This is a genomic window from Rhodococcus sp. DN22, from assembly GCF_036669995.1.
In the GTDB taxonomy this organism is placed as follows: domain Bacteria; phylum Actinomycetota; class Actinomycetes; order Mycobacteriales; family Mycobacteriaceae; genus Rhodococcus_F; species Rhodococcus_F erythropolis.
Genome location: NZ_CP133326.1, coordinates 4,955,783 through 5,012,421, shown reverse-complemented (window position 1 = coordinate 5,012,421; position 56,639 = coordinate 4,955,783). Strand labels below are relative to the sequence as shown.

Annotated in this window: 56 protein-coding genes and 1 riboswitch (1 of these 57 cut by a window edge); of the genes, 27 read left to right on the top strand and 29 right to left on the bottom strand. The window is 62.9% G+C overall.

All coding sequences use genetic code 11. From position 1 onward, the window contains the following. Positions 1–92: 92 nt before the first annotated feature. Together RA302_RS22865 and RA302_RS22860 are read right to left on the bottom strand one after the other, a co-directional pair. The gene (locus RA302_RS22865) at positions 93–422 is read right to left on the bottom strand and encodes an AzlD domain-containing protein (protein WP_003940007.1); all 330 of its coding nucleotides are present in this window, start codon (positions 420–422) and stop codon (positions 93–95) included. Next, on the bottom strand, positions 415–1,152 hold the full coding sequence (locus RA302_RS22860) for an AzlC family ABC transporter permease (protein WP_003940360.1): 738 nt from the start codon (positions 1,150–1,152) through the stop codon (positions 415–417). Before RA302_RS22860 ends, RA302_RS22865 begins: the two co-directional genes overlap by 8 nt. Before the next feature lie 79 nt (positions 1,153–1,231). Here RA302_RS22860 and RA302_RS22855 point away from each other — a divergent pair, with 79 nt between their 5' ends. Next, on the top strand, positions 1,232–1,672 hold the full coding sequence (locus RA302_RS22855; RefSeq protein WP_020970517.1) for an Lrp/AsnC family transcriptional regulator: 441 nt from the start codon (positions 1,232–1,234) through the stop codon (positions 1,670–1,672). A 57-nt stretch (positions 1,673–1,729) separates the two neighbouring features. Beyond that, the gene (locus RA302_RS22850; protein ID WP_003940409.1) at positions 1,730–2,155 is read left to right on the top strand and encodes a VOC family protein; all 426 of its coding nucleotides are present in this window, start codon (positions 1,730–1,732) and stop codon (positions 2,153–2,155) included. On the opposite strand, the gene RA302_RS22845 is transcribed toward RA302_RS22850, so the two are convergent. Then, the gene (locus RA302_RS22845; protein ID WP_030535335.1) at positions 2,152–3,162 is read right to left on the bottom strand and encodes an AraC family transcriptional regulator; all 1,011 of its coding nucleotides are present in this window, start codon (positions 3,160–3,162) and stop codon (positions 2,152–2,154) included. The genes RA302_RS22850 and RA302_RS22845 overlap by 4 nt on opposite strands. Further along, positions 3,159–4,349, bottom strand: coding sequence for a pyridoxal phosphate-dependent aminotransferase (locus RA302_RS22840; protein WP_003939670.1), 1,191 nt, complete (start codon positions 4,347–4,349; stop codon positions 3,159–3,161). Before RA302_RS22840 ends, RA302_RS22845 begins: the two co-directional genes overlap by 4 nt. A gap of 135 nt (positions 4,350–4,484) precedes the next feature. Between RA302_RS22840 and RA302_RS22835 the strand changes: the two genes are divergently transcribed. From RA302_RS22835 to RA302_RS22815, 5 genes are all read left to right on the top strand, one after another. After that, positions 4,485–5,063 (top strand): carboxymuconolactone decarboxylase family protein, encoded by a 579-nt coding sequence (locus RA302_RS22835; protein ID WP_007733549.1) that lies wholly within the window; start codon positions 4,485–4,487, stop codon positions 5,061–5,063. A gap of 125 nt (positions 5,064–5,188) precedes the next feature. After that, the gene (locus tag RA302_RS22830; protein WP_003940157.1) at positions 5,189–5,584 is read left to right on the top strand and encodes a TOBE domain-containing protein; all 396 of its coding nucleotides are present in this window, start codon (positions 5,189–5,191) and stop codon (positions 5,582–5,584) included. A gap of 25 nt (positions 5,585–5,609) precedes the next feature. Continuing rightward, the gene (gene modA / locus RA302_RS22825) at positions 5,610–6,419 is read left to right on the top strand and encodes a molybdate ABC transporter substrate-binding protein (RefSeq protein ID WP_030535336.1); all 810 of its coding nucleotides are present in this window, start codon (positions 5,610–5,612) and stop codon (positions 6,417–6,419) included. Continuing rightward, positions 6,416–7,225 (top strand): ABC transporter permease, encoded by an 810-nt coding sequence (locus RA302_RS22820; RefSeq protein WP_007733547.1) that lies wholly within the window; start codon positions 6,416–6,418, stop codon positions 7,223–7,225. Before modA ends, RA302_RS22820 begins: the two co-directional genes overlap by 4 nt. Further along, positions 7,222–8,307 carry an ATP-binding cassette domain-containing protein gene (locus RA302_RS22815; protein WP_030535337.1) on the top strand — a complete coding sequence of 362 codons (1,086 nt, stop codon included), beginning with the start codon at positions 7,222–7,224 and terminating at the stop codon, positions 8,305–8,307. Before RA302_RS22820 ends, RA302_RS22815 begins: the two co-directional genes overlap by 4 nt. Here the strand turns inward: RA302_RS22815 and fadD11 are convergent. From fadD11 to RA302_RS22780, 7 genes are read right to left on the bottom strand one after another with little or no spacing between them, the layout of a single operon-like run. Beyond that, positions 8,283–10,085 (bottom strand): fatty acid--CoA ligase FadD11, encoded by a 1,803-nt coding sequence (fadD11, locus tag RA302_RS22810; protein ID WP_030535338.1) that lies wholly within the window; start codon positions 10,083–10,085, stop codon positions 8,283–8,285. The genes RA302_RS22815 and fadD11 overlap by 25 nt on opposite strands. Next, complete coding sequence (locus RA302_RS22805; protein ID WP_030535339.1) at positions 10,082–11,044, bottom strand: SDR family oxidoreductase; 963 nt, start codon at positions 11,042–11,044, stop codon at positions 10,082–10,084. Before RA302_RS22805 ends, fadD11 begins: the two co-directional genes overlap by 4 nt. A 4-nt stretch (positions 11,045–11,048) precedes the next feature. Beyond that, positions 11,049–12,482, bottom strand: coding sequence for an aldehyde dehydrogenase family protein (locus tag RA302_RS22800; protein WP_030535340.1), 1,434 nt, complete (start codon positions 12,480–12,482; stop codon positions 11,049–11,051). Beyond that, positions 12,479–12,979, bottom strand: a complete 501-nt coding sequence (locus RA302_RS22795) for an SRPBCC family protein (RefSeq protein ID WP_030535341.1) — start codon at positions 12,977–12,979, stop codon at positions 12,479–12,481. The genes RA302_RS22800 and RA302_RS22795 overlap by 4 nt, the downstream gene beginning before the upstream one ends. After that, positions 12,976–14,067, bottom strand: a complete 1,092-nt coding sequence (locus RA302_RS22790) for a PDR/VanB family oxidoreductase (RefSeq protein WP_007733536.1) — start codon at positions 14,065–14,067, stop codon at positions 12,976–12,978. Before RA302_RS22790 ends, RA302_RS22795 begins: the two co-directional genes overlap by 4 nt. Further along, on the bottom strand, positions 14,064–14,996 hold the full coding sequence (locus tag RA302_RS22785; RefSeq protein ID WP_003940129.1) for a metal-dependent hydrolase: 933 nt from the start codon (positions 14,994–14,996) through the stop codon (positions 14,064–14,066). Before RA302_RS22785 ends, RA302_RS22790 begins: the two co-directional genes overlap by 4 nt. Continuing rightward, entirely contained in the window at positions 14,996–16,552 is a 1,557-nt protein-coding gene (locus tag RA302_RS22780) for an NAD(P)/FAD-dependent oxidoreductase (protein ID WP_030535342.1), read from the bottom strand. Before RA302_RS22780 ends, RA302_RS22785 begins: the two co-directional genes overlap by 1 nt. Positions 16,553–16,735: 183 nt before the next feature. On the opposite strand from RA302_RS22780, the gene RA302_RS22775 reads away from it, so the two are divergent. Together RA302_RS22775 and RA302_RS22770 are read left to right on the top strand one after the other, a co-directional pair. After that, positions 16,736–17,392, top strand: a complete 657-nt coding sequence (locus RA302_RS22775; protein WP_007733534.1) for a TetR/AcrR family transcriptional regulator — start codon at positions 16,736–16,738, stop codon at positions 17,390–17,392. After that, a complete protein-coding gene (locus tag RA302_RS22770) occupies positions 17,389–18,015 on the top strand; it encodes a TetR/AcrR family transcriptional regulator (RefSeq protein ID WP_030535343.1) in 627 nt (208 codons plus the stop codon). The genes RA302_RS22775 and RA302_RS22770 overlap by 4 nt, the downstream gene beginning before the upstream one ends. A 4-nt stretch (positions 18,016–18,019) precedes the next feature. On the opposite strand, the gene RA302_RS22765 is transcribed toward RA302_RS22770, so the two are convergent. After that, positions 18,020–19,198 carry an acyl-CoA dehydrogenase family protein gene (locus tag RA302_RS22765; RefSeq protein WP_030535344.1) on the bottom strand — a complete coding sequence of 393 codons (1,179 nt, stop codon included), beginning with the start codon at positions 19,196–19,198 and terminating at the stop codon, positions 18,020–18,022. 187 nt (positions 19,199–19,385) lie between these two features. On the opposite strand from RA302_RS22765, the gene RA302_RS22760 reads away from it, so the two are divergent. After that, complete coding sequence (locus RA302_RS22760; protein ID WP_030535345.1) at positions 19,386–21,107, top strand: FUSC family protein; 1,722 nt, start codon at positions 19,386–19,388, stop codon at positions 21,105–21,107. Here RA302_RS22760 and RA302_RS22755 read toward each other — a convergent pair. After that, the gene (locus tag RA302_RS22755) at positions 21,083–22,045 is read right to left on the bottom strand and encodes a sigma-70 family RNA polymerase sigma factor (RefSeq protein ID WP_030535346.1); all 963 of its coding nucleotides are present in this window, start codon (positions 22,043–22,045) and stop codon (positions 21,083–21,085) included. The genes RA302_RS22760 and RA302_RS22755 overlap by 25 nt on opposite strands. Positions 22,046–22,321: 276 nt before the next feature. Here RA302_RS22755 and RA302_RS22750 point away from each other — a divergent pair, with 276 nt between their 5' ends. Genes RA302_RS22750 through RA302_RS22725 form a run of 6 tightly spaced genes read left to right on the top strand, consistent with a single transcriptional unit; the run spans position 22,322 to position 28,691 of the window. Next, positions 22,322–23,401, top strand: coding sequence for an ABC transporter substrate-binding protein (locus RA302_RS22750; RefSeq protein ID WP_030535347.1), 1,080 nt, complete (start codon positions 22,322–22,324; stop codon positions 23,399–23,401). Beyond that, entirely contained in the window at positions 23,398–24,219 is an 822-nt protein-coding gene (locus RA302_RS22745) for an ABC transporter ATP-binding protein (RefSeq protein WP_030535348.1), read from the top strand. Before RA302_RS22750 ends, RA302_RS22745 begins: the two co-directional genes overlap by 4 nt. Next, positions 24,212–25,084 (top strand): ABC transporter permease, encoded by an 873-nt coding sequence (locus RA302_RS22740; RefSeq protein WP_030535349.1) that lies wholly within the window; start codon positions 24,212–24,214, stop codon positions 25,082–25,084. Before RA302_RS22745 ends, RA302_RS22740 begins: the two co-directional genes overlap by 8 nt. A 31-nt stretch (positions 25,085–25,115) precedes the next feature. After that, positions 25,116–26,462: an LLM class flavin-dependent oxidoreductase gene (locus tag RA302_RS22735; protein ID WP_030535350.1), complete on the top strand. Its 1,347-nt coding sequence runs from the start codon at positions 25,116–25,118 to the stop codon at positions 26,460–26,462. Beyond that, positions 26,459–27,691, top strand: coding sequence for an MFS transporter (locus tag RA302_RS22730; protein WP_030535351.1), 1,233 nt, complete (start codon positions 26,459–26,461; stop codon positions 27,689–27,691). Before RA302_RS22735 ends, RA302_RS22730 begins: the two co-directional genes overlap by 4 nt. A gap of 13 nt (positions 27,692–27,704) precedes the next feature. Next, positions 27,705–28,691 carry an LLM class F420-dependent oxidoreductase gene (locus RA302_RS22725; protein WP_030535352.1) on the top strand — a complete coding sequence of 329 codons (987 nt, stop codon included), beginning with the start codon at positions 27,705–27,707 and terminating at the stop codon, positions 28,689–28,691. 9 nt (positions 28,692–28,700) lie between these two features. Here the strand turns inward: RA302_RS22725 and RA302_RS22720 are convergent, their stop codons facing one another. The 5 genes from RA302_RS22720 to RA302_RS22700 all read right to left on the bottom strand — a co-directional run bounded on the left by RA302_RS22720 (position 28,701) and on the right by RA302_RS22700 (position 35,763). Beyond that, positions 28,701–29,363 (bottom strand): DUF3239 domain-containing protein, encoded by a 663-nt coding sequence (locus RA302_RS22720; protein ID WP_007733514.1) that lies wholly within the window; start codon positions 29,361–29,363, stop codon positions 28,701–28,703. A 74-nt stretch (positions 29,364–29,437) separates the two neighbouring features. Continuing rightward, a complete protein-coding gene (locus tag RA302_RS22715) occupies positions 29,438–31,516 on the bottom strand; it encodes a peptidase (protein ID WP_030535353.1) in 2,079 nt (692 codons plus the stop codon). A 102-nt stretch (positions 31,517–31,618) separates the two neighbouring features. Beyond that, complete coding sequence (locus RA302_RS22710; RefSeq protein ID WP_003940219.1) at positions 31,619–33,277, bottom strand: DNA repair helicase XPB; 1,659 nt, start codon at positions 33,275–33,277, stop codon at positions 31,619–31,621. Between the two features lie 180 nt (positions 33,278–33,457). Continuing rightward, positions 33,458–34,534, bottom strand: a complete 1,077-nt coding sequence (locus tag RA302_RS22705; protein WP_030535354.1) for an alcohol dehydrogenase catalytic domain-containing protein — start codon at positions 34,532–34,534, stop codon at positions 33,458–33,460. Beyond that, the gene (locus tag RA302_RS22700) at positions 34,531–35,763 is read right to left on the bottom strand and encodes an LLM class flavin-dependent oxidoreductase (RefSeq protein WP_230587454.1); all 1,233 of its coding nucleotides are present in this window, start codon (positions 35,761–35,763) and stop codon (positions 34,531–34,533) included. The genes RA302_RS22705 and RA302_RS22700 overlap by 4 nt, the downstream gene beginning before the upstream one ends. Positions 35,764–35,939: 176 nt before the next feature. On the opposite strand from RA302_RS22700, the gene RA302_RS22695 reads away from it, so the two are divergent. Beyond that, positions 35,940–36,251: a hypothetical protein gene (locus RA302_RS22695; RefSeq protein ID WP_030535356.1), complete on the top strand. Its 312-nt coding sequence runs from the start codon at positions 35,940–35,942 to the stop codon at positions 36,249–36,251. Positions 36,252–36,305: 54 nt separating this feature from the next. Further along, on the top strand, positions 36,306–36,956 hold the full coding sequence (locus RA302_RS22690; RefSeq protein ID WP_003940633.1) for a TetR/AcrR family transcriptional regulator: 651 nt from the start codon (positions 36,306–36,308) through the stop codon (positions 36,954–36,956). A 424-nt stretch (positions 36,957–37,380) separates the two neighbouring features. Here the strand turns inward: RA302_RS22690 and RA302_RS22685 are convergent, their stop codons facing one another. Together RA302_RS22685 and RA302_RS22680 are read right to left on the bottom strand one after the other, a co-directional pair. Next, positions 37,381–37,506, bottom strand: a complete 126-nt coding sequence (locus RA302_RS22685) for a hypothetical protein (protein WP_007733507.1) — start codon at positions 37,504–37,506, stop codon at positions 37,381–37,383. Between the two features lie 88 nt (positions 37,507–37,594). After that, a complete protein-coding gene (locus tag RA302_RS22680) occupies positions 37,595–39,919 on the bottom strand; it encodes a helicase-associated domain-containing protein (RefSeq protein WP_030535357.1) in 2,325 nt (774 codons plus the stop codon). A gap of 60 nt (positions 39,920–39,979) precedes the next feature. Between RA302_RS22680 and RA302_RS22675 the strand changes: the two genes are divergently transcribed. Beyond that, complete coding sequence (locus RA302_RS22675) at positions 39,980–40,168, top strand: hypothetical protein (protein WP_019744939.1); 189 nt, start codon at positions 39,980–39,982, stop codon at positions 40,166–40,168. Positions 40,169–40,251: 83 nt separating this feature from the next. Here RA302_RS22675 and RA302_RS22670 read toward each other — a convergent pair whose 3' ends face one another. After that, on the bottom strand, positions 40,252–40,815 hold the full coding sequence (locus RA302_RS22670; RefSeq protein WP_003939675.1) for a transglycosylase family protein: 564 nt from the start codon (positions 40,813–40,815) through the stop codon (positions 40,252–40,254). Between the two features lie 8 nt (positions 40,816–40,823). After that, a riboswitch (cyclic di-AMP (ydaO/yuaA leader) is annotated at positions 40,824–41,044 on the bottom strand. A gap of 384 nt (positions 41,045–41,428) precedes the next feature. Here RA302_RS22670 and RA302_RS22665 point away from each other — a divergent pair. Beyond that, positions 41,429–42,826 carry a YncE family protein gene (locus RA302_RS22665; RefSeq protein WP_030535358.1) on the top strand — a complete coding sequence of 466 codons (1,398 nt, stop codon included), beginning with the start codon at positions 41,429–41,431 and terminating at the stop codon, positions 42,824–42,826. 94 nt (positions 42,827–42,920) lie between these two features. Here RA302_RS22665 and RA302_RS22660 read toward each other — a convergent pair whose 3' ends face one another. Next, the gene (locus RA302_RS22660; RefSeq protein WP_003939919.1) at positions 42,921–43,310 is read right to left on the bottom strand and encodes a YccF domain-containing protein; all 390 of its coding nucleotides are present in this window, start codon (positions 43,308–43,310) and stop codon (positions 42,921–42,923) included. 33 nt (positions 43,311–43,343) lie between these two features. Then, positions 43,344–43,571: a hypothetical protein gene (locus RA302_RS22655; RefSeq protein WP_003940194.1), complete on the bottom strand. Its 228-nt coding sequence runs from the start codon at positions 43,569–43,571 to the stop codon at positions 43,344–43,346. A gap of 215 nt (positions 43,572–43,786) precedes the next feature. Between RA302_RS22655 and RA302_RS22650 the strand changes: the two genes are divergently transcribed. Continuing rightward, the gene (locus tag RA302_RS22650) at positions 43,787–44,200 is read left to right on the top strand and encodes a cold-shock protein (RefSeq protein ID WP_007733502.1); all 414 of its coding nucleotides are present in this window, start codon (positions 43,787–43,789) and stop codon (positions 44,198–44,200) included. A gap of 88 nt (positions 44,201–44,288) precedes the next feature. On the opposite strand, the gene RA302_RS22645 is transcribed toward RA302_RS22650, so the two are convergent. The 3 genes from RA302_RS22645 to RA302_RS22635 all read right to left on the bottom strand — a co-directional run bounded on the left by RA302_RS22645 (position 44,289) and on the right by RA302_RS22635 (position 47,377). After that, entirely contained in the window at positions 44,289–44,756 is a 468-nt protein-coding gene (locus tag RA302_RS22645; RefSeq protein ID WP_223304425.1) for a DUF2771 domain-containing protein, read from the bottom strand. 26 nt (positions 44,757–44,782) lie between these two features. Continuing rightward, the gene (locus tag RA302_RS22640; RefSeq protein WP_223304424.1) at positions 44,783–46,477 is read right to left on the bottom strand and encodes an MFS transporter; all 1,695 of its coding nucleotides are present in this window, start codon (positions 46,475–46,477) and stop codon (positions 44,783–44,785) included. A gap of 69 nt (positions 46,478–46,546) precedes the next feature. Then, entirely contained in the window at positions 46,547–47,377 is an 831-nt protein-coding gene (locus tag RA302_RS22635) for a glutaminyl-peptide cyclotransferase (protein WP_230587455.1), read from the bottom strand. Between the two features lie 38 nt (positions 47,378–47,415). On the opposite strand from RA302_RS22635, the gene RA302_RS22630 reads away from it, so the two are divergent. The 3 genes from RA302_RS22630 to RA302_RS22620 all read left to right on the top strand — a co-directional run bounded on the left by RA302_RS22630 (position 47,416) and on the right by RA302_RS22620 (position 51,536). Then, positions 47,416–48,237, top strand: coding sequence for a DUF3027 domain-containing protein (locus RA302_RS22630; RefSeq protein ID WP_030535360.1), 822 nt, complete (start codon positions 47,416–47,418; stop codon positions 48,235–48,237). A 68-nt stretch (positions 48,238–48,305) separates the two neighbouring features. After that, positions 48,306–50,978 (top strand): molecular chaperone Hsp90, encoded by a 2,673-nt coding sequence (locus tag RA302_RS22625; protein WP_030535361.1) that lies wholly within the window; start codon positions 48,306–48,308, stop codon positions 50,976–50,978. A 6-nt stretch (positions 50,979–50,984) separates the two neighbouring features. Continuing rightward, on the top strand, positions 50,985–51,536 hold the full coding sequence (locus RA302_RS22620; RefSeq protein WP_030535362.1) for a phosphatase PAP2 family protein: 552 nt from the start codon (positions 50,985–50,987) through the stop codon (positions 51,534–51,536). On the opposite strand, the gene RA302_RS22615 is transcribed toward RA302_RS22620, so the two are convergent. Both RA302_RS22615 and RA302_RS22610 read right to left on the bottom strand, forming a co-directional pair. Next, entirely contained in the window at positions 51,526–52,566 is a 1,041-nt protein-coding gene (locus tag RA302_RS22615; RefSeq protein WP_030535363.1) for an iron-siderophore ABC transporter substrate-binding protein, read from the bottom strand. The genes RA302_RS22620 and RA302_RS22615 overlap by 11 nt on opposite strands. Before the next feature lie 90 nt (positions 52,567–52,656). Continuing rightward, positions 52,657–52,914, bottom strand: a complete 258-nt coding sequence (locus RA302_RS22610; protein WP_007733492.1) for a DUF2530 domain-containing protein — start codon at positions 52,912–52,914, stop codon at positions 52,657–52,659. Positions 52,915–53,016: 102 nt separating this feature from the next. Between RA302_RS22610 and RA302_RS22605 the strand changes: the two genes are divergently transcribed. The 3 genes from RA302_RS22605 to RA302_RS22595 all read left to right on the top strand — a co-directional run bounded on the left by RA302_RS22605 (position 53,017) and on the right by RA302_RS22595 (position 56,380). Next, on the top strand, positions 53,017–54,471 hold the full coding sequence (locus RA302_RS22605) for an NCS2 family permease (RefSeq protein ID WP_003940242.1): 1,455 nt from the start codon (positions 53,017–53,019) through the stop codon (positions 54,469–54,471). 65 nt (positions 54,472–54,536) lie between these two features. Continuing rightward, on the top strand, positions 54,537–54,968 hold the full coding sequence (locus RA302_RS22600; protein WP_003939901.1) for a MarR family transcriptional regulator: 432 nt from the start codon (positions 54,537–54,539) through the stop codon (positions 54,966–54,968). A gap of 104 nt (positions 54,969–55,072) precedes the next feature. After that, positions 55,073–56,380, top strand: a complete 1,308-nt coding sequence (locus RA302_RS22595; protein WP_007733487.1) for an MFS transporter — start codon at positions 55,073–55,075, stop codon at positions 56,378–56,380. Here the strand turns inward: RA302_RS22595 and RA302_RS22590 are convergent. Beyond that, positions 56,364–56,639, bottom strand: partial view of a hypothetical protein gene (locus RA302_RS22590; RefSeq protein ID WP_030535364.1) — the 3' portion only. It continues 273 nt past the right edge of the window; 276 of the gene's 549 nt are visible here — the last part of the coding sequence; its start codon lies off the right edge, out of view; the stop codon is at positions 56,364–56,366. The genes RA302_RS22595 and RA302_RS22590 overlap by 17 nt on opposite strands.

The following is a 56,639-nucleotide window of genomic DNA, read 5'->3' as shown; positions in this document are numbered from 1 at the left end:
TCGTATAAGTGTTCAACTGTTCAGATAAGCGCCTGGAGGTTACAAATTGCCCATTCGGGAGTAAAGATATTTTGCTCGTCGATGGGAAATGCTCAGGCGAACACGGTATTGACCAGCGCGACGTAGATCGTCGTTCCGACGACGATGCTCAGGACGGCATTCTTTCGCCAGAGGTGCGCGGCGATCGTGGCGCACACTGCAATCAGTTCGGGTAGGCCATGAGAAGGGGCGGTGATCGACACCCCTTTGAGTGAATACATGACGAGAATCAACATGACGCCTGCCGGCATGTAGATGCCGAGGTAGCCGACCAGGGCGGAGGAGCGCAGCGGCATGAGCGCGGCGAAGGGGATTGCGCGCAGCGCGAAGGTGACCACGGCCATGACTGCGACCGCCGCAAAGATGTACGAGGTGTCAGGCATCGATCTTCGCCTTTCGTGAGTCGTAGACAAAGCGCCCGATCAGGAAGAGCACGAAGGCGCCCATCGCAATTGGCAGCATGTGGTCCGGCGCTGCGAGCCGGGCGACCAGAGCGCAGGTGACCGCGGCGACCGGCACCGCGAATCCGTTTTGTGCGCGAATCGCTTCGATCGAGAGGACGACGAACAACGCCGTCAGGGCGAAGTCGAGGCCGACGATCGAGTCCGGAATCCACTGTCCTGCCGTCGCGCCCAGGATCGCGCCACCGATCCAGTAGCCGTGCAGGTACAGCTGGGAGTAGACGATGACGCGTCCGGTGAGTGCCTTGGGATCGGCAGTTACCGACATCGCATAGGCCTCGTCGGTCAGCGCGAACATGCTGTAGAAGCGGGCGAAGGGGTTGCGAATCTTTTCCAGCGGAAAACTCAAGGCGTAGAACACATGTCGAAAGTTGACCAGCAGTGCGGTCAGAGCGACGTACGGCAGCGGTGTCATGGCCGCGACCATTCCGACCGCGAGAAACTCCAGCGATCCTGCGTAGATCAGCGAGGTGAAAGCGACTGCCCACCAAGGGCTGAGCCCTTGTTGGACCACAAGAACACCAAGTGCGATCCCGAGTGGGAGCAGGCCGAATCCAACCGGTAGCGACAGCTGGAAGGCGTGCCGCCACGCCGGGGTTCGCGGTGGGAGTTCGACGGCTGGTGCGGCCGTCGACGATGCTGGTTCGATCACGACGCAAATCTATAACAAAGATCGAGGTGATCGATTGCTCAGAATGCCCACATATTGAACAGTGCGCAATAATAGTGCGATGGATGCCATGGATGACGCAATTTTGTTTCACCTACGCCAGGACTCGAGTTTGACCAATACCGAGTTGGCGGATCTGGTGGGTCTGACACCGTCCCCTTGCCTGCGTCGGGTGAAGAAGCTCGAAGCCGACGGAATCATTACCGGGTACCGGGCGATCGTCAGTCAGGAAGCGCTCGGTCGAGGATTTCAGGTGATCGTCACCGCCGAGATCGGAGTCAACGACCAGGCCACCATCGAGGACTTCGAATCCCAGGTCGCCGCCTTCGACGAAGTGATCGAATGTCGGCGGTTGTTCGGAATTCCCGACTACTTCATTCGGGTCGCGGTGAAAGATCTCGCGACGTACGAGAACTTCATGGTCACCAAGCTCAGCGGGCTTCCGGCTGTCTCGCGGGTGACATCGCTGATCACCATGAAGACCATCAAGAGTGTCGACTGATGCCCGGGCTCGGCTGAACCTTCACTAGGTGTCGGTGGTCGGCGTTAACGTCGGAACATGGGATACGAATTTCAAGTCACAGTAGATTCGGCACATCCGCACGAACAGGCGAAGTGGTGGGCCGCAGCACTCGGGTGGGCAGCGGAGCCCAGCGACGAAGACTTCATCAGGGGCCTCGTCGCCGCTGGTCACGCCAAGGAATCCGACACCACGACATTCGAGGGAGTCCTCGTCTGGCGCGAAGGTGCGGCCATCAGCGATCCGGAGCATCCCGAACGTCCCCGCGTTCTGTTCCAACTGGTTCCGGAATCGAAGACGGTGAAGAACCGGCTCCATTTCGACATACGAGTGGGCGACAAGCGCGAGGATGTCGCAGCGCACCTCGAGACGGTGGGGGCGACGATCCTGCACCGAGGAGCGCAGGGGCCGAGCGTGTGGATCACGATGACCGATCCCGAAGGAAACGAGTTCTGCGTCAGCTAGCGGTACGAACTCGGAGTGTCGCCGGTCCATCGTTTGAAGGCCCGACGGAACGCGCTGGGCTCGGAGAACCCCAATCGCGCCGAGAGTACTTCGACGGATTCTCCGCGCCGCAAACCAGCGATGGCTACGTCGCGGAGCACTTCCTCGCGTAGTTGATTGAGTGATGTTCCGTCACGCCGCAGCAGTCGACGCAGATGGGGAACGCTGATCGAAAGCATCTCGGCGATCTCCTCGGCCGTGGAGGTTCGCCCCTTCACCCCGAGCTCCAGGACCCGTCGTACCTGCGCCGACGCAGTGCTGTCGTAATCACGTTCGGACATGAGCTGAATCGGAGATTCTCGGAGGTACTCCTCCAACGTCTCCTCGGTTTGGATGATCGGTGCACGCATGGCCGAGTTGTCGAACTCCAGTGCCGCGCGCTGCGCGCCGAAGGTGACCGGCGCTCCGAAGATGTAGTCGTAGTCCTGCGCCAACCGTGCATCCGGTGCCGAGTACGGAAATTCGACCGCCCGAAGTCGGACGCGCTTTCCGATCAGCCATGCGGAAAATCGGTGCAGCAAGATCAGGACGAAATCGGTTGTGACACGTTCTGCGACATCAGGTTCGGCGACGCCTTCGCGAGCTCGGACAGCGAAACTCACCCGAGTGCTTTCCTCGCCCTTCTCGATCGACAGTGGGGCCAGAGCCGGTAGCGCACGGATCACGTCGGACATTCGAGCGAAGGCCGATCCGAGATCAGGGCAATGGATCAACGTCAGGCAGATCAATCGGAAAGTGCCACGGGGGACCGGGGCGGATCCGAGGCCGAACAATTCGTCGTCGGTGATCTGCCACGTGGATTGGATGAACGTGGTGACCTGAGTCGGGGTCAGTCGGGCGCGCGGGTCGGACAGTGTCTCGAGGTCGATCCCGGCAGCGCGCAGTGCACCCGACAAATCGACGTCGTTGTCCGGCGAGAACGCGAGATAGCGGTGGACGAATGCGGTCGGGATGGTCCGCGCTGTCATGGGTGCGCTGCTCCTTGGAGCAGGTGGAGACGGCGTGCAGCTTCGGACAGAATGTGGTCCTGCTTGCAGAAGGCGAAGCGCACCAGGTGCTTCCAATCGTCGCGGTTGTCCGCGAACACGTCGACCGGAACGGCCGCGACGCCGATCCGCTCGGGCAGTGCGCGGCAGAAATCTCCCGCATCGGTTTCGCCCAACGGTCTGATGTCGGCAAGGAGGAAGTACGTGCCGCCACCGGAATGCACCGTGAAACCGGCCTCGGTCAGAGCTTTACCGAGCACGTCGCGTTTGCCTTGCAAGCTCTGTCGAAGTTCGACGACCCACGGCTGTTCGTTGGTGAGCGCGTAGGCAACGGCCGGTTGGAACGGTGCACCGGCAACAAATGACATGAACTGCTTGGCGGCACGGACTCCGTCGATGAGTTCGCGCGGGCCGATCGCCCAGCCGGTTTTCCAGCCGGTGACATTGAAAGTCTTTGCGGCACTGGACACCGTGACGGTGCGCTCACGCATGCCCGGGAGCGACGCCATCGGTGTGTGGGTGAGGCCGTCGAAGACCAAGTGCTCGTAGACCTCGTCGCTCAACACGATCAGGTCGCGTTCGCACGCGAGTTCGGCGATCGCTCGAAGTTCGTGATCGGTGAATACGGTGCCGGTGGGGTTGTGAGGACTGTTGACGATCAGCATCTTCGTCTTGGCGGTGATCGCGCCGCGCAATGCATCGAGATCGACCGCAAATCCGTCTCCCGCGGTTACCAACGGAACTGTGCGACGTACAGCGCCTGCCAACGCGACGGATGCAGCGTAGGAGTCGTAGTACGGCTCGATCAGCACTACTTCTTCGCCGGGTTCGACCAGTCCGAGAATCGCAGCACTGATCGCCTCGGTGGCGCCGACGGTGACCAGAACTTCGGAGTCGGGATCACTGTCGAGTCCGTAGCGGATGCGCCGATCCTCCGCGATGGCCTGACGCAAGACGGGCATGCCCGGACCGGGCGGGTATTGATTGACGCCCTCGGCGATGGCTCGGCGCGCTACCTCGAGCATGGCCGCAGGACCGTCGGTATCCGGAAAGCCCTGACCGAGGTTGACCGCGTCGTGAAGTGTGGCCAACGCTGTCATCTCGGCGAAGATCGTGGATGCGAACGGCTGCAGACGCGAGACGGTGCGGTTGCGGGGCGTCGAAGGCATCTTTGCAGCTTAGTCGGCTGACACCGCATCCTCACATCCGCTCGGACGCGGTGCTTGTCACGTTTGAATCGCCGCCATCGTCCAACTCTGTAGAGAGCATCGAATCCGGTGCCCCAGAACATACGGAGGCTTGCCATGACTCGCATTCCCGCAGTGACACCGTCAGAAGCCAGTCCGTTGATCAAAGTGGCATACAAATTCGCCGCCAGGCAGTACGACGAAGTCCCCGAGCCCTTTGCCGTCCTGGCCAACCATCGGAAATTGTTCGTAGCGGCTGCCCGCCACGAAATGGCTGTGCAGAAGGCGTCGAAGGTGCTGCCGTCGAACATTCGTGAACTGGCCGTCTATCGCGTCGCCTGGACTGTCGGCTGCTCGTGGTGTGTCGACTTCGGGACGATGCTCTCGCGCTTGGACGGTTTGGACATCGACAAGTTGAAAGAGATCGCGAACTACCGGGATTCATCGAAGTACAGCGAAGACGAGCGGGCCGCGATCGCCTACGCCGACGCCATGACCGGTGACCCCCATGGGGAGAACGGGGTGACGGACGAACAGGTCGCGGATCTCGAGCGCAGGTTCGGGCGAGCGGGCGTCGTGGAACTGACCTATCAGATCGGGCTCGAAAACATGCGCGCCCGGATGTATTCGGCGTTGGGGATTACCGAGCAGGGGTTCAGCACCGACTCCTGCCGTGTGCCCTGGGCAGAAGAATGATGCGCTGATTCGTCTACGGCAACTATCGACAATGCTCCGCAGATACGTGATCATGATTGACTAGTTCACGCATCTGCGGAGCATTTCGGCTTGTTAGGTCCGCACTTGCGACCTACGATCACCTGGTGCCCAACATTCGAATCCGCGAAGCTGCCGGCCTGCTCGGTGTCAGTGACGACACCGTCCGGCGGTGGGTCGACGGTGGGCTTCTCACCGCGACGACGGACGACTCCGGCCGCAAGGTCATCGACGGTGCCGAGTTGGCGGGCTTCGCCCGGTCCAACGCCGGACCCGCACCGGCCGATCCGCTCACGGGTGCGAGTTCGGCCCGCAACCGGTTCGCCGGCCTCGTCACCAAGGTCGTCACCGACAAGGTGATGGCTCAGGTCGAAATGCAGTGTGGGCCCTTCACTGTCGTCTCGTTGATGAGTACCGACGCGGTTCGGGAGCTTGGACTCGAGGTCGGGAGTATCGGAGTCGCAATCGTGAAGGCCACCACGGTCATCGTGGAAACGCCGTAGTTTTTGAACATACTGGAGGAAATTCGTGAAGCGTGTAGTCGGACTTGTTGCAGCAGGTGCCTTTTCGCTTGCCCTGGTGACCGGTTGTAGTTCCTCCGACAATTCTTCGTCGGAGACGTCGTCGGCCGCTCCGACCACAACCACTTCCAGTGATAGTGCCACGGGAAGCATCACCGTCTTCGCAGCGGCGTCACTCAAGAACAGCTTCACCGAACTCGGCAAGGAATTCGAGTCCGAGAACCCCGGTTCATCGGTCACATTCAGCTTTGCCGGGTCCTCGGACCTCGTCGCTCAGATCACCCAGGGCGCACCGGCTGACGTGTTCGCCTCGGCTGACGCCGCCAACATGACCAAGGCCACCGACGCCGGCGTCGTCGCGGGGTCGCCCTCGGACTTCGCGAGCAACACCTTGACGATTGTTGTGCCGCCGGGCAATCCGAAGGGCATCGCGTCGTTCGCCGATCTGGCAAAGGAGGGGACGCAACTGGTGATCTGCGCTCCGCAGGTCCCTTGTGGCGCGGCTACGAAGAAGGTCGAGACGGCCACAGGCGAGACCCTCTCGCCCGTCAGCGAAGAATCGTCGGTGACCGACGTTCTCAGCAAGGTGACGTCCGGGCAGGCCGATGCCGGCATCGTTTACGTCACCGACGCGAAGTCCGCTGGTGACAAGGTTCAGACCGTCGCGTTCCCGGAAGCCACCACGGTGGTCAACCTGTACCAGATTGCGGTGCTGAAGGATTCGAAGAATTCGGGAACGGCAACCAAATTCGTCGATCTCGTGAAGGGCCCCAAGGGCTTGGCAGTTCTGGGTGACGCGGGATTCGCTGCTCCGTGACACGCCTACGACCGTCAGCCCGAGCCCCGCTCGGGTTGCCGGTATGGATTTACCTTCCCGCGCTGATCGGCGGGGCGTTTGTCATCGCTCCCTTGGCCGCGATGCTGGCCACCGTGCAGTGGTCGCAGTTCTGGGAACTCGTGACTTCCGAATCGTCGGTTGCCGCGTTGAAACTGAGTTTGAAGACAGCAGCGATGAGCACGCTGCTGTGCATCCTGTTCGGCGTACCGATGGCCGCGGTGTTGGCGCGCAGTCATTTTCGGGGACTGTCCGTTCTTCGATCGTTGATCCTGCTCCCGCTGGTTCTGCCGCCCGTGGTGGGCGGTATCGCGTTGCTGTACACGTTCGGGCGCAAAGGGTTGATCGGTGAGCAGTTGGAAGTGCTCGGCATCCAGATAGCATTCTCGACAACCGCGGTGGTCCTGGCGCAGACGTTTGTCGCGCTACCGTTCCTCGTCGTCAGCCTCGAAGGTGCGCTACGCACTGCGGGCACACGATACGAGGCCGTAGCCTCGACGCTCGGAGCCCGCCCGACCACCGTGCTTCGCCGGGTGACTTTGCCGCTGGTGCTTCCCGGTCTGGTGTCAGGGGCAGTGCTGGCTTTCGCTCGCGCACTGGGGGAGTTCGGTGCAACGCTGACGTTCGCGGGAAGTCTGCAAGGGGTCACGCGTACCCTGCCGTTGGAAATCTATCTCCAGCGTGAGACCGATCCGGATGCAGCGGTAGCGCTTTCGCTGGTGTTGGTCGTAGTCGCGGTGGTCATCGTGGTTGCGGTGCGTGGACGCGGATCGGCGGGTTCGTTGTGAGTGGCCTCCACGTCGACATCGAGATTCCGGAGCGCGATGTCGTTGCGACGTTCGACGTCGCGGCCGGTGAGGTGACCGCTGTCCTCGGACCGAACGGCGCAGGCAAGTCGACGGTACTGGCGGCGGTTGCCGGACTACATCACCCGCGGCGTGGGTTGATCGAACTGAATTCTCGCGTTCTCACCGATACCGGTAGGGGAGTCGCGTTGGCGCCGCATCGGCGCGGCACTGCTCTACTCGCGCAAGAGGCACTTCTCTTTCCCCACCTCAGTGCGGCCGCGAACGTGGCGTTCGCGCCGCGCAGTGCAGGGCGGTCGCGTCGCGATTCCGCCGATTCCGCGCGCCACTGGCTCGACGCAGTCGACGCCGCCGAATTGGCTGACCGCAAGCCGTCACAGCTCTCCGGCGGTCAAGCGCAACGAGTCGCAGTGGCGAGGGCATTGGCTGCTGAACCCGAACTACTCCTGCTCGACGAACCGATGTCTGCGCTCGACGTCGCCTCCGCCCCGGCATTGCGGTCGTTGCTGCGTAGAGTGCTCCGAACAGGAGATCGCACGGCCGTGCTCGTCACGCACGACGCTCTGGATGCGCTGGCCCTTGCCGACACCGTTGTCGTGCTGGACGGCGGCCGGGTCGTCGAACGTGGTGACGTACGAACAGTTCTGACTCGCCCGCGTAGTGCATTTGCAGCACGCATCGCAGGGATCAACTTGCGCAGCGGCACGATGGCCGGAGACGGAATGCTCAGAAGTCCGGTCGGGGTGGATATCGCGGGCCAGACGGAGACCGACCTACCGGCCGGCAGTGCCGCCGTGGCAGTCTTCGAGCCGCGAGCAGTGTCGGTCTACCTGGATCCGCCTCACGGGAGCCCACGAAACGCGTTTGCGGTCACGATCGCGGAGATCGAAAATCGAGGCGATGTCGTCCGAGTCCGAGCAGAGGACGAAGCCGGCCAGCCGGGCTTGTCTGCCGACATCACGACGAGCGCAGCGGCCGAGCTCGATCTGGTTCCGGGATCGACCGCTACGTTTGTGGTCAAGGCCACCGAGACGCTGATCTATGCGCAGGGCGCAGGCTCGTAGACGTCATCTACGACCGAATCCGCATAGAGGGCTGCAATTTCGGACGCGTACTTCTCGGCTATCGGCTTGCGCCTGAGCTTCATCGTCGGTGTCAGCTCGTCGCCGCCTGGCTCCCAGAACGTGGTGAGTACGTGAAACCGCTTGATCTGCTCGGCCCTCGACAGACGCGAGTTTCCCTCGGCGACAGCAGTTGCAACGATGTCGACGATCCGAGCGTCCTTGGCGAGTACCGCGGCCTCGGCCGCAAGTCCCAGTGAGCGTGCCGCTCCGACCGCGGCGTCGGCGCTGAGAGTGATCAACGCTGTGTTGAACTTTCGGCCGTCTCCGATTGCCACGACCTCACCGATCAACGACGACGACGTCTTCACTGCGGTCTCGATGGCAGCGGGGGACATGTTCTTTCCCGACGCATTGATGATCAGCTCCTTCTTGCGATCGATCACCGTGAGGTATCCGTCTGCGTCGGCCGTGACGATGTCTCCGGTCGAAACCCAACCGTCTGCACTGATCGCTTCGGCCGTTTTTGCCGGTTCGCCGCGGTACCCCTTCATGACCAACGGTCCTCGAACCAGTAGCTCACCGTCCGCCTCGATGCGCATTTCCATGCCTGGAAGCAACTTTCCGACCGTTCCCAGCTTGGTCGGCTCGGCCGGTGCGGTGCTCGCAATGCATGTCAGCTCGGACATTCCCCAGATCTCCGAGATCGGAACTCCCAGGCCTGCAAAGAATGCCAAGGTGTCCGGCGGAATCGGTGCGGCGCCAGAGATGGCCCACTTCAGTTCGGCAAAACCGAGTTTCGCACGCAGAGCGGAGAGGACCATTGCATCGGCTCGGGCGTAGTCCGCTTCCAGTTCGGCGGGGACTGTTTCACCGGCTCGCAAGTGTGCGAGCCGAGTGCGACCGACGTCGAGTGCCCACTGCAATGCCGCTCGCCGCGCGTCGTCCGGTTCGTTGGCGACGGCCGATTCGACTGCAACCTTCAGCTTTTCCCACACACGGGGGACGCTGCCCCAGATCGTGGGGCGACAGTCCGGAAGCGCAGCCGCTACCTGGCTCGGATCCGGCACGACAGTGATCTGGGTGCCGAACACCATTTGCATGTACAGGCAGGTGAGCCGATCGGCGATGTGCGCCGACGGCATGTACGAGGTGATGCGGTCACCGAACTCGACGGGGAGTACAGCACTGACGGCGGTGGTTTCGAACAACAGACAGGCATGAGTCGTCTCGACGCCCTTGGGGTTGCCGGTCGTGCCGGAGGTGTAGATCAACGTGGCGACGTCGTTCGGTTTCACCGCACGCCAGGTGCTCTCGAAATCGAAATCGGCGGCAGCAGAGGACTTCATCTGCTCCAGCGTCAGGGTGCCGGACTGCTGGGCAGACGGTTGCGCGTCGACGACCACGATCGTGTCGAGTGTGGCACCGGATCGGCGAACGGTATCCACGTACTGGGCCTCGCAGACGAGCACTCGCGCACCGGAATTGGCGAGGATGTACTGGATGGCTTCGGGTGCCGACGTGTTGTAGATGGAGAAGGACGTCGCGCCGAGATGTTGGGCGCCGACGTCGATCGGGTAGAACTCGATGCGGTTACTCATCATCAATGCAACCGTATCGCCATGTCCCACGCCGATTCCGGCCAATCCCGCGGCAACATCGCGAACCTGTTCGCCGTACGCGCGCCACGTCAGTGTTCGCGCATCGCCGATGTCTCGCAAAGCCACCGCGTCGGGCGCTACCGCCGACACTCGCTGGAAGGCTGCACACAACGTAGTCATGATGTTCTCCTGGATGCCTTTGGCAGGGCTGATGCATTCGTCGGGGCCGCAGCGGTGGTTCTGTCTTCGAGTTCGCGGATCAGGTCGTGTGCCTGTTTGTCTTTTGCCAGGTAACCGTCGGCAAGGACATTGATGAATCCGCGTCCCCACGCCCAGGGTTCCCAGGCAGCGGGGGCAAGGGTCCGGGCGGCGCGGCGCGCGATCGCGTCGGCGATCACGGTGGCGGCACGGTCCGGGGAGATTCGATGACGGAGGGGACCAGGTAGTCGAGCGTCGAGTTTGCGCCCGATCTCGTCGTCGTCGAGTGTTGCGCGTGCAAGTTGTGTATCCACCATCCCGAAGTACGCGATGCCGGCAGTAGCGCCGTAGCCGGCAACCTCGAGACGCAGCGCCCGGCCGAGCGCTTCGACCCCAGCCTTGCTGATCATGTACGAAGCGCCGCCCAAACCGGGGGCGAACGACGCCGCCGATGACACGACGACGATGTGCCCACTGTTGCGGATCACCTCGTCGATGGTCGGATGCACGGTGTTGAAGACGCCGGTGAGATTGACGTCGAGCACACGATCGAAGGCGTCGGGATCGATCTGGCGCAATGTTGCCGGGGGAGGGGTGATTCCGGCGTTGGCCACCACGACGTCGATTCTGCCCAGCTGCTCGACGATCGTGCGCGCGGCCGCTTTCATACCGTCCCGATCTCGGACATCGGCCGTCACCGTCACGACTCGCTGTGACTCGAATGAGCGCTCGGCCGTTGCCAATGAACTCTCGTTGACGTCGACCAGTGCGACGGTGGCCCCACGCCGGTGGAGAGTGCGCGCCAGCGCTGCACCGATACCGTCGCCTCCACCGGTGATCAGTACGACCTTCCCGGCGACGTCGTAGTCGATTCGGCGTCCGGGCAGTGGAATGCCCAGATCGCGGACTGTTCCCGCAATTGCGGACAAGCGTCCCGTCATTGCTTCAGTGCCTTCCGTGTAGCGCGCGGATGAGAACCTTGACCAGCCAGTCGATTCGGGCGGTCCGTCGAAACGTCGTCAGTGGTAGGGGCGAACGGAATCGTTGCCGGGTCGTCGAACGAGCGTAGGTGAACTCCTTCAGCCCATCTGGGCCGTGAACTCGTCCGAAACCGGATGCTCCTACCCCACCCAGCGGCAGGTTGGGAACCGCGGCATACATCACGTAAGAGTTCACCGACGCTCCTCCGGATCGGAGTCGATCGGCAACAGCCGCTCCGTCCTTGCCGAACACGCTTGCTCCCAACGCGTATGGCGACGCATTGACCAACTCCACCGCCTCGTCCATCGAGGCGACCTTGGTGATCGTCATCGTCGGGCCGAAAGTTTCCTCCGTGACGGCGAGGCTGTCTTCGGGGACGTCGACCATGATGGTCGGTTGCACGTACTGGCCGGAGATCGAGCCGAGCCCTCCGAGAACGACACGTCCACCCCGCGACATCGCGTCGTCGATGTGGCGCCGGATTACAGCCACTTGCGAGGGCATGGTGATCGGACCGATCTTGTCCTCGGCATCCGGACCCGCATGAACTCGGGCAGCCAAAGTGATTGTCTTGTCTACAAACTCGTCGTAGACCTGTTCGTGCACGTACACACGCTCGACGCCCAGACAGGTTTGACCGGAGTTGGACAATGCTCCCCACACCGCAGCATCCGCGGCGGCACCGACATTTCCGTCGGCATCAAGGATGAGCGCGTCCTTACCACCACATTCCATCAACACCGGTGTGAGGGTCTCGGCGCACGCTGCCATGACTTTCTTGCCCGTCGCGGTCGATCCGGTGAACCCGATCTTGTCGACACCGGCCAGGCACAGTGCCGCGCCGACCGAACCATCGCCCGTGACGACCTGCAGCACAGGATGTTCAGGGACGACCTCGGCGAAGGCGCGGCCCAACCATTGCCCGACTGCCGGTGCGAACTCACTCGGCTTGTAGACCACGGCGTTGCCTGCCGCCAGCGAGAACGAGAGCGAACCGAGTGGGGTGAAGACCGGATAGTTCCACGGACCGATCACACCGATCACCCCGAGAGGTCGATACTCCACCGAGGCGGCCTGATTGACCGTCAACAAACTGGAGCGGACGCTGCGCCTGCCCAATACCTTTCGGGCATTCTTCGACGCCCACGCGAGATGTTCGAGTGCCATGGCGATTTCGAGCATCGCATCAGGGTGCGGCTTGCTCATGTCCCGGTGAACGACGTCGGCGAGTTCGGATGCTCGACGAGCGATGATTCCTCGCCACCGATCCAGTCGACGAGCACGTTGCTCGAATGTCAGTTCTGCCCACCACTCGGAAGCAGTACGGGCGTCGCGCACTGCCTGTGTCACTGTGTCGTCGGACGCCTGTGTGGTCGTGTCGATCTCGGTCGCCGTCATCGTGGAGTTCCTTGAAGTGTGTGGTGGACGGCGCCGTCGGCCCAGCCGCGGGTGACGCGTTGGAGGATCGGTCGGGACAGAGTCAGAATGGGGGCGAACCACGGTAGCGCTTGCACAGCGAACGTCCAGGTGAGGCGGCTGCCAGTCGAAGTCGGTTCCAACACCAGATCTTCGGCGAAGCGTTTGAACCCCGGAAGTGACGCCGACTCCACGTAGAACGACATCCGGCGCCCCTCGTCCCAGCGGAAGAATCGCTCGTTCAGTGCAGCAAAAGCGCCGGCTCGCACGGTTCGCGTAGTCCCGATGCCGAATGGTCTGTCCGAGGTCCAGTCGGCTCCGGTGATCCCGTGCGCCCACGACGTGAGCGCTCCGTCCGAGGTCAACGTCTGCCACAAGCTTTCACATGTCGCTTCGGATTCGATCCGGTGAGTGATCACCAGCGGAGCGGAGCGGATGAAGGCTGCGTCGGCCGCAGAAAGAGAGAATTTTCCCTTCACAGGTCCACCACCAAAGACCCACCGGTGGAACGTGATCGACAGGTCAACATCGAACCAGTACGTTCGGATTCGGTGAGGAGGGTGTCTCGATGCTCGACGGTCCCGGAGAGCACCCGGACCTTGCATGTACCGCAGAAGCCCTGTTGGCATGAATACGCTACTCCGGGAAGTACGCGTCGTATTGCAGCCAATGCACTTTCGGACTCGCCCACATCGACGGTGAGACCGGTGCGCGCCAGATGCACCGTGAACTCCTTGCCGTCGACTACCGGGAGTGGGGAGAACCTCTCGCTGTGCACCGATCCGGTCGGGTTGGCGGCGAAAGTTGCCGCACGCACCGTGTTCATCAGCGGAACCGGTCCGCACGTGTACACCGCGGCACCTGGATCCGCAGCAGCGACGAGTGTTCCGATATCCGTCGGACCCAGCTCGTCGTCGGGTCGGATGGTTACCCGGCCGCTGGAATACTCCTCGATCTCGTTCAGGAATGGCATAGCTGCCCGAGTTCGTCCGAGATAGTCCAATCGCCACGGGACTCCGCGGCGGTGACAGCGTTGCACCATGGGAAGTATCGGAGTGATCCCGATTCCGCCCGCAACAAAGAGGTACGACGGAGCAGTGACAAAAGGAAATGCATTCCGCGGCCCTCGTACGTCGACAACCATTCCGGGTTTCAGCGACTCGTGTATCTCGCGGGAGCCACCCCCGCCCTCGTCGATCCGCCGGACGGCGATCCGATACGAGGTCAAGTCGTCGGGGTCTCCGCACAACGAATACTGTCGTTGCCTTCCCGAGGGGAGAATGACGTCTAGGTGAGCGCCGGGAATCCACGACGGCAGGGTGATTCCTTCCCTCGGGGTCAAGGTGACGCTCAGGACGTCTGCGCACTCGAACCGGACGGACTTCACGTCCAGCGTCATGTCGAATCCGCTGTAGCGGACCGGGTTGGGACGCGAAAGTATCTGCGCTGCAGGACTTGACGCAAAGATTCGACGGTATGCGCTCGTCGCCTGTGCGGCAATCCTCAACGACCGGGTCGGTGTGAAGTCTTGTGCGTCGTGAGGACGGTCGGCAGTCGTCTTGTTCATCCTTCACTCTTTTCGGAAGAACGATTGGCGGCAGGTGAGCGAGCGAGGTAGCGCATGGCTACGTCCATGTCCCCGATCTGGGACGGATGGAAGCTCGGCCGCAGATACGGAGGAATCTCGGTGATCAGGAATTTCATGTTCGGGACCAGGCCGCGGCGAGTGGCGCTGATCAGTTGCAGAGGCCACAGGCGGCCCTTCGCCTTCGACGGGTCCTGCCGGAAGAGGTAGTTCATCGAGGCGATGAACAACACGAACAACGTGAAGCTGGCGAGCAGCGCCGTGCGAACGCGGCGGGCGTAGCTACCGTCCACGTACATGTAGGCGTCGAAGGCCACGTTGCGGTGCTCGACTTCCTCGGCGCCGTGCCACTTGACCATGTCGAGCATCGTCGGGTGCATGCCGGCATCTTCGAGGGCGGGATCGGTGAGCAGCCATTCCCCGACCACCGCCGTGTAGTGCTCCATCGCGGCAAACAAGCCGAGACGTTCACAGAGCCAGGCGTGCTTGGCTTTTCCGGTCAATCCTTTGTCGCCCAATATCTTGTCCACGAGCCAGTCCATCCGGCGTGACATCGGTTTCATGTCCATGCCGAGGTCCGCAAGATGCTCGCGTGCACCTTTGTGCGACGACGCGTGTGTTGCTTCCTGGCCGACGAATCCCACCACCTCTTCGTGCAGGCGGGGGTCCTCGATGAGCGGGAGCGCTTCGGCGAGCGTTGCGGACATGGCCCGCTCTCCCTCGGGCAACACGAGATGCATGAAGTTGATGACGTGGGTGACCATCGGTTCGTTCGGCACGTAATGCAGTGGTACGCCGTCCCAGTCGAATTCGACGTCACGGGCGGCGATCGCATGTGCTTCGTCGGTGTAGCGGCGCGCGCCGGACGGTGCGACGACGGGTGTGCCTCGGAAGGCGTTGATGCCGAGCATTATCGGCTCCTCACGGTTTCTCGGGCAGTGGTGAGTGATTCGGACGAGACGGGTTGTACCTGCGCGTAGTGAGCGAGGTCGGCTCGTTTGGTCCTGGTGCGGAAGGATCGGTTGAATCCGGGATAGAAGGTGTAATTGCGGCCGCCGTCGACGAGGTAGTAACTACTGCACCCGCCGGCGTTCCATACGCTGGTGGCGAGTCGGCGGTCGGTCGCGCGCACGAACTCTCTCTGCACGTCTGCCCGGACGTCGATACTGCCGATGCCGCGCTCGTCCATTTGAAGAATGCAGCTCACGATGTACTCGACCTGCGCTTCGATCGTGACGACCTGCGAGGTGTAGACCACGGAATTGGGGCCGAGGATCATGAAGAAGTTCGGAAACCCGCTGATGGTGGTGCCGAGGAAGGCCTCGGCACTGCCGTTCCACGTCTGCGCGAGGCTGCGGCCGTCCTTGCCCCGGATGATGTCGAACGACGGGTTGTCTCCCATACGAAAGCCGGTTCCCATGACTATGGTGTCGACTTCCCGGAAGGCGCCGTCCGCGGTGAGGACTCCGCGCTCCTGCACCTCGACGATTCCGTCCGTCACCACCTCCACATTGGGTGACGCCAGCGCGGGATAGTAGGTGTTCGAGAACGTCGGACGCTTGCATCCGAATGCGTAGTGGGGGAGCAGCTTTGCGCGAAGCTCCGGGTCCCGCACCTGCCGGCGAAGGTGTGCTCGGCCGAGTGCGGCCAGCCCTTTGAGCAGTGAAGGCTTGTACACGAATCCGGGTACCAGGGCTTCTTGGAGCAGGTCGAGTCCCTTGCGTGCCAGTCGTTGGGTGAGCGGCACCCGCTCGAAGAGAGCGCTCGGCCAGCCGGTCATCGGCTGATCCGGGTGCGGCAGGATCCACGTCGGTGTCCGCTGGAACACGGTCAACGTGTCCGCGAGCGGTTGCAGTCTGGGGATGATCTGCACCGCAGAGGCACCGGTGCCGACCACGGCTATCCGCTCACCGCGAAGGTCGTGGTCGTGGTTCCAGTCCGCGGTGTGGAACATCTGACCACGAAACGATTCGAGCCCGGGAAGGTCGGGTGTGGCGGGGGCACTGAACGGGCCGGTGGCCGCGACCAGGAACTGTGTCTCCCACACGGTTTCCGCAGTGTGTACCCGCCAGATCTGGGCTTGCTCGTCCCACGAAGCATCTGTCACGTCCTGGTTGCAGTGGAAATGACCGGCCAGTCCGAAGCGATGGACGCAATCCCGGAGATAGTCGTAGATCTCGGGCTGTAGCGGATACAGCCGCGTCCAGTTCGGATTTGGCGCAAACGAGAACGAGTACAGAATCGACGGGATGTCGCACTGTGCACCGGGGTAGGTATTGACCTGCCAGGTCCCCCCGGGCTCCGCGGCACGTTCCAGAACGACGAAGTCGTCGATCCCGGACTGCTTCAAGCGGACAGCCGTTCCGATGCCGCCGAAACCGGCTCCGATGACGACGACTCGTGTTCGGCGAGTTCGAGTTTCCTCGTCACCGGCCGATGGCCCCGAGGTTGGGTCGATGTCGACCATGTGTGACGCCTCCTGATTGGTGCGTGAACAACTGAACGAAGAGTAAGTCTGACATCAAGTGATGTCAACAGCGGTTGATGTCAGAATTCAACTGATTGACATCGGGCGATGTCAGTTCGCTTGCGGAGGTCGCCGCGATAACCTGAGGTCGAGAGCGCTGCCGGTCAGTGAGAACATGGGGACATGACGGATACCGAGGCTCGGCGCACCGGCCCGCGCAGGTGGCGTGGGCAGGAACCGGAAGATCGCCGCGCCGCGCGCCGGACACAGCTGATCGAAGCCGGGTTGCAGATCATGGGCACCGAGGGAGCGGCCGCCGCGACCATGCGTGCGACCTGCCGCGAGGCCGCGCTGACCGAACGGTACTTCTACGAGAGCTTCGCCAACCGTGACGAACTGCTGGTCGCCGTGCTCGACGAGGTCGTTCTCGGTGCGCGTGACACTATTCTGGACGCTCTCGAGGCGGCGCCTTCCGAACCGTCGGCCCTGATCCGCCACGTGGTGAAGGCCTTCACCAACTACGTATTCAAAGATCCTCGACGTGGACGCATCATGTTCGTCGAATCCCAGGCGGAACCTGCGCTGTGGGATCGAGGGCGAGAATTGATGGCGGAGTTCACGAATCCGATTTCCGCGTCGCTCGAGCTGATGTACGGCGGCGAGGCAACCGACTCCGCGAACTCCGAACTCAATTCGGTGGGGCTGTTCGGTGCCCTCGCGTTCATCTATCAGGCGCACACCCCGTCCTCCAAGATCTCTCGAAAGCGTTTGGTGGAGCACATTTCGCTCATGGTCGAGGCGCAGGCGACGGTCAACAGCACGCCCGCGAGAAAAGAATGACGTCCGCGTCGGCCACAGGCGGAAGGCGTCTCGGTCCCGAAGACCGGCGTGAGCAGATCATTGTCAGCGCGGCAAAGGTTTTCGAGGAGAAGTCTTTTGCCGACGTCTCGATGACCGAGTTGGCCAAGGCGGCTGGGGTCGGACGTCCGCTGCTCAATCATTACTTCGGCTCCAAGCGGGAGTTGTATCTCGACGTCGTGCGGCGGTTCGTCTTCATTCCCGAAGTGGCGGTGGACCGCATTCCGCGATCGGCGAGCCAGGAGAAGCGGATCGGCGCCGTGATCGATCGGTGGCTCGACGTCGCCTGGCGTCATCGCGACATGTGGATCTCGACAGTCATGTCCGACGACCTCCGCCGTGATCCCGAGATGGATCGGATCCTGCAGGATGCTGACGACGTTGCTGCGCGACGCATGATGGATGCGCTCGAGATTCGACCGAGTGAAGGCAGCGAGGCTGCTGTTCATTCGATGATCGTGGCGTACGGAGGCTTGGCGAAGGCTGCCAGTAAGCAGTGGTTGGTGACGGGAGCGCTCGACCGCGAACAGGTGCACCTTCTGCTGGTACGCAGTTTGCTCGCCATCGTGCGTGACGTTCTGCCGGCGTGCGAGGCGGATTCCTGATTGCTCAGAGTGATCTCGCCACGAGGTCCTTCATGACTTCGTTCGATCCGGCGTAGATTCGCTGAATACGAGCGTCGGCATACATCTGAGCGATGGGATATTCGAGTATGTAGCCGTACCCGCCGTGTAGTTGCACGCAGCGGTCGATCACGGCGCACTGCTGATCGGTGAGCCAGTACTTGGCCATCGCGGCGGTAGTCGCATCGAGCTGGCCGGCAAGGTATTTGACGATGCAGTCGTCGATGAACGTTCGTGAGATACGAGCGATGGACGCGCACTCGGCAAGTTCGAAGCGCGTGTTCTGAAGATCGAAGAGCGTTTGCCCGAACATGTTTCGGGATTTGGTGTACTCGACGGTGAGGGCGACTGCACGCTCCATTGCCGCAGTGGCTGCAACTCCGCAGATCAATCGTTCGGGCAGTAGCTGCTGCATCAGCTGGGCAAACCCTGTGCCTTCGCGGTCCCCGAGCAGGTTTGTTGCAGGCACCCGCAAGCGGTCGAAGAACAGCTCGGTGGTGTCCTGGCCCTTCTGTCCGACCTTCTCGAGTATTCGCCCGCGCTCGAAACCCGGTGTGTTGTCATCGACCTCGGCCACGATGAGCGACACTCCACGCGCTCCGAGGCTGGGATCGGTCTTGGCGGCAATAATCACCAGATCACAATTGCGACCGTTGGAGATGAAGGTCTTTGCGCCGCTGATCAGATAGTCGTCACCGTCGCGGACGGCTCGGGTGGTGATGTTCTGCAAGTCGGATCCGGTGCCGGGCTCGGTCATGGCGATTGCGCCCACCCACTCGCCACTCACCAGCTTCGGTAGCCAGCGCAGTTTGTGCTCGTGATCGGCGTAGGCATTGAGGTAGTGCGGCACGATTCCCGAGTGCACGCCGAGTTGGAGTGAATGATCACCCGCCATGACCTGCTCGTGGAACAGCACGGCGTCGTGCGCGAAAGTTCCTCCTCCGCCGCCGTACTCGGTGGGGATCGACATGCCGGCGAGCCCGAGCGCCCCGAGTTCTCGATATGCGGATTTGTCGGGAAAACCTTGGGACGCGAAGCGTTTCTGATGCGGTGTGACGTGTTTGGCGAAGAAGTTCCTTGCCAGGTCGGCCACGGCCTCCAATTCGTCGTCCATCCACGGGGACCGTCGTTCTGCGGTCCGGGTTGTGGTAGATCCTTGCGTCATCGTGATTCTCCCGATCGATGAAGTGCGACCCGCGAGCGGATCCGACTCCACCTATCATCCACACTGTTGACATAGTGTCAATAAAGGGGTGGTCGAATCGACCTCCGGACCCGCCTCGAATTCCACGTCGGCCGCCCGCAAGAATGGGACGACACAGACACGAACAGGCCGGCGCGAAGGATGGGCAGTGGACCCCGAAGAAACATCAGCGGGTCACGAGTCCGACCTCCCGGCTCCGCGGCCGGCGCGCAGCGTCCTGTTCGGATTGCCGCCGGTGGGAAACCGGTACCCCGGAGCGGTGCGCGTCGCCCTCGCCCTGGCGATTCCGGCGGCCATCGCCACACTGCTCGGATTCGGGTCTGCTTCGCTCCTGGTCGGCCTCGGTGCATTTGCATCGATCTACGGTGAGGGTCGTCCGTACCGGAGCAGGTGGAAGGCAGTCGGTATCGCTGCGACGGCGCTGACGATCCTGTCCTTCGTCGGGGCATCGGTGGGTGAGCCCGTCCACCGAGCCATCGCCGAGGGAGCGCCGACGGTGCTGCTGGTCTTTGTCGTGCTGATCATGGCCGTCGTGGTGTCGACCTGCGCCTTCACCGTCGACGCGCTTCGATTGGGTCCACCGGGCGCGTTCTTTCTGTTGCTCACCACCGAGATCAGTTCCGTGATCGCCACTCCCGGTCAGCCGCCGGTCGAGGTCGCGATGTGGACGGCAATCGGTGGGATCAGCGCGGTGGTCGTCTCGATGACGGGAATCCTGTGGGCACCGAGAGCTGTCGAACGCAGCGCTGTACAGGCAGCCGTCTCGGCCGTTGCGGAGTACACGGACGCTCAGGCGAGGTACGCCCCACCCGAACTCACGCGAGACAAACGCCACGCTGCAGCACTTCGGCTGCACGACGCGTGGCAGTGCCTTTACCGCGGCGCAATCGTCGGGAAAGACCACCCGTTGACCCGTGAACTCGAACGAGCGCAGATCTCGATGGCCAGAGCGATCTCCGACGACCACGATCCGGAGCTCATGGCGGACCCCGCGTTCGACGTCGACGAGGTCGGGGCCCACCCGCCTCTGCCCGACCCGACGATCCGATATCGGTTCCTCCGCGCCTGCAATCCGTCCAGCCGAGCGTCGGTGACGGCACTTCGGCTGTCCATTGCCTGTATGGCGGCGGGAACCCTCACCGTCCTGCTCGGCATCGATCGCCCGGACTGGGCGGTGATCGCCGCGGCGATGGTCCTTCATCAAGGACCGGATCGAATACTGGGCACCTATCGCGGAATCCACCGCATCGGCGGAACCGTCCTCGGGTTGATTCTGTTGGGTGCCATCTACTCCTGGAGTCCGACCGGTCTGTGGTTGGTGGCGGTACTTGCAGTCCTGATGGCGGGGATCGAGCTGTTCCTGGTGCGGAATTACGGGATAGCCGTCATCTTCATCACCGCCCTCGCGATTCTCCTCGGCGCGGCCGGTGGTGCGCACGGGACCGTCCGACATCTGATCCTCAGCCGCATGCTCGAGACGGCAATCGGCGTCGTCGTGGCGTTGGTGGTCCTGTGGACGGTGGGGCGCGGTGCGCATCGACGCACTCTGATCTGGGTCGACGAACGGGCGGGTAGCGTCCTGTTCAAGCTGCTGACCGAAATTCGCGCGAGGCACTATGCACCACAGGCGAATTGGTCGGAGCTTTCGGAGCTTCGTCGGGACCTGGACTTCGAACTGCGAGGTAGCGCGATGGCCGGGATCGACGCCGCCCACAACGAACCCGAGTGGGCGTCGCAGCAGTGGAGGACGCACACCGAATTGCATCATCTGGGATCGGATGTACTGCACCGACTGTGGTTCGGCACGCAGGTGTCCAGATCACACCTCGAGGAATGGGAGTCTCGCTACTTGCGTTCGGGTTCGGTGTGATCGAGCATCGGCACAGCGCTGAACTTGGCTGGATTCGCAATGTCGTAGGCTGCGCACACAACTCCGTCGCGGACAGTGAAGCCGGCAACGCGAGCGGCGAACTGCGGGTACTGGTCGTCCCCCGGTGAGCCGGCGAATACACCGCCGAGCTGTCCGTTGACGAGAACCGGTGACATCGAGAACACCGCTGCCGGTCCGTACTTGCGGGCCAATCCCAGATAGAACCGCGCCACACGATCGCTGCCGCGCACAATGTTGACAGCCGTGCGGGTAGTTCCGCCTGCGTCACCGATCAGGACGGCATCGGGATCGAGTGCACCTATCACGGCGTTCAGATCTCCACTCGCGATAGCCGTCACCAATCGCTCGACGGCAGCAGCATGCTCCTCGCTACTGACCGGGACCGGCGCCGACGCTGCGGCTTTACGGGCCCGCGAGGCCAACTGACGGGCAGTGGCTACTTCGATGTCGAGGATGCGCGCAACCTCGGCGAAGGGCACGTCGAAGCCGTCATGCAGGACGAAGGCAACGCGTTGAGCGGGAGTAAGGGTGTCCAGGACGACGAGGGCAGCAAAACGATTCTGTTCCTGCGTCACGACGTACTCCAGCGGATCGGGTGTCGCTGAGGGTGTGCCCGAGGTGGCGTCGACGGGCGTGACGATCGGCTCCGGAAGCCACTGTCCGACATAGCTTTCTCTTCTGACCGCGGCCGATTTGAGATGATCGAGGCAGATCCGACCGACAACAGTGGTGAGCCATCCGCGCAGCTCGCGGATCTCGAGGTCGCTTCCTTGTCTCGATTGTGCGACTTGCAAGCGTATCCATGCCTCCTGCACCGCATCCTGAGCGTCGCTGAAACTTCCGGTGAGACGGTAGGCCACCGACGTCAGGTGGCCACGGTGTTGCTCGAAGTCCTGCGCAGTCGTCGGCGAAAGCATGCCCTCATGATACGGACCTCACACATTAAATCCGGCATGAATGTAACCGTTGACCCAGGTAGTGGGTGCCGACGTATGGTTTCGGCACTGCTCACGGCTCGATCCTGTCTGCACATTCATTGGAGTCTCACGTGTTTCGGTCTTTCCCGCTCATGTCGCTCAACTGTTGTCGTTGAACTGACATTCCAACACCTGCCTGTGCCGAGCGCCGCACACGGCGCTCCGGACAGGTGTAGCCGAGAACTGAACCAATCATCTTCTACAGGAAGCAACTTCATGATTCGCCCTCGTTTCGCGCGCTCGGTAGCCGCGGTCGTCGCTCTTGTCACTCTGTCCAGTTTTGCCGTTGCCTGCTCGGGCTCCTCCGACGAAGTGGTCAAGACCGCCGACGGTAAGACCGTCCTGCGGTACGAGGGCAGCACCGGACAGGTCATTTACCCCGAACTGGCCGCTGACCTCGGCTACTTCAACGACGTGGAGCTCAACTGGATCGGCGATACGACCAGCGGCCCTCAGAGCATTCAGAACGCAGCGACCGGTCAAACCGAGTTCGGGGGAGCGTTCAACGGTGCGGTGGTGAAGTTGGCTTCCGCGGGTTCACCGATCACCTCGGTCATCGGGTACTACGGCTCCGACAAGGAGAGCTTCAACGGTTACTACGTTCTCGACGACAGTCCGATCAAATCGGCGAAGGACCTGATCGGCAAGAAGGTCGGGATGAACACCCTCGGTGCGCACCACGAGTTCGTCGTGCGTGAATGGCTTGCGCGGGAGGGGCTTACACCGGACGAGATCAAGCAGGTGGAACTGATCGTGGTTCCGCCGGTCAACACGGAACAAGCGTTGCGGCAGGGACAGATCGACGTCGCCACCCTCGGCTCGGTCTTCCGTGACTCCGCGCTCGAACGTGGTGGCCTTCGCGAGCTGTTCACCGACGAATCGCTGTTCGGCTCGTTCACCTACGGCACGTTGGTGTTCCGTGACGACTACATCGCGCAGAACAAGGAGGCGGTCGCCGATTTCGTGCAGGGAACAGCGAGGGCCATCCGCTGGACGCAGACGCACCCACGAGAAGAAGTGATCGCGAAGCTGACGTCGATCATCAACAGCCGCGGACGCAACGAGGACACCAAGCTCATCAGCTACTGGAAGAGCCCGGGGGTCGCCGGTCCCGGCGGAAGGATCACCGATACCGAGATCAGCACGTGGATCGACTGGCTCACCCGTAACGGCGAACTCGAAGAAGGAAAGTTGAAGCCGTCGGACATCTACACCAACGAATTCAACCCGTACGCCAACGGAACGTATTCACCCGACAGCGGCGCTGACGGACAGGCACTGGAGGCAGCAAAATGAGCACAGAACCGAAACTACGGCTCGAGCACGTCACCAAACAGTTCGACATTCGTGGGACCGACGAAGTTTTCACCGCGGTCGAGGACATCAACATCGACGTGGCGCCGGGGGAGTTCCTGGTCCTCGTCGGGCCGAGTGGTTGCGGCAAGTCGACTCTGCTGGACCTCCTCGGAGGACTCAGTTCGCCCACTTTCGGTCGAATCCTTCTGGACGGCAAGCAGATCACGGGCCCAGGCTTGGATCGGGGAATCGTCTTCCAGCAATACGCGCTGCTTCCATGGCGAACTGCACGTCACAATATCGAGTTCGGACTCGAAGCGAAGGGCGTGAAGAAGAGCGAGCGACGCGAGCTCGCCGAGCATTACCTCGAACTGGTCGGTCTGCAAGGTTTCGCGGATCGCTATCCGCACGAGTTGTCCGGTGGAATGAAGCAGCGAGTCGCGATCGCCCGCAGCCTGGCATTCGACCCCGAAGTGTTGCTGATGGACGAACCATTTGCAGCGCTGGACGCACAGACGCGAGAGTCGCTGCAGGACGAGCTTCTGCGCATCTGGAAGGCCACCGGCAAGACGATCCTGTTCATCACCCACGGAATCGACGAGGCCATCTACCTCGGGCAACGTGTTGCAGTACTGACTTCGCGGCCGGGGCGCGTCAAGACGATCGTCGACATCGACATCGACCGGTCCGGCGACGACGTGCGATCAGGTGAGGAGTTCCGAGTGTTCCGGCACCGGATCTGGACGCTACTGCACGGTGAAGTCGAGCGCGCTCGGGCCGGCGAACTCGATCCTGCCAAGGAGGTTGCACATGTCTAGCGCATTGGCGACGCCGGAGGTGGTCGCCACTCCGAAACCGTTGGCCGACAAAACACCTGACATTGCGCAGCGGAGCCAGGCCGGCGGCAAGGCGGCGCGCTACATTGGTTCCACCGCCTGGCGGATTGCCAAGCCGTCGATTGCGATCGCGATCTTCCTCGGGATCTGGGAAGCGGCACCTCGGCTCGGGCTGGTGGACAAGGTCTTCCTCCCGCCCTTCACCGAAGTTGTGTCCGCATTCTTCACCCTCGCCGAGAACGGACAATTGCAAGAGCATGTTTCCGCCAGTCTGACGCGTGCGCTGACCGGCTTCTTCGTGGCCATCGCGATCGCGATTCCGTTGGGAATTGCGATCGCCTGGTACCGCCCGGTCTCCGACTTCCTCAACCCGATTCTCGAATTGTTCCGCAACACAGCAGCCTTGGCGCTGCTTCCCGTCTTCGTGCTGATTCTCGGAATCGGTGAGGAATCGAAGATCGCCCTTGTGATCTACGCCTGCACCTTCCCGATCCTGCTCAACACCATTTCGGGTGTGCGCACGGTCGATCCGCTGCTGATCAAGTCCGCTGCCTCGCTGGGGTTCTCCTCGATTCGGCTGTTTCAGAAGGTGGTTCTGCCCGCCGCTGTTCCCACGATCTTCACGGGTATCCGCATGGCAGCCGCGTCGTCGATTCTCGTGCTGATCGCCGCCGAAATGGTCGGGGCCAAAGCCGGTCTCGGGTATCTGATCACCGCTTCACAACTCAACTTCCAGATCCCGAACATGTACGCGGGCATCGTCGCGATCTCGTTGTTGGGTCTGACAATCAACGCGATTCTGGTCCTGATCGAACGTCGGCTCTCGCGCTGGCGCGTCACCACCTGACCACACATTCACGGAAAGATTCTGCGAACTCATGTCCGAACGACAATTTCATCTGAACGCCTTCCTGATGGGCGTCGGCCATCATGAGGCGGCGTGGCGCCACCCACGCACAAACGCGGCCAACCTCCTGGACGTCAAGCACTTCCAGGAATTGGGGAGAATCGCCGAGCGCGGAAAGCTGGACTCGGTGTTCTTCGCCGACGGTCTAGCAGTCGGCCCGCGGGTCAAGTACAACACCCAGGCGATCTTCGAACCCGTCACCTTGCTGTCGGCGATCGCTGCGGCCACCGACAAGGTGGGACTGATTGCAACCGCGTCGACCAGTTACAGCGATCCGTACACTCTCGCAAGGAAGTTCGCTTCCCTCGATCACATCAGTGGTGGACGAGGCGGGTGGAACATCGTGACGTCGGCCGGCGCCGACGAGGCCGCGAACTTCGGCCTCGATGCGGTACCGACGCACAGCGGTCGTTACGAGCGCGCCGAGGAGTTTCTCGACGTGACGCTCGGACTCTGGGACAGCTGGGAAGAGGGGGCAGTTGTCCTGGACGAAGAGACCGGAATCTTCGCCGATCCTGATCGTGTCCATCGCATCGACCATGACGGTCAACGATTCACGGTGGCTGGCCCGCTCAATTCGCCGAGGTCTCCACAGGGACGTCCGTTGCTCGTGCAAGCCGGTTCCTCCGAGAGCGGTAAGGACTTCGCGGCGAAGTATGCCGAGGCCGTGTTCACCGCTCAACGAACACTCGAGCAGGGGCAGGATTTCTACACCGACCTCAAAGCGCGGCTGATCAAGTACGGGCGTAGTCCCGACGAGATCAAGGTGCTGCCAGGCATCGTTCCCTTCATCGCGGATACGGAAGAAGAAGCCAAGGCACTGGAGCAGTCGTTCACGGATCTCATCTCACCTGAGTACTCGCTGCGCCAACTCTCGAACATGGTGGGCGTCGACCTCACCGAGCATTCGCTGGATGCCCCGTTGCCCCCGTTGCCGGACATCGATCGCATCCAAGGAAACAAGAGTCGATACCAGCTCGTCAAAGACCTTGCGGAGAGCGAAAACCTCACCGTCCGTGAACTGATCGGCAAACTCGGCGGTGGCCGTGGGCATCGGACATTTGCCGGGACACCGGAGCAGGTCGCGGACGAGTTGACCGAATGGTTCGACAAGGGCGCCGCGGACGGCTTCAACATCATGCCGCCCTATCTGCCCGGAGGGCTCGAGGTGTTCGTCGACCGGGTCGTGCCGATTCTGCAGGCGCGTGGGCTCTTCCGGACCGAATACACGGAATCCACCCTGCTGGGTCACTACGGCCTCGATCGTCCGGCGAATCGGTTCTCGCGGGCCGCTGACGCGGCAGAAGTGAGCGCGTGACGGAAACACTGCCCAAGGAACAGCCGGCGATTGCCGGTCTCAAGCCACTGGTCACAACGGTTTTCGTACCGGCGGCCATCTTCGGGATCGGTCAGGGTGCGGCTGCCCCCATCATGGCCGTCACCGCGCGCGACCTGGGTGCATCGGTTGCCGTCGCCGGCTTGATCGTTGCACTCGGTGGTTTGGGCGCCGTACTCGGTGACCTCCCCGCCGGCAGGATCGTGTCGCGTTTCGGTGAGCGCAGGTCGATCATCGGCGGAAGTTCCTTGGGTGCAACAGGAGTGGTGATCTGTCTCCTTGCGCAGACTCCGTGGATGCTCGGTATCGGCGCACTGTTGACCGGATTGGCGAATGCGGTGTGGGGCCTTGCGCGGCAGAGCTACCTCGCCGAGACCGTGCCACTCGGTCTACGGGCCCGAGCAATGTCGTCGTTCGCTGCGATGTGGCGGTTGGGTTTCTTCCTGGGACCGCTCATCGGGGCCGGCGTGATTCTCCTGGTGGGAGCGCGCGGAGGATTCCTCGTCCAGTTGGTGGGCGTCGTGCTCGCCGGGGCGCTGATGGCCCGCGTTCCCGACCCGCCACGAAAGGTGCAGGCAGGCAACAGCGATCACGGACACGTTACGCTCCCGGAGATCCTTCGCCGTCATCGTGCCGCTCTGTCGACGCTCGGGACAGGCTCCCTTCTGATGGGCGCCGCCCGCGCTTCGCGTGAGGCCGTTCTTCCATTGTGGGCATTGCACCTCGGATTGGATGCAGCCCAGGTGAGTGTGATCTTCGGTATCGGTGCGGCCGTGGACCTGCTGTGCTCGTACCCGGCCGGACACATCATGGACCGATACGGCCGCAGGCTGGTCGCGGTGCCTTCGCTGACGGTGATCGGTGTGTCGTACCTACTGTTGCCGTTCTCGACGGGTGCAGTGGGATTGACCGTGGTCGCTGTCGTGATGGGGATCGGCAACGGACTGGGCAACGGCGTGATCATGACCCTCGGTGCCGATATCGCCCCGCCCGAAGAACGCGCCGAGTTCCTCGCTGCATGGCGATTGACTCACGACACCGGTATGTTCGGTGGGCCGCTCGCGATCGGTCTACTCGCCGCGGTGCTCCCACTCGGGTGGGCATTCGCCGCTCTGGGCGCGACGTCGTTCGCCGGCGCGGCGATAATGTTCCGCTTCATTCCGGTCTACTCTCCGCGGGTGTCACCCCGGTCGCGCGTCGGGAAACTGTAGGTAGGCTCGCTACATGCGATTCGGACTGTTCGTACCTCAAGGCTGGCGTCTGGACCTGGTCGGCATCGACCCCGCGAAGCAGTGGGAGGTGATGCGAGACTTCACGCTGCGCGCGGAGGCAGGACCGTGGGAGTCGGTGTGGGTCTACGACCACTTCCACACCGTTCCCCAGCCGACGGAAGAAGCGACTCACGAGGCGTGGACGTTGATGGCCGCACTCGGTGCATCGACGTCGCGTATCCGACTCGGCCAGATGTGTACCGCCATGAGCTACCGAAACCCGGCGTACCTCGCCAAGGTCGCCGCGACCACCGATCTCATCACGGGTGGACGCGTCGAGATGGGCATCGGCGGCGGTTGGTACGAGCAGGAGTGGCGTGCGTACGGCTACGGTTTCCCCTCTGCCGGTGAGCGTCTGGGCCGCCTCGACGAAGGAATCCAGATCATGCAGCAGGCGTGGTCGACCGGCAGCTCGACGCTCGACGGCAAGTACTACCAGGTCGACGGAGCGCTGTGCCGTCCACTTCCGTTGCAAGAGGGCGGAATTCCCATCTGGGTTGCCGGTGGCGGCGAGAAGGTCACACTCAAGATCGCGGCCAAGTACGCGCAGTACACGAACTTCGACGGCACCCCGGCCGGCTTCGCGCACAAGTCCGAAATCCTGAAGAAGCACTGCGACACCGTCGGTAGCGATTTCGACGCCATCGTCCGTTCGGCCAACTACAACGTGGCCATCGGCGCGACGGAATCCGAGGTGGCTCAGCGGTTGGAGACACTGAAGGCCCGACTGACGCCGTTGGTCGGCGAAGCTGCCGCCGATGCGTCGCTCGATGCGTTCCGCGGAATGCCCGCCGTTGGTACACCCGAGCAGATAATCGAGAACCTGTCGGCGCTCGAGGCACAGGGACTCGAGTACGGAATCTTCTACTTCCCCGAGGCCGCGTACGACACGTCGGGAATCGAGATGTTCGAGAAGGAAGTGCTGCCCGCGCTCGCGTAACCGTTAGGGCTAGCGCAGGGAGTCAGGAAGATCGGCCGGGTTGATCAGAACCCGGCGATCGGGGTGGGTGCGAACTTCTTCGGAATCGGGAATCCGGCTCTGCAGGAAGTTCCACTCGCTCGCACTGACAGCAGCGATCGCGCGTGCCAGCACTGCCGAGTCCTTTGTCCCCCACTCGATCGGCATGGGACTGACCATCTGCCACGTGTCAGCCTTGCTGCGGGTGGAACGATCCGAACGCAGTGCGACCGACGGAATGCGGTCGCCGACTCGCCACTTCGGATTGAGTCGAACGTTGCGGCTGACGAGCGCGTACTGCGGTGCTCCGGCCGCAGGCTTCGCGATGTCGATCAATGCCGTCAAGGTCGCCGCTCGAGGGTGAACCTCGGTGACGATCGCGGGAACCAGTGGGTTGTCCGCATACAGAGATTCGACGCTTCCCACCTTGCGAGGTGCCCACACGGCAACCCACAGGGAACTGGCCGCACCGATGGCGAGGACTGCGCCGATGATGATGGACCACACCTCGCCCATGCTGATCAACCAGGCCCCGACCGCGGCGAGGACGATCGCGAAGATCACCGCAGAAATCTGCAGGCGGCGTACATCGGCCAGTGTGTCGTTGACCGACTTGGCGTGAGCCTTGTCGACGGTGAACTGGAAGTCAGCCACGAAAAATTCCTTCGGGTGGTGCCGGACGATCTAGGACCGGCCCCCGATCGCCCGGGGACCGTCCACCAGCGTAGCTAGTTTCGCGCGCGCTCCCACATCTGCAGGTAAGCCTCGGCGCCGCGGCTCATGTCCTCGATGATGGTGTCGCCGTCGGCTCCCGCGGCGATGCGCATGTCCGCGATCCAGTCGGGAATCATCCCGTACTGCGCCACGCCGTCGGTGTTCACGTCGAAAACCCGGGTGCCGGCGCGCTGCTGGTCCATGACCGTGCCGTCGAAGGCGGTGTACGGATATTGCAGCGGATTTTCTGCGGCGTCGCCGCGCGGTGCGGCCTGCGGCCCGAAGCCGTTGGTGTCGGCGCCGTAGCCGAAACCGAAGTAGTAGTTCTCGCTTCGCATCGCCCGTGCGTCCCGCCACTGGTCGATGAACCCACGCTCTTCGGGCTTTTCGTCCGATGCGTCGAGTTGTCCGGCGTACAGGGCGACAAATCCGCCGAGTGCGTAGATCCGCTTGTACAGGCTCGGGTCGCTCCAGCTGTGACTGGAAACGACGCCGGAGTAGTTCGCAGCTTCGAGAATATCGAGAGCCGCTTCGGCGGTCTTGACGCTCATGTGATCGATGTCCACGATCATCCCTCGGTCCATCAAACCTCGGATCGTGTACGCGCCGAGGTCGGTCAGGCCGTGCGAATTGCATTGCGGACCAGAGGGGTACACCGGAAGCGTCACTCCGGGTGGGAGTACCGCGAGAAGATTCTGTGCGCCGTCGACCTTGGTGGGCAGCACATTGTCCTCGGCAACGCCGGTGCATGGTTCCGACTGCCAGAACTCCCCGGTGCCCAGGTAGTTGCCGATGTTGACGGCCACTCCGGTGACGCCGCCGTCGAAACGGGCACCGCCGAGGGCGTTGTCGAACTTGTGCGTGACGATCATCTGCCGGACACCGAGGTCGTACAACTCGTCCAGGCCGCGGTCGATGTCGTCCTCGGTGCACTGCGGAATTCCGTTGCGCACAGAGCAACCGAAGGGTTCGGACACCTCCACCCCGAGGGTGACGGCCAGCTTTCCGTCGGCGGCCACCTGCCTGGCCTGTTCAGGGGAGCTCACGATGCGGAACCAACCCCGGCCGGGACCGCCGTACTGGGCGTCGATGTAGTCCTGGAGTTCGCGTGTCTGCTGCGCCTGGATCCGGACGGTCTCCATCTCGTCACAGGGATTTCGTTTACTCGGATACAGCTCGCACAGGACACGGTTGGCGACAAAGAGGTTGGTGAAGATTCGCAGACCGCCACGCCAGGCCCGCTCGACCCACTTGTAGTACGTCTGCTCGTGTGTCAGTGAATCGTGCGCCGGCCAGTCGGTGAAACTCGGCCAGCCGGTGGTGTCGTGAGTTTCGAAGGGATTGCCGTACGACAGAACGTTTTCGAGGAGCGCCGGTATCCCGTCGGGTTGATGGTCCGGGCAGTCGACGAGCGCTGCGGTGACGCCCTGAGGATCGAAAGGTCGGCCGCAGTGCAGGTTTCCGCCCATGAACTCGGAAGCATTCATGTGCACGTGTGTGTCGATGAATCCGGTGACTTCACCGTTCGGTCCGATTTCTCCCGGAACGCCGTTTGCGCCCACCTCCGCTTCGGGGAAGTCGGCGCAGCCGTCGCGCGGGATCAGCGTGAACGCAGAGTCGGGAACGTCACCGGGATCGGACATCGTGAGCATCAAATCTCGCGAGATCAGTTGTCGGCCGTTCGAGGTCGCTGTCAGAACGAAGGACTCGCCAGTGGACATCACGGTCCAGTCGGTGGACGGAGTTGCTTCGGAAGTGGCGAGCACCGAGTCTGCGCCGTCGTGCGAGAGCATCGACCCGTCCGGGCCGTACAGCATGAAACGACCCAACTGGGCCGCATGTAGCCGGAACGGTTCGGCGTCTGCGGCTTTCGTTACGTCGGTGAGGTACGCCGATCCGTCACGACGGACGAAATCACCAGACTCGGTGCGCAGCGCGAAGCAACCGTTCGCAAGTGCGTACACCGAGTTCTGCGCATTAGGAGCAGGACTCGGTGCCGCGGCGCTGACGCCGGTCGTGGCGACGACGACGGCGGCAGTCAGCAGCGAGATGGTTCCGGCGAGCCGACCCCGTAGACGTGGAACTGAGCGCATGGTGCTGGTGACCCCCGGCCGATGGACACGACTGTGACAGGGGACACTCTACAGATAACTGGACGTATGTCCATTTGATTCTGCAACGTGTTGCAGAAATGCTCAGCCGATGGCAGGTCCGAGCAGGTCATCGGCGTCGGTGATCCGATAGGCGTAGCCCTGTTCGGCGAGGAATCGCTGACGATGTGCCGCGTACTCCGCATCGAGAGTGTCGCGCGAGACCACCGAATAGAAGTGAGCCTGACCGCCGTCGTGCTTGGGTCGCAGTAGGCGTCCGAGTCGCTGCGCTTCTTCCTGTCTCGACCCGAAGGTTCCCGAAACCTGCACGGCGACAGACGCCTCCGGAAGGTCGATCGAGAAGTTCGCGACCTTACTCACCACCAGCGTCTGGATCTCACCGTTACGGAACTGATCGAAGAGGATCTCGCGTTCCTTGTTCTTGGTGGATCCCTTGATCACCGGGGCGTTCAGGGCTTCGCCGAGTTCGTCGAGCTGATCGAGATACGCACCGATCACCAAAGTCGGAGAATCGGGGTGCTTGGCCAGGATCGACTTCACGACCGCAATTTTCGTGTGAGCCGTCGAGCACAGTTTGTAGCGCTCCTCCGGTTCGGCGACGGCATAGGACATGCGCTCGGCGTCCGTCATCGTCACTCGCACCTCGACGCAGTCGGCCGGCGCGATCCAGCCCTGCGCTTCGATGTCCTTCCACGGAGCGTCGTAGCGCTTGGGGCCGATGAGCGAGAAGACGTCGCCTTCGCGGCCGTCCTCACGAACCAGCGTTGCGGTCAGGCCGAGACGGCGGCGCGACTGCAGATCTGCCGTCATCCGGAAGACGGGCGCGGGCAACAGGTGTACCTCGTCGTAGATCACCAGTCCCCAGTCGCGGGAGTCGAAAAGTTCGAGGTGCTTGTACTCGCCCTTCGTGCGACGTGTGATCACCTGGTAGGTCGCGATCGTGACCGGCCGAATCTCCTTGCGCTCGCCGGAGTATTCGCCGATTTCTTCCTCGGTCAACGATGTACGCGCGATCAACTCACGCTTCCACTGACGACCGGCAACGGTATTGGTGACGAGGATGAGGGTGGTGGCCTTGGCCTTTGCCATCGCTGCGGCGCCCACCATCGTCTTGCCGGCGCCACACGGCAGCACGACGACGCCCGAGCCGCCGGCCCAGAACGAATCCGCTGCCATCTGCTGGTAGTCGCGCAGTTCCCAGTGGCCCTCTTCGAAAGCGAGATCGATCGGGTGCGCTTCGCCGTCCACGTAGCCGGCGAGGTCCTCGGCCGGCCAGCCCACCTTGAGCAGCATCTGCTTGAGGCGGCCGCGTTCGCTCGGGTGGACGATCACGGTGTCGTCGTCGACCTTCTCACCGAGCATCGGCGAGATCTTCTTGTGTCGCATCACCTCGGTGAGGACTGCGCGGTCGAGGCTGACCAGGATGAGGCCGTGCACCGGGCTCTTGACCAGCTGTAAGCGTCCGTACCTGGCCATCGTGTCGACGATGTCGACCAGCAGCGGTTGTGGAACCGCGAATCGTGAGTACGACACGAGCGCGTCGACAACCTGCTCGGCGTCGTGTCCGGCGGCGCGGGCATTCCACAAGGCCAGGGGAGTGATGCGATAGGTGTGGACGTGTTCGGGGGCCCGTTCGAGTTCCGCGAAGGGGGCGATTGCCTGCCTGGCATCGCCGGCGCGCTCGTGGTCGACCTCCAACAGCAGCGTCTTGTCGGATTGGACGATCAACGGTCCGTCGGTCACGGAATCCTCCTAGTGAAGCAAACGCGGCAGCCACAGAGCGTTGCGCCGCGTTGTCGGCTGACGCCAACCCTGCCATTGTCCTGGTATCGGGGCGCAGACGCCAACAGGCGACGCTCGCACAGCCCGAAGTAGAGGTGCCCGAGTGCGAGCACCCCTACGTCAACAGGGCAGGATCGACCGCTATTCCGGGAGGCCCGCGGGTAGTACGAGGATCTTCACGTGTTCGTCGGGTGCGCGCAGAGCTGCGAAAGCGTCCGAGACTCCATCCAGACCGACCCTGCCGGTGATGATCGCTTCGGCGTCGATCTCGCCGTCGGCGAGCCTCTGCAGGGTGATGTCGTAGGCATTCTCGTAAGGACCGTGACCGAAGTTGATCGAGATCCTCCGGAACTGCCCGACGACGGGAATGATCGTCTCGTCGCCGAACGGCGCAGCCAGAACCTGAATCCGCGAGTTGAACGGCAGAGTGTGCATCAGTTCTCCGATGACTCCCGCCCGCCCGCTGCATTCGTAGGCGATCAGAACTCCGTTCGCGGCCTGGCCGACAAGCTGGTTGCCTTCGGCGATCATTCGATTCCACAGTTCGATCGGATCCTGCTCGGCCGGATCGACGACGATGTCCGCGCCCATCTTCGCGGCGAGCTCGCGTCGTTTGGGGGAGGGCTCCGACGCGATGACGATCTGCGCTCCGCGCGCTTTCGCGGCGACGATGGCGCCCAGTCCGATCGTTCCGCAACCGATGACGAGCGCCGAATCGGCCGAGGTGAGGCCGGACTGTTGGAGATGCATCTCGCCGACGTGGAGAGGTTCGGCAAGTGTGGCGTGCTCGAGTGACAGGTGGTCGGGAACTTTGCGGACCCAGAACGCGTCGACGACTATGTGATCGCCGAACGCGCCGTGGTACTCGTTCGAGTAGCCGATGATCGTCGGGATCCCAGTAGCGGTGTCGGTGGCCAAGCCGATGCCGGCCACCCGATCGCCGATCGCGAAATCGTCTACTGCAGAACCGGTCTCGGAGACGATACCCGCGTATTCGTGCCCCAGCACCACTGGCGCGTCCGGATCGAAGGTGGCGAGCGGGTAGCCCCCGTCGTGCGCGACCTCGACGAATCGGCACGGGTCCTTCGACATGCTCAGGTCGCTGCCGCAGATCCCGCAGGCGACGACGTCGATGCGGATCTGATGGGGTGCCAACGGCGGCGGGTCGGCGATCTCGGTGACCGCGAATTCTCCCTGCTGGAAACGGACGGCCCTCATGCGCGCACGGCTCCCGTCTCGGCCGGCCGGCCGTAGTAGTCGGTATGGGCTTTGGTGATCGCTCCGACCAGCCCGCCGATCAGGTATTCGCGATTGTCCTCGGCGAACTGCATGCTCGCCTGACGCCCGACATTTCGCTTCCGGAAGTGCGGGACCACCTCGGAGGCGAACAATTCGTAGCTGCGTTTGGTGTCCTCCCAGCTCGCCATGTCGACGTGAAGGATCAAGAACGTGCCGAACCCTCCCGTCTTCTCGATCAGACGCTCGATCTGTGCGATCGCATCTTCGGGGGTACCGATGATCGCCTGACCGAACTCGCCGAGCGTGTCGTTGCGCCACTGATCGATGATTCCGGCAGGTGTATCTGCCCAGGCCGGGCTCTGGCCGGTCTGTCGATTCACGTAAGAAGCCATCGATCCGATCCGTCGGCTCACGGCGCGCTCGGCCTCGGCTCGGGTCTCGGCGAGGAACATCGGATTGACCACACGCCACGTCGCTCGGTCGGCGCGGTGGCCGTGTTCGGCCGAGACCTTCTCGTACACATCCCAGTTGCGATCCAGTGCGTCGAAGCCGCTGGGTGAACTCGCCGCCAATGAGAGCAGGGAGAGGCCGTTCTTGCCTGCGAGCACCGAACCGTTAGGGGAAATCGTGGACGCTGTCACGGTCTCGATGCCGTCCGCACGGTAGGTGGGCAGCTGTGCGCGTGCGTCACGCAACGTGAACCAGTCGGTTTCCATGTTGACGACCTCGCCGCGAAGCAACGCGAGAATGGCCTCGAGCGCTTCGCCCTGGCGACGACGCTGGTCCGACGGGTTGATGCCCATCATGTGTGCATCGAGGGGGATCTTGCCCGGGCCGGTGCCGAAGATGAGCCGTCCGCGGGTCTGCAGATCGAGCTGAGTGATGCGGTCGGCCGTGATCAACGGGTGGTGATAGGGCAGAGACGTCACGCCTGTGCCGAACTGGATGCGCTCGGTTCGCTCTGCGGCGGCCGCGATGAACATGTCCGGGGCAGGCACGATCTCGGCGCCGGTCGAATGATGCTCACCCATCCACGCTTCTTCGAATCCGAGGTGGTCCAGGTGTGTCATGAGGTCGATATCGCGTCTGAGTTGCAGGGCGGGATCGGCGTCGAGCGGGTGGTACGGGGCGAGGAAGGCTCCGAAGCGGATGGACGATGCGGACCACACGATGACAACTCCTGTCGACAGGGGAGTGATTTGGATCACTCGCTCTGATTGAGATGTCTAACATGGATCAACTGATCCAATAAGTTGAGCCTCCCGCACAGTGGGAGATTTGTAATCACCTGTAGTTCAACGTTATCTGGTGCATTGACGTCGGATATCGTTGTTGCAAGTCGATCGACTGAACCAAGTACTTTCCGAAGGAGTATTGAAGAGGTATGCAACTGGCCGTCACAATCACCCCCGACTCCTCGACCGTCGAACTGAACAGTGTCGACGACTTCACCAGTCTCTCGGTCGTCGTTGGCGGCGACGATCGATCCGAGACTCTGAGTCGGGTACTGGAACCGTGGGGGGAACTCGAGGGGGATCACGTCTGGCTCGACATCGGCCACTTGGAGCAAGCCGTCGCTGCCCGGATCGGAAACACCGAGTGGAGACAGAAGTTCTCCGCGATGGTGGACTACGCACGCGCCCACGGCTGGGTGGATCGCGACAACAGGGTGCGAGCACACCGTGAATCACTCTGACTCCGCGTTCGCCACGGTTGAGACGTTTGTCGAGCCCGTGCGAAGCTCGTTCGTATGACCGACTCCCGGCAGAACCGTCAAGGCGACGCGACGCGTCTGCGTTTGCTCAAAACTGCTGAACGGCTTTTCGCGACAGAGGGATTGGATGCAGTTTCGCTGCGCTCGGTCAACGCCGCGGCCGGTCTCGGGCCGTCATCGGTCCACTACCATTTCGGAACCAAGGACGATCTGGTCGCAGCGGTGCTGTTGGACATGGGAACGTCGGTGCGAGATCAGATCAGCGCGAACGTCGACGCCCTCTCCGCCGACAAGACGCCGCCGACGGTCGAGGCGCTGGTACGGGCCGTCACTGCGCCCTACAAGGCATTGCTCCTTCGCCATCGCACGCGGGGAATGCGATGGATCAGAATCGTCACGCAGATCTCGCAGCCGCAGATGTCACGACCGGGCCATCCAGCCCTCGAGGCGACCGAGCTGCACCTGCGTGAACATCTTCTCGACCAGGTCCGTCGTACTTTTCCTGCTACCGATCCCGAACGGCTCGAGACTCGCTGGGCGATTGCCTTGATGGGCTTCCTTCAGGCGTTGAGCCGGGCGGACGATTGGAGCGGAAGTGGCAAGCCGCTCGCGCCGGAGCGGCTTGCCGACTTCTACGAGGACCAGGTCGTCTTTCTGGTGGGTGGTGTGCGGCAGTTATTGGGGTGAGCGCCTAATCGATGCGTCTCCTATTTCTGCGCGACCATTGACTTCCGCATTTCCATTACATGAGTAATAGCTTCGGAAATTCCGGACCGGTAACCGATATTCTTTTCGGAATCACCCGGAGTGGAATCAAGCTCCGATTCGAGTCTCGTTTGAATGCGGTCCAGGGTATGGATTGTTCTTTTCACGATGGTTGATTCTCTTTCTGCGGTAAATCCGATAGAAGTATTCCGGATTGCCGAGCGTGTTCGTCGAGGACGCAGAGTGAAGCGAGGGTCATGCCCGCTGCGTACCCGCGCGAGCGTGCGTCAGTTCCTCGATTACGTGACTTGAACAGGTTGAACGTTTCGTGCAGGTGCACGAGGGTGTCGGTGGAGGCAGGCATTGGTCAGCTTCGCAATCAGCTCGTCTTCTCTGGACTTTGCTGTCAGCTCCGCTTCCGCTTACGGATGAACTCGGAAGACTCCGCAGTTTTCGCCCGCTTCTCCGCGCGGCGTTCCTTGATCGACTGGGCGGGTTTCTTCATGTTCTTACCCGGCGCCTTGTCAGCCATTGTCGCTCCTCATTTTTCGAAGTGGCAATCACAAACTGACCTCGACCATACTTCATTTACAGAAAAAAGCCAGTTGCTTCTTTTTTTGCTACTTTTTTCCGGAGTCGACGGGGCTGACGGAAGTAATTCGGTGCAACGTGAAACGGCGAACCGCGCCGCTCGCGGGGTCGAAGGCGTCCAGCTGTCCGCCGCCCACGCTGACGGGGTCGACGATGCGATGCGTCGCGACCCCCTGGGCGTCGACGTAGCCGATGTTGACGCTCGAATTGTCTCGGGCCGCCGTGGCCAGCAAGGCGATGGTGGCGGCGTTGTTCTCCCGTGAACCGTCCGTTCGCACTCCGCCGCGGCCGGGGGCGGAAGCACGGTCTCCGGCCCGCATCGTGCGGACCAACGACGCCAGCTGATCCGCCGACGGGCTCGCCGGCATCCTCGACGCCGGTCGGCTGCGACGGTTGGGTACACGTGCCCCACGTGGGCGGAGATCGACCAACGTGCCCGAAGAGTCCTCACCTGCCGGCGCGAATCCGGCGGCTCGCAGCTCGGTCAGGACTTCGCGGAGAGGGGCCTGCGAAATCGCGACGGTGGGAGCCAAGGCGCGCAGTGCCAACGGCTCGGCCACTGCGGATGCGAGGACCTCCGCCAGCAGTGACGCGTCCTCACATCGAATGAACGACGCCGCCACTCCGGCACGCAGTCGTCCGTGTCGACGGGCGACATCGTCGATCAAATACGAAAGTGATTGGGGGACAGGAGTCTTCGATTTCGAAGCGAACATCGCATGCAGTTCGGTGGCCGTCAGACCGGCGTCGAGCGCACGACGCACGCTGTCCTCGCTGATGCGGTACATGGACGCCGATCCGGCCGACTCGATGTCTGCGACCAGGCTCACCTGCTCGAGCAGGTCCGGTACCAGCGGGCCGGGCGCAACCAGAGTCAGATCCGCCTGGACCAGGATGTAGTCGATGGGCTCGGGTAGCGCGGACTGCATTTCGGCTTCGGCGTCCCCGCCGTGCAGCAAGGCTCGTCCAGGTGACGACAACGCGCCGCGGGCCACCAGCCCGAGCGCGGCGGCCTCGTCCAGAGTCCGCTCGATCGCGAACGTCCGCAGGCGCCCGCTCCATCGCGGGCGTCGCCACGCCAGCAGCCGACTTACCTCGACGGCCGACGCGGTCTGGCCGCTGTCGAGTTCGGAGAGCAGCCCGAGAATGGCCTGACGATCTCGCGGAGCCGCCGGAGCGCGGCCCTCCTCGGACAACGCCGCGATCGGCTTGTCGGTGGAATCGCGCAGCCCGATCATCCACGGGACTCGAGGTACGTCGACCCAGGCGGACGCCAGGACCTCCCACCGTCGCGCTGTGGATGCGTTCAGCCAGCCGTCGACCGCGAGCGTGGGCGTCCAGTATTCGTCCGCGTTGTCCGAGACCGGCGCCGGATCTGGTGTTCCACTGGCGATGAGTCCGGCTGCCGAGAGCAACTCGACAAGTAGGCTCACGCGCGCTTCGTCGAGATCGGCCGTCTTGGCCACGCGTCGTAGTTCTCGAACACCGAGCCCACCGGCTCGCAGTGCGGGGGCCGGCGCTGCGCCCAGAACAGCGATCACGTTCTCGCATTGGCGTACCAACTCGAGCGCCTCGCCGGCTGCTGCGGCGTTCACGTCCGCCGGCTTGAGTTTGTCGCCCCCGATGACAGGTGCGGTCAGCGTCGTCGGATCGAAAACCGGCTCGCCGCGGATGACCTGACGAACCGTCGCCGGAAGCTCGACGGTCTGCTCGTCGAGCCACCGCAGCAGGCCGGCCGCCAGCAGTCGTTGAACCGGGCGCTCAGGCGGCGTTCCGGGGGCAGCGTCGCGGGTGCGACCGATCGGGCTGGAGTTGGCGAGTGTCTCGAGGAGATCCCGCTCGCGGGTGTCCAGAGCGTTGAGCGCAGCCGAGATCTCGGTCTCGGTCATTGCCTCGGCAGGTTCGAGGGCGCGCCCCACACGCCACGGAATCATCCCGATGACTGCCGGGACGACGCTGATGGGATCGACACCCCAGATGAGGGCGGACGCGCGCATCTTCGACAGAGACTTGTCGACGGCCTTCTTGGTGACCTTGCCCTTGCCGGTCAGGGCGCGTTCGGCGATCGCACTGTTGAGCTCCGCCCGCGTCATCGGAGTTTCCTCGGCGCCGGCCAGTGCCAACAATTCGAGAAGACCGAAATCGAGGGTGTCGAGTTCGTCCGCGGCTCGGCTGACCGACGCGCGTTGCTGTGCCCGACCGCTGAGAACCACCATCGTGCTCGGCGGCGGTACGGCCAGATCGGGGCGCAGACGCAGCAACTCCGTCAACTCGGCGTCACTGCGCGCCGAGAGCCAATCGGTCAGACTTTCGGCTGCGGAACTGCCCGCCGGGGTGCCACGTGTTTCGGTCATCAGGTATCAGATTAGAGACCTGGTCTGTACGGCGTAACGGCGTCCTGTCAAAATGACTTCGTGGCCAACAATTCGAAGCAACACTATGTAGATCCAGGATGGCCGGAAACTGCAGACGGAGATCACGCAGTGACCGAATTGTCATCGACCCGCGCAGGTGGACTTTCACCCTTCGGCGAGGACACCACCTTTCCGGTTCCGGTGGAGTCACTTCCTTACGTACACCCGCACACCGTCATCAACCGATAACAACTCGACACGAAGAAGGCCCGCACCGAATCGGTGCGGGCCTTCTTGATGTTCGAGCGTCCGAGCGGACAGTCTTGCCGGTGTTACTTGAGGAACGACTTCGCGGTGTCGGCGACTGCGAGGATCTGCGGGTCGACCGGGATGCCGTTGGCCTCGGCGAATGCGATTGCCTGATCGATGGCGTCGGCGACCGGGTGTGCAACGGTCTGTGCGACCTGCTGCGCCGGAGCCGGAGCTGCCTGAGGAGCCGTCGTGGCCGGAGCGGAACGCTCGGTGGCGCCGCTGCTCAGCCCGAGGCTGGAGGAGCAGGACGGCCATGCGCCCCAACCCTGGTTTGCGAGAACACGCTCGGCAACAACGATCTGCTGCTCGCGAGTGGCCTGGTTTGCGGTGGCTGCGTACTGTCCGCCGCCGTGTGCGTTCCACGTGCTGGGGGAGAACTGCAGTCCGCCCTGGTAACCGTTGCCTGTGTTGATGGCCCAGTTTCCGCCGGCCTCACACTGGGCGAGACGATCCCAGTCGGAGTCGGGGGCAGCGTTTGCGGTTCCGGTGGCTGCAATTCCTGCTACGCCCATGATGGCGCCGGTGACGGCGACCTTGGCGACAGTGCGGCCGGTGGTGGTGGGCTTGCGATGGCGTCCGCTCATGATGGTCGAAATCCTCTCCACACGCGCCTGCGAGGTCAGCTGTCGGGTTCGGGCTGAGAGGTCGCCCGGCCTCGCCTTTCCTGGCTGGAAAGGGTCTGGCTTCACCCCAAGATTCGGTCTTGCGATCGAACCGGTGTCCACTGGAGAACTTTTCTGTTCTCACAGAGGACTTTGGGTCCCCCGTCCTCGTCCCTGGAATGCTCTGTCGGAAGTCCGGTACCCGCGGGACAAGGCTTGGCGCGGCGGGCCGGAGGTGGCCGAGTTTCCCGGCCGAAAACGACGGTAACGGCTCGAGTCGCTCGTGTCACCATTTGATAACGCGGCGTGGCGAAAGACGTACAACGCGTCACACAAAGCGCAGGAGACTCTTCCCAGGTAGGTGGGGGTGCCCGAGTGAATGTCCGGTTGTGTCCGTTCCGTTATCCATCCGTAATGTGAGCAAGGTCACACGTTATGCGGAAATAGAATTTCGGGCGATTGAGAGGTGCGTCGATCCGGACCCAAGGTTGTGGCCCGTGTCTCAACATCGACTTTGGAACTTAGGTTAGGTTTGCCTGACTTGCCTCGCTTGGGCAGGTTTCGCAGAGTCTTCCAAAGAAGTAGGGCACCCCTCATGAAACTGCAATACCGTCGGCGTGTGGTCACCGCGTCACTCGCCGTTGCCGCTGCTGCTGTCGGCCTGGCCGTCACTGCTCCCGCTGCACACGCCTCACCCGAGGATCCGACACACGGTGTTGTCGGAAGCTATTCCGCAACCCAGCCCGGCGACATCGTCGTCGACGCGGCAACCCACCGCGGATACATCACGCAGTACGGCGGACCGACCAGCTCGTTGTCCGTCGTCGACACGAACACCGGCAAGTCCGTCGGCACCATCGACGGCGTCGTCGGTTACCCGTCGGCACTTGCCGTCGACTCGGGCCTCGGACGCGCATACGTGTCCTCCTCCTACGGCGGCGCGATCTCGATTGTCGACACGAAGACCGGCAAGGTCGAAAAGACGGTCACGCTGAGCGAGAAGAACCCCGACGGCTCGCGTCCGCAGATCAACGATGTCGTCGTCGATCCCACAACACACCGCGCGTACTTCTCGGACTACAAGTCCGGCAACATCCGAGTCGTCGACCCCAACGCCGCCGACGCCGTGTCGAGCATTCTGGTCCACAAGTCGGCAACGCCGACCAAGCTCGCCTTCGACAGTGTCCGCGGCTTCCTCTACATCGCGGACACCAACTTCTTCGACGAGAATTACGGCCGCACGCTGTGGCAGGCGGACGTACGCAAGGGCGGAGCACTCAAGTCGATCGTGCGTGCCGACAACCTCTACCCGGTCGACGTCGATGTCGACACGAACACCGGCAACATCTACATGACCGACACCCGGGCAACCAACCTGTGGGCGATCACCCCGGCCGGCGCGGTTCTGTCGAAGACCACGCTGTCTCCGACCGCGATTCCCAACGGCGTGGTCGTCGACGCTGCGGCAGGCATTGCATATGTCGCGGACGTCATGAACGGACACCTGTGGTCGGTCGATCTGACGACCCGCGCCACCACCGCTCTGACCGATACCAAGGTTCCGGCACTGGAGAAGGTCAAAAACCTCGCGCTCGACACCTCGACCGGCGCCATCGCGTCGACGACCAACGGGGGCAAGGTGACAGTCGTTGCTGCGTACCCGCTACCCGCCACCGTCGAATTGCCTGCCGCTCAGGTAGGTAAGGCGTATTCGCAGAAGCTCACTGCCGCCGATGCGCGCGCAACGTTTGCACTCACCAGTGGCACTCTGCCCGGCGGACTGTCCCTCGCACAGGACGGCACCATCTCGGGTACCCCCACCGCTGTCGGCAGCGTCACCGTCGAGATCACTGCGAAGAGCGTGCTTTCGCGTGCTTCGAGCGTGACCATCGTGGTCTCCGAGGGGCCGGTCGGCCCCGTCGATCCGGGCAACCCGGGAACGGGAACCGGTTCGCTCGGTAACCTCCCCGGACTCGGTAGCCTCGGCCGCTGATACGACCTGATACCAGAGAACCCGACCACAGCAACTGCTGTGGTCGGGTTCTTCGGTCCGCGGGCCCGCTATGCGTAATCGACGCGGTCCACGACTATGCGTAATTCACCCGGTCCACGTCGACGATCTCCTTGCCGAGCGGCATCAGCGAGATCGGAATCATCTTCAGGTTCGCGACCGCGAGCGGAATTCCGATGATCGTGATCGCCATCGCGACGGCGGTGACGATGTGTCCGATCGCCAACCAGATACCGGCGATGATCACCCAGATGACATTGCCGATCATCGAACCGACACCAGCGGTCGGCTTGTCGACGACGGTCTTACCGAACGGCCACAGTGCGTAGATGCCGATGCGGAATGCCGCGATTCCGAAGGGAATCGTGATGATGAGGATGCAGCAGATGATGCCTGCGGCGAAGTAACCCAACGCCAGCCAGAAGCCGCCGAAGACCAGCCAGATCACGTTCAGGAGGATTCTCATGGTCAGTGACCTTTCGGTTGGAGGCGGGAGTGATCAGCGCACGCGTCGACCGGATCTGAGCGTGTAGACGATGGCCAGGAGGAAGCCGATCGGGCACGCGAGTGCTACCAGGTACAACGCCAGGCCGGGTGGGGTGTCGCTGAAGATATGGACTGCGAAGATGGCCACGATCGCCAGGAATCCGACGATGAACAGTGCCATCGCCGTACGGAACAGACCGTTTCCGGTGCCGGAAGTGCGCGGGTTCGGTTGAGGGTCCACACCTACGAGGATAGTGCCTGTAAACCTGGGTGCCGACCCGGGTTCGTCACAGGTAGACTGTTAACAGACTGCGCGCCCCGCTGAAGCAAGTGTGGGGCGCGTTCTTTTGCATTCTTCCACCGGAAGCGATGCGAGCAAGGCCATGAGGCTCTTCCGAGAGCCTCCCGAGCACATTGGGGCAGACGCCCCAGTCGAGTGATGAGCAGGTGAACGCGGTGCCGACCGGCAAGGTGAAGTGGTACGACGTCGAAAAGGGTTTCGGCTTTCTGTCGCAGGAAGAGGGCGAGGACGTCTACGTCCGTGCTTCCGCTCTCCCCGAGGGCGTCGAAGGCTTGAAGGCCGGCCAGCGCGTCGAGTTCGGAATGGCTGCGGGCCGCCGCGGTCCGCAGGCACTGAGCCTGAAGGTACTCGAGCCGGCGCCGTCGTTGCGCGGCGCGACGGCGACGCGTCGTGAGCCCGTCGAGCGTAAGCACACCCCTGATCAGTTGCACGGCATGGTCGAGGACATGATCACGTTGCTCGAGGCGAAGGTCCAGCCGGATCTGCGCAACGGCAAGTACCCGGACCGTAAGACCGCTCAGCGGATCTCCGAGGTCGTCCGGGCCGTCGCTCGCGAGCTCGACACCTGATCGCTCGATACGAGCTGCCGTACACGGCTTCGAAACAAAATGCCCTGCACACCAATCGGTGTGCAGGGCATTTTCGACGTTCCGGGGATCAAGCGGTCTTGATCGACCAGATCAGCAGTCCCTGTTCGCTTCCCTCACCGACGGCGAGGTGGATTTCGACGCCGACCAGTTGCTTGACGGGATCGCTCGAAGACTCGACCGTCACTGCCAGGGCCTCGCCGGGCTCGAAGACTCGGGGCTCACCGGTCTGGTTGCCGTCGGCATCCTCGTAGACGGCGAGCAGTGCCCACTGCGCATCCGAGACGTCCGTCGACAACGACAGCTGCAGCGGGTAGCCCGCTGGAACGTCGAGTGCGTAGATGTCGCCCACCTGGGCGCACTGGGACAGGTCGATGGTGCAGAAACCGGCAGGGTTCGTTTCGATCGTCTTGCCGTGTGCGTATGCAGTGATGACCGGCAGCTTGTCGGGGTCGTCGTTGATGTTCTTGATGATCACGAAAAGAACGGAGACGTAAGCAACCAGTGCCACCACCATCAGGACACTGATCGCTGCCACGATCTTCTTTGTTCTCGAGCGCATCATCACTGCGGAGTACTTCCTTGTCCTCGGTTGGATTTACCGGTGTAAATCACTTCGGTCACTTCTTGTTCGGCCAGATCGGGTCGCTTCCCGCCGAGGCCGGGCAGGAGGCTGCTTCCTCGGTAGCTCAGGAAGGTCTGCAGAAGCCCGATCGTCAGGAACACCGATACAACAGTGAACCCGATCCAGTATTCGGTCGGAAGCAGAACCCCCAATGCGCCGCCGAGTACCCAGCTCAGCTGCAGAACCGTCTCGGATCTACCGAATCCGGACGCGATCGATTCCTCGGGCAGGTCGTGCTGGAGTGACGCGTCGAGTGAGACCTTGGCGAGCGCGCTGGCGGCCGATGCGATGAGCGTGGCAAGCGCGGCCGTCATGAGGTTGTCCGTCAGAGCTGCGATCACCGCGATGATCCACACCGACGCAGTACACCGGAGCACGATCAAGGCAGGCCGGCCGAGCTTGAGGCGCGCACCCGTGGCATTTCCGGCGAAGTTACCCAGACCGGCTGCTGCGCCGACCAGGCCGAGCATCATGGCCTGCTGGAGCGGCTCGTGATCGGTGCGTGATTTGGCGACGAACGCGATGTAGAGCGTCAGGAAGCCGGTGAGCACGCGAATGGTGCCGTTGCCCCAGAGTCCGATGATCACGGCGCGTCCGAGAGGCTGACGGACCTTGGCAGGTTTGGCGTCCGGCTGCGGTGGGGCGCTGCCGGCGTGATGCGCTTCGTCCGGGTGGTAGGTGATGGTCGCGGGAACCTCACCCTCGGTGACCTCGACCCACGACGGGATTCGCATGCTCAGATATGCGCCGAACACGGTGACGGCGACCGCGAACCACAAGGCGCCGGTGGAACCGAAAGCCAGCGCGAGCGCACCTGCGACAGCGCCGGCCCCGATCGTTCCACCGATCAGCCCGAAGACCGTCAGACGCGAATTCACGCGCACCAGGTCTATTTCCGGTGGTAGGACGCGTGGTGTCACTGCGCTCTTGAGCACCGAGAACGATTTACTGAGCACCATCATGCCGAGCGCGGCCGGATAGAGGATCCAACTGTCGAAGTTGAAGACCAGGATCACCGCGAGGAGCGTCCGGATTCCGAACGACGACGCGAGTGCGATGCGGCGTCCGCGCTGCAACCGGTCGAGCATGGGGCCGATGAGCGGTGCGATGACCGCGAACGGTGCGATCGTGATCAGGAGATAGAGCGCGACCTTGGTCTTGTCCTCGCCCGTCGCGGCCGAGAAGAACAGCGTGTTGGCCAGAGCGACGGAGATCGCCGCGTCGGTCGCGTTGTTCGTCATCACCGCGTAGGTGAGAGCGGTCAGACCGGACTTGTCCGCGCCGTCGGCCTTCGCCGCGCGCTGGAAGGTCGCGATGCCCTTGTTCGTCAGTTCGCGGCTGCGCATCGCTGCGACGCGAGTGACGGTGAGCTTGCGAGGCATCGGTGGAGCCTTGGGAGCGTCCGCCCCCGGCGTCTTCGAACCGGCCGCGGATTCGGAGTCTCCCCGCGATTCGGGAATCGGATGCAGCGGTGGCAAAGGCGTGCGACGGGCAGCGGGACGGGCCGAAGGTGGGTAATTGTCCGGGCGGGCCGCGGGTGGGTAATTGTCGTAACCGGGGTGCACCTGTTGCCCCTCCGGCTCGTCGTGGATTCGCCGAGTTTCGGGGTCGTAGGGTTCGCGCGGTCCGGTCACCACTCAATTCTGTCCTAGTGTCGGCGCGGCTACCACGCACACCCCTGCGAGTCCTGTGTCATGTCGGACTCAGTTAACAAAACGGACTTCGAACATCTGCGGCCAATACTTGCCGGTGAGCAGGAATCGATCGGTACCGGGAATCTGTGCGATGCCGTTGAGAACGTCGACGGTGCTGGTCGATCCATCCGTGACGAGTTCTTCGCGTAGCTCCGATGCGTCGTACACGTTCGTTACGGTGCCGTCCGACGGGTCGATTCGGACGACGGTGTCCGTGGTCCAGACATTGGCGTAGACGGAGCCGTCTTCGGAGCATTCCAGTTCGTTCAGTTTGCCGACGGACTCCGAAGATCTGGTGACGTCGACGGTCGAGATCGACGCGAAGGTTTCGGGATCGCGAAAGGTCAACGTGGCCGAACCGTCGCTCGAGACCAGCCGATCCCCGAGCGAACAGATTCCCCATCCCTCGGTGTCGAGTGGGAACCGCCCTCGTTCGGTCAAGGTGTCCTTGTCACGGGCGATGGCAACGCCGTCTTTCCAGGTGAGTTGCCACAGTGTGTCTCCGGCAACCGTGATGCCCTCACCGAACAACGGCGGGTCGAGATCGGCACGCGCAACTTCCGGTCCCGAAGCGGGGGACTGCTCGTCGGAGATCTCGCTCGAGCGCACCCAGGACTGCCCGACGCGTCCGGTGCTTTCGTACAACCGGTTTCCGTCGATCTCGAGGCCCTGCGTGAACGCGTCGGGATCGTGCGCGGACACTCGAACGATCTCGACGGAGCCGGTTTCGGACGTGAGGTTGTCGGGAGCGCCGGGGGAATCGGAGCACCCCGCCAAGGCCGAGGCGATCACGGCGACCACTGCAAAAGTGCGCACGGAATTGGCGTGTGACCTACTCATCTGCCCAGCATGGCAGCCCAGTGCGTTGCGGACTTGCGGTGGTGCGGCAAACTGGAGGAGTGAGTGTTGCTACTTCTCCAGAGCGTGCAGTGCCGCGCCCAGTACTGGCCGATGCGGTCGAGCTTGCCCGAAAGGCAGTCGTCGACCTGCATGAAGGCGGTGTGGGGGCATACCTCGGCGTGACGTCGGAGGACGAATTTGCCGCCACCCATCGATTTGCAGCAGACATTCCGGGATACCGCGGTTGGCAGTGGGCGGTTGTCGTCGCTGCCGGACCGGAGGACACCCACGCCACGATCAGTGAGTTGGCGCTGTTGCCGGGTCCCGACGCGTTGGTTGCGCCGGAATGGCTGCCATGGGATCAGCGGATTCGTCCCGGCGATCTGTCCGTCGGTGACCTACTCGCCCCGCCGGCCGAGGATCCTCGCCTCGTTCCCGGCTACGTCGCCACCGGTGACCCGGAAGTCGACGAGGTAGCTCTCGAAATCGGGCTCGGCCGCAAACAGGTCATGAGCCGCGAGGGCCGACTCGATGCCGCGCAGCGTTGGTTCGACGGTGACTTCGGCCCGGAGTCGGAGATGGCGAAGGCCGCGCCGTCGACGTGTGGACTGTGTGGATTCTTCCTTCCACTCGCCGGTTCGCTGCACGCAGCGTTCGGTGTGTGCGGAAACGAACTCTCCGCAGACGGCCGTGTGGTCAGCGTGTCCTACGGTTGTGGCGCGCACTCGGACACCAGCCTGCCGCTCGGTGCGGGCTCGCCGCAGTTCGACGCATTCGACGACGGGGCCGTCGAGCTGATTGCGGTGCCCGCTCGCCCGTCGAGCGCTGTTGCAGTTGAGGATTCGGTATCCACCGAGTAGAAGATCCGTTCGGTACGGACGCACTCCGCGAGGCGACGCTGCGCGCGTGGTCGGAATCTCCGACGCGATTGCGTGAAGACGCGGCTGCGGAATCCGACCTCGCAAAGGCCGGGTACCGCGACCGTCTGCTCACCGAACTGGCGCAGAACGCTGCCGATGCAGCTGCACGCGAGGGCGTCCAGGGCTCTTTGTGGGTGGATGTGGACGGTCGGACGCTGACGGTGGCGAACACGGGCCGTCCACTGGACGAATCCGGTGTACATGCGCTGACCGCGCTGCGCGCGTCGAACAAGGTCGACGCCGACGAAGGTGTGACGGGACGGTTCGGCGTCGGATTCTCGGCAGTTCTCTCGGTCAGTGACGAGGTGGAACTGCGCTCGTCGACGGGATCGATTCGATTCTCTGCCTCGCACACTCTGCGCGAGATCGAGTCTCGCGAACTCCCGGTACCGGAAACCGGTGTCCCCGTACTTCGTTTGGTGTGGCCGTCTGGCGAATTGCCGAGCGATGGTGCTGATTCGGAAGTGGTGCTGACGCTTCGGCCGGACGTCGATGCCGCGGCGCTGCTTTCGCAGATGACACGTGAGGCAGTCGACCTGCTGCTCGAACTCCCGGCTCTCGGATCAATTCGTCTGGGTGAGAAAACTTTTCGGCGATCGGAACGGGTGCTGGATTCCGGCCTCGTCGAGATCGCGATCGGTGATCGCACGTGGTGGCAGTACACCGCGCCGAACGCGCGATGGTTGGTGCCGGTCCGCGACGGGGTCGTCGAGCCGGTCGCAGACGACGTCCTGCGGGCGCCGACGCGATCCGACGAGGAGCTGTCGATCCCCGCGATCATCATTGCCGACATTGCAATGCAACCCGATCGGCGACGCATCATGCCCGCTGCACCGATCGCTCCGCTTGCCGAGGGGTACGCGAAGTTCCTTGCTGCACTACCTCCTCGGCAGCGAACGGCACTCGTCCCGATCCCTGCCTTTGCCCGCAGCGAAACCGATTCGCTTCTGCGCGAAGCGCTTCTGAAGGAGCTGCAGGAAAACGAGTGGCTTCCGGTGGTCGGTGAACCCGACCGCGCGCCGCAGCGAGCATCCGTGGTGCCCGGGCTCGGTGATGACCTTGCCGAGTTGCTCACCGACATCATCGGCGGCCTGGTTGTCCCCGAGCTCTCCGGCCCCAAGCACGAGCGAGCACTCGCGGCAGTGTCGACGCACCGCATCGGGCTCGCGCGCATCGCGGAACTGCTCAGCGGTTCGGAACGTGAACCGAAGTGGTGGAATCGACTCTATTCGGCTCTCGAGCCCTTGGTGATCGACACTCTTGCGGTGGAAGAGCTTGGAACACTGCCGGTTCCGCTCTCCGACGGACGGACGGTGACCGGGCCGCGGACCGTCGTCGTCGGCGTCGAACTGGGCGAAGACGCGCCGTCGGTGCAGTGGACGAGGTTGGTTCATCCCGTCGCGGTTCACCCGTTGCTGTCTCGATTGGGAGCGCAGACCGCGAGTGCCACCGACCTGCTGTCCGATCCGGCGCTGCGCGCATTGATCGAAGATGCTGCGGACCAAGATGATTCGGTAGCGACGGAGTTGGCGCAGGTTGTACTCGGATTGGCGGCCCACGTGGCGCCAGGAGCGCTGCCGTCGTGGATCGGTGAAGTGCTGCTTCCTGATTCGGAGGGCGAATTGCGGTCCGCCGACCAACTTCTGCTTCCGGGAGCTCCCCTTGCAAGCGTCCTGGTCGAGGATTCTCCCTTCGGCATCGTCGACGCTGATTTTGTTCAGCGGGTGGGGGAGCAGGCGCTACGGGTAGTCGGTGTCGGGTGGGGTTTCACGGTGGTCCGTGAGGAATTGCCGTCCGGCCCCGATCACGATCTCGACGCCGAAGACACATGGTGGGACACCCTCGACGAGGACCCCGAATACATCGAAGCCGTGCGCGATCTCGACCTCGTGGACGAAGACCGCTGGCCGCAGGCGCTGTCGCTGCTGGTCGAGTCGCCGGCGACGCGGGCGCTGCTCACCGACCGTCGTGGATACACGGCGTGGTGGTTGCGTTCGAATGCCGAACTCGGCGGTGAGGTGCTGGGCTTGCTGCGCGCTCCGGGCGATCGCACCTTCGAGGGATTACTCGATGCTGCCGAACACCCCGACGCCGGATTCTTCTCCGGATTGCTGGCATCGGATACCGTCGACGATCCGGAACTGGCTCAGCTGCTGCTCGATCGGCTTGCCGACCCACTACGGATGCCGGCCTCCGCCGTCGTCGCGCGGACGCACCGACTACTGGGGGAGGCAGCGCAGCGACGGGTTCTCGACCTGGAGGAACTGCACCTGCCGCCGTTCGTGCGAGGCCTTTCCGGCGACCTGGTCGATCCCGGCGACGCCCTTGTTCTCGACCGACCGTGGCTGGGAGCGGCACTGCCTGCACAACGAGTGGTGCTCGGCAGCTTCGAGACGGCCGACGCACTGGCAGATCTGCTCGACGTCGCGACGGCGTCTGCATCCGTTCACGGACGAGTGAGCAGCACCGGCGTCGTGACGACGTGGGCGAACGAACCGCAGGCAGTTCTCGGCTTCGCAGCCCTCGGCCGTGAGGTTCCCGGCGGCGAGGTAGTGATCCATCACGAACTGTCGGTGGAACTGACGGGGGCGGTCGAGACGACGGTGATCGTGCCGTGGTGGGTGGACTCGGACGGCGTTCATCACGTGATGCGTACGTGGACTCTGCCGCAAGGAATGTGAGGGCAGATGTCTTTTGATCAGTGGGTACTCGACAGCGCAGTGAGTCAGCGGACGGCGTGGCTCGTGGACGTCGTCGACGTCATCACCGACAGCGGCGGAACCCTCGCGTCGTGGCTGATCGCGACGCTGCTCACGATCGTGCTTCTGGTTCGGGGACTACGCACCGAAGCTCTGCTGATCGCCGGATCGATGTTGACCGGTCTGCTCGTGATGAGCGGATTGAAGCGCATCTTCACGCGAACCCGTCCACCCGTGCCGGAGCGGTTGATCGAAATCGATTCGTATTCGTTCCCGTCGGGCCACGCGATGATGAGCGCGATCCTCGCGACTTCGGTTGCCGCCGTGATCCTTCGTCTTGCCTTGCCGAGGCTCGCGAAGATGGCAATGCTCGCGAGCCTCGGCCTGTACACGATCGCCGTCGGATTCTCCCGCGTCTACCTGGCTGCCCATTGGATGACCGATGTACTGGCAGGTTGGGCGTTCGGGATGATGTGGGCCGGGGTGTGGATCTGGGGAACCGCGCAGATCAGAAAGCGCCGGGCGCTGGTTACTTCGTGAGCTCGGCGAGTAGTTGGCTCGTGGCCCACGGCAAGCTCAGTGCCGAGCTTGCGGTCAAGGCCGCACCGACCTGCGGAGCCTGATCGTCGTTGACGTAGACGACGCGATTGTCCTTGACCACGTCGAGTTGCTGGAAGCCAGGGTTGTTTCGGACCGCCTGTGCGGCATCGGGATTGCCGATGACAACGAGACGGTCCACGTCGAGAAGATCCAGTCGTTCGGTGGAGATCGGCGCGTAGAACTCACCGTTCATCAAGGCCTCGACCGCGGGAGCAGGTTTGAATCCGAGACTGCCGAGAACCCGTCCGCGGGCGTCCTCGGAGGAGAAGGCGTAGAACTCCGGGGTCGCGTCGACGCTGATGATCACCGCGGTCTGGTCTGCAAATTCCGGGTGAGCGCTTCTGGCGTCGGCGAACTGCCTGTCGATATCGGCGACCAACTTCTCGCCGTCGGCTTCGCGACCCACTGCCTTCGCTGCGGTCTTCGTCGTGATCTGCCACGGAGTTGCGTAGTCGCCGTAGGCCGGATCCTTCGCGACGGTCGGGGCGATCGCGGAAAGTGTGCTGTACAGGTCTTTGTCGATGCTCGAGTAGAGCGCGAGGATCAGGTCGGGCTCGAGCGCAGCGATCTTTTCGACGCTGATCGTGGTTTCGGGATTGCTGCCGACGACGGTCGGTTCGGTTCCGCCCCAAGGGTCGGTGACCCATGGCCACGTGCGGTTGACGTCCGGTTCGCCCGGGTACTGGTTGACCATTCCGACGGGCTTGATGCCCAGAGCCAACAGAGCCTGCTCGTCGTTGTAACCGACGGTGACGATCCGTTGTGGTTCGGAATCGATCGTGGTGCTGCCGAAAGCGTGATCGATCGTGACGGGGAAGGCGCCACCACCGGAACTCGACGAACTACTTGCTGCGTCGTCGTTCGAACTGCAGGAGACGAGTGCTGTGCCGACCAGGGCGACCACAGCAACGGATGTCAGTCTCGTCCAACGTCCTCGGCTTTTCCAACGATTTCGGTGCGAGATCTTCACGGCTACGTGGTTCCTTTCAGCATTGACAAGCTAAGACCGACACGAGAGTGTAGGGTAGGCTTACCATACTGAAAGGGTGAATCGACCTGCTCAGTCGACTAGACCGGCGCCCTGTTGTGCGCCCTTGTCACCGCGCACAGCTGCGCGTCGTTGAATGGAGAACAGAGCGAAGCCGAGGAAGCCGACTCCGATACCCGCGTAACAGATCGGGAGTGCATCCGACCAACGATCGCCGCTCACCGCGACCACGATCGTGGCGATCACCCACAACGCGGTGCCGATGATCAGTGCCGGCGCGGGTGCGGACAATTTGCCGATCAGGCCTGTTGTGTTGCGAGTCTCCGTCACAAAATTAACGCTACCCGTACCCCGGTGGCCTACTCTCCCTAGTGCGACCGGCTTCATGTGCGCCGGCACACGGCGACCTACAGCGATGGGGAAAGAACAAACATGGCGGCACCCGGCAAGATCCTCGACACCTATTTCAAGATCAGCGAACGAGGGTCGACGATCTCGACCGAGATTCGCGGCGGTGTCGTCACCTTCGTGGCGATGGCCTACATCGTGGTCCTCAACCCCCTGATCCTCGGCAGTTTCTCGGCTGACGACGCTGCAGCGAAGACCGACGTTCTCGGCAACATCCTTCCGGTCAACCAGGTGGCTGCGGTCACCGCTCTGGTTGCGGGCCTGATGAGCATCGTCTTCGGTGTCGTTGCCAACTATCCGTTTGCCATCGCCGCGGGTCTCGGCATCAACAGCCTGCTCGCCGTCACAATCGCACCTCAGGTCACCTGGCCCGAGGCGATGGGCCTGGTGGTCATCGACGGTGTGATCATCGTTCTGTTGGCACTCACCGGTTTCCGAACTGCGGTGTTCAATGCGATTCCCTCGGCATTGAAGTCCGCGATCGCGGCCGGTATCGGCATGTTCATCGCCTTCATCGGACTGGTCGACGCCGGATTCGTCCGCCGTATCCCCGATGCCGCCGGTACGACGGTTCCCGTCGGACTCGGAATCAACGGCTCGATCGCTTCGTGGCCGACCGTGGTGTTCATCTTCGGTGTGCTGCTCATGGGTGTTCTGGTAGTGCGCAAGGTTCGTGGTGGACTGCTGATCGGCATAGTCGTCACGACGATCCTCGCCGCGATCATCGAGGCAGTTGCCGACGTCGGACCCTCGCTCGGAACCAACCCCAAGGGCTGGAACCTCAGCATCCCCGCGATCCCGGAGATGCTCGGTGGTATGCCTGATCTGAGCCTGGTCGGCGACGTCAGCATCTTCGGCGCATTCACCCGCATCGGTGTTCTGGCCGCCAGCCTGCTTGTCTTCACCCTCGTGCTCGCGAATTTCTTCGACGCCATGGGCACGATGACGGGTCTCGGTAAGGAAGCCGGCCTGACCGACAAGGACGGAAACCTCCCCAACGTCGGTCGCGCGCTTGTCGTCGAAGGCGCGGGCGCGATCGTCGGCGGTGGCGCTTCGGCGTCGTCGAACACCGTGTTCGTGGAATCCGCGTCGGGTATCGCCGAAGGCGCCCGCACGGGCCTGGCAAACGTCGTGACCGGACTGCTCTTCCTCGTCGCGATGTTCCTGACGCCGCTCTACTCCGTCGTGCCGATCGAGGCAGCTGCGCCTGCCCTCGTCGTCGTCGGTGCGCTGATGATCGGGCAGGTCCGAGACATCGATTTCACCAAGTTCTCGGTTGCTCTCCCGGCGTTCCTGACCATGATCGTCATGCCGTTCACCTACTCGATCGCCAACGGCATCGGCGTCGGCTTCATTTCATGGGTGGTCCTGCACGCTGCCAGCGGTGGTATCAAGAAGATCCACCCGTTGCTCTGGATCGTGGCGGCACTTTTTGTGGCCTACTTCACTGTCGGACCCATTACCGACGCCCTTACGTGAAATCAGGGTTGACCGGTATTCGATTACGTGAGCTACCGGCCAGCTCTTGACGTATTGTCTGACGCGTGACCACCGAAACTCGTGCGCTGGCCAGCGATCTTTCCCTGGCTGTAGTGCGTCTCACCAGGCATCTGCGCGGCCGCAGAGTCGACGCTCAGGTATCGCTGACGCAACTGTCCGCCTTGGCGAGCCTGGATCAGTACGGCCCGATGACTCCTGGCGTACTCGCAGCACGTGAGAAAGTGCAGCCGCCGTCGATGACGCGCGTTGTTGCTTCTCTCGCCGAGCTCGGTCTGGTCGAGCGCTCGCCGCATCCCACGGACGGTCGTCAGATCATCGTGAATCTGTCCGACGCCGGGCAGGCGTTGCTCGCGGACGAAACCCATGCGCGCGAGGCGTGGATGAACGAGCAGCTGGCCGGGCTGGGTGGCGAAGAACTCGCGACGCTGCGCGGTGCTGTCGAGATCATCACCGAGATGGTCAACAAGACGGAGTAGCTCCGTGAGTTAGAGGTCGCGTAGCTCCGCTACCTAGAGGTCGTTGCCCAAACGAATTACTCGAGGGGCAAGATAGTGGGGTGCCCCGAGACCCCGATTCCGGCATGTTTGCCGCGCTCCACAACCGCAACTACCGCCTTTGGGCTTCCGGACAGATCGTTTCTCTGGTCGGCACGTGGATGCAACGCATCGCCCAGGACTGGCTGGTACTGACGCTCTCGGACGGCAACGCGCTGGCGGTGGGCATCGTCATGGCCTTGCAGTTCGGCCCGACGCTGTTCTTGTCGGTGTGGGGTGGGGTGCTTGCCGATCGGTACGACAAGCGTCGGATCCTGATCTTCACGCAGTGGGCGAGTGCGGTATGCGCGCTGGTGTTGGGTCTGTTGGACGTCGGTGGGCTCGTCGCGTTGTGGCATGTCTTCCTGATTGCCTTTGCCCTCGGCTGTGTCTCGGCGCTCGACGCACCCGTGCGTCAATCGTTCACCATCGAAATGGTGGGCAAGGAACACCTGTCCAACGCCATCGCGCTCAACTCCATGACGTTCAACACGGCCCGCATCGTCGGTCCGGCCATCTCGGGTGTGCTGATCAACCTGATCGGAACAGGGTGGGTGTTCCTGCTCAACGTCGCGACATTCGGTGGGGTGCTCATCGCGCTCTACCTGATGAACAAGAAGGAGTTGATCCCGTCGGAACCGGCCCCGCGCACCAAGGGGCAGGTGCGCGACGGGTTCCGATATGTATGGGGCCGCAAGGACCTTCGCGTGATCATGGTGTCGGTCTTCATGGTCTCGACCTTCGGCCTGAACTTCGCGATCAGCCTGGCGGTGATGGCGCGCAACACGTTCGGCCTCGAGGCCGACGGTTACGGATTGCTGTCCACGACGCTCGCCGTGGGCACCCTTGCCGGCGCTGCGTACGCCGCAAGACGGAAGGAAGCGCCGCGGTTGCGGACGTTCCTCGGTGCCGCCGTGGCTTTCGGTGTGTTCGAGGTCGCGGTGGGATTGATGCCCACATACGCGTTGGTGGCGCTGATGTTGATCCCCACGGGCGCACTGACGTTGACGTTCACGACGTCCGCGATGAACATCCTGCAGATGTCGGTGCCTTCCGAGATGCGCGGGCGGGTGATGGGTATCTACATGCTCAGTTTCCTCGGTGGCACACCGCTGGGAAGCCCGTTGCTGGGTTGGCTCGCCGACTCCGTGGACCCACGTGCGCCCTTGATCGTGGGCGGAGTGATCTCGCTCGTCTCGGGCACTGTGGCCGGGGTGTACCTGCTACGCAGCGAAGGGCTGAAACTTCGTCTTGCGCGACCGGAAGACGGTGGCAGGCTGCCGGTTTTCGTCCTGCGTCCGGTGATCGTATGCGACGCGACCGAACAGGCAGTCGAGGCTAGCCGCGCGCCGTGACCTTCTCACGCTTGGGAAACACCGTGTAGCTCAGGGCGATTGCTCCCCAGATTGCGAGTACCACTGTCAGCTTGCTGATCCATCCGTCGAGGGCTCCAGTGCGGGTGGGGTCGTCGACGAGGAAGATGGCCGCGCCGAGAAGTCCGCACGCGACGGCCCAGGCGATCGCGGCTTTGCCGAACTCGCGCCATTCGCGCAGTGCTCGCGCACTCCCGTACTTGGGTGGTACGACGGGAGCCGGGCCGCCGGCGAATCGGTA

What these genes read in the sequence shown, in the direction of transcription:
- RA302_RS22865 (WP_003940007.1), bottom strand. Translation starts at nt 422, where the DNA reads ATGCCTGACACCTCGTACATCTTTGCGGCGGTCGCAGTCATGGCCGTG.
- RA302_RS22855 (WP_020970517.1), top strand. Translation starts at nt 1,232, where the DNA reads ATGGATGCCATGGATGACGCAATTTTGTTTCACCTACGCCAGGACTCG.
- RA302_RS22850 (WP_003940409.1), top strand. Translation starts at nt 1,730, where the DNA reads ATGGGATACGAATTTCAAGTCACAGTAGATTCGGCACATCCGCACGAA.
- RA302_RS22845 (WP_030535335.1), bottom strand. Translation starts at nt 3,162, where the DNA reads ATGACAGCGCGGACCATCCCGACCGCATTCGTCCACCGCTATCTCGCG.
- RA302_RS22840 (WP_003939670.1), bottom strand. Translation starts at nt 4,349, where the DNA reads ATGCCTTCGACGCCCCGCAACCGCACCGTCTCGCGTCTGCAGCCGTTC.
- RA302_RS22835 (WP_007733549.1), top strand. Translation starts at nt 4,485, where the DNA reads ATGACTCGCATTCCCGCAGTGACACCGTCAGAAGCCAGTCCGTTGATC.
- fadD11 (WP_030535338.1), bottom strand. Translation starts at nt 10,085, where the DNA reads ATGACTACGTTGTGTGCAGCCTTCCAGCGAGTGTCGGCGGTAGCGCCC.
- RA302_RS22805 (WP_030535339.1), bottom strand. Translation starts at nt 11,044, where the DNA reads ATGACGGGACGCTTGTCCGCAATTGCGGGAACAGTCCGCGATCTGGGC.
- RA302_RS22800 (WP_030535340.1), bottom strand. Translation starts at nt 12,482, where the DNA reads ATGACGGCGACCGAGATCGACACGACCACACAGGCGTCCGACGACACA.
- RA302_RS22790 (WP_007733536.1), bottom strand. Translation starts at nt 14,067, where the DNA reads ATGAACAAGACGACTGCCGACCGTCCTCACGACGCACAAGACTTCACA.
- RA302_RS22785 (WP_003940129.1), bottom strand. Translation starts at nt 14,996, where the DNA reads ATGCTCGGCATCAACGCCTTCCGAGGCACACCCGTCGTCGCACCGTCC.
- RA302_RS22780 (WP_030535342.1), bottom strand. Translation starts at nt 16,552, where the DNA reads ATGGTCGACATCGACCCAACCTCGGGGCCATCGGCCGGTGACGAGGAA.
- RA302_RS22775 (WP_007733534.1), top strand. Translation starts at nt 16,736, where the DNA reads ATGACGGATACCGAGGCTCGGCGCACCGGCCCGCGCAGGTGGCGTGGG.
- RA302_RS22770 (WP_030535343.1), top strand. Translation starts at nt 17,389, where the DNA reads ATGACGTCCGCGTCGGCCACAGGCGGAAGGCGTCTCGGTCCCGAAGAC.
- RA302_RS22765 (WP_030535344.1), bottom strand. Translation starts at nt 19,198, where the DNA reads ATGACGCAAGGATCTACCACAACCCGGACCGCAGAACGACGGTCCCCG.
- RA302_RS22755 (WP_030535346.1), bottom strand. Translation starts at nt 22,045, where the DNA reads ATGCTTTCGCCGACGACTGCGCAGGACTTCGAGCAACACCGTGGCCAC.
- RA302_RS22750 (WP_030535347.1), top strand. Translation starts at nt 22,322, where the DNA reads ATGATTCGCCCTCGTTTCGCGCGCTCGGTAGCCGCGGTCGTCGCTCTT.
- RA302_RS22745 (WP_030535348.1), top strand. Translation starts at nt 23,398, where the DNA reads ATGAGCACAGAACCGAAACTACGGCTCGAGCACGTCACCAAACAGTTC.
- RA302_RS22740 (WP_030535349.1), top strand. Translation starts at nt 24,212, where the DNA reads ATGTCTAGCGCATTGGCGACGCCGGAGGTGGTCGCCACTCCGAAACCG.
- RA302_RS22735 (WP_030535350.1), top strand. Translation starts at nt 25,116, where the DNA reads ATGTCCGAACGACAATTTCATCTGAACGCCTTCCTGATGGGCGTCGGC.
- RA302_RS22725 (WP_030535352.1), top strand. Translation starts at nt 27,705, where the DNA reads ATGCGATTCGGACTGTTCGTACCTCAAGGCTGGCGTCTGGACCTGGTC.
- RA302_RS22715 (WP_030535353.1), bottom strand. Translation starts at nt 31,516, where the DNA reads ATGCGCTCAGTTCCACGTCTACGGGGTCGGCTCGCCGGAACCATCTCG.
- RA302_RS22705 (WP_030535354.1), bottom strand. Translation starts at nt 34,534, where the DNA reads ATGAGGGCCGTCCGTTTCCAGCAGGGAGAATTCGCGGTCACCGAGATC.
- RA302_RS22695 (WP_030535356.1), top strand. Translation starts at nt 35,940, where the DNA reads ATGCAACTGGCCGTCACAATCACCCCCGACTCCTCGACCGTCGAACTG.
- RA302_RS22690 (WP_003940633.1), top strand. Translation starts at nt 36,306, where the DNA reads ATGACCGACTCCCGGCAGAACCGTCAAGGCGACGCGACGCGTCTGCGT.
- RA302_RS22685 (WP_007733507.1), bottom strand. Translation starts at nt 37,506, where the DNA reads ATGGCTGACAAGGCGCCGGGTAAGAACATGAAGAAACCCGCCCAGTCG.
- RA302_RS22680 (WP_030535357.1), bottom strand. Translation starts at nt 39,919, where the DNA reads ATGACCGAAACACGTGGCACCCCGGCGGGCAGTTCCGCAGCCGAAAGT.
- RA302_RS22670 (WP_003939675.1), bottom strand. Translation starts at nt 40,815, where the DNA reads ATGAGCGGACGCCATCGCAAGCCCACCACCACCGGCCGCACTGTCGCC.
- RA302_RS22665 (WP_030535358.1), top strand. Translation starts at nt 41,429, where the DNA reads ATGAAACTGCAATACCGTCGGCGTGTGGTCACCGCGTCACTCGCCGTT.
- RA302_RS22660 (WP_003939919.1), bottom strand. Translation starts at nt 43,310, where the DNA reads ATGAGAATCCTCCTGAACGTGATCTGGCTGGTCTTCGGCGGCTTCTGG.
- RA302_RS22635 (WP_230587455.1), bottom strand. Translation starts at nt 47,377, where the DNA reads ATGAGTAGGTCACACGCCAATTCCGTGCGCACTTTTGCAGTGGTCGCC.
- RA302_RS22620 (WP_030535362.1), top strand. Translation starts at nt 50,985, where the DNA reads ATGTCTTTTGATCAGTGGGTACTCGACAGCGCAGTGAGTCAGCGGACG.
- RA302_RS22605 (WP_003940242.1), top strand. Translation starts at nt 53,017, where the DNA reads ATGGCGGCACCCGGCAAGATCCTCGACACCTATTTCAAGATCAGCGAA.
- RA302_RS22595 (WP_007733487.1), top strand. Translation starts at nt 55,073, where the DNA reads ATGTTTGCCGCGCTCCACAACCGCAACTACCGCCTTTGGGCTTCCGGA.